Origin of the sequence: Vibrio makurazakiensis (genome assembly GCF_050337375.1) — a bacterium.
Taxonomy (GTDB): domain Bacteria; phylum Pseudomonadota; class Gammaproteobacteria; order Enterobacterales; family Vibrionaceae; genus Vibrio; species Vibrio makurazakiensis.
The window spans coordinates 1-43,475 of record NZ_JAKJSW010000026.1; the positions used below are offsets into that span (position 1 = coordinate 1).

The following is a 43,475-nucleotide window of genomic DNA, read 5'->3' on the forward strand; positions in this document are numbered from 1 at the left end:
CTATAATTAACGTGATTCACCGGAGAACCTCATGTCCGATAACAAACGCAGTACGATAGGTAAATTTGCCTTACTGTCTATGACCTTCGCGGCGGTATATAGCTTCAATAACATCATTAATAACAACATCGAAATTGGCCTTTCTTCAGCCCCGATGTTTTTCCTTGCGACCATTTTTTATTTTGTGCCATTTTGCTTAATCGTTGCTGAGTTCGTATCACTCAACAAAAATTCCGAAGCCGGAGTGTACGCTTGGGTGAAAAGCTCTTTAGGAGGCCGCTGGGCTTTCATCTCAGCTTATACCTACTGGTTTGTTAACCTGTTCTTCTTTACTTCTTTGCTTCCTCGGATCATCGCTTACGCGTCTTATGCGTTCTTAGGTTTTGAGTACATATTTACGCCAATGACGACCGCGATATTAAGTACGCTGTTATTTGCCGTTGCTACTTATGTCTCTAACAATGGCGCGAAGTTACTGGGCCCAATAACCTCTATTACATCGTCTTTAATGCTACTGCTGACTATGTCGTACATTCTGCTTTCAGGTGGCGCACTTATCGGTGGTATTGAACCCGCAGACCCAATCACAATTGAAGCAATGACACCAAGCTTTAACTGGGCATTCTTAGGTGTGATCACCTGGATCTTTATGGCTGCAGGCGGCGCAGAGTCAGTCGCGGTATACGTAAACGACATCAAAGGTGGTCACAAGTCTTTCGTTAAAGTTATCATCATCGCGGGTATCTTTATTGGTGCGCTTTACTCAGTTGGTTCAATCCTAGCGAACGTATTTGTTACTCGCGAAGAATTGAAATTTWCTGGTGGTTCAGTACAAGTATTTGAAGGGCTAGCGAGACACTTTGGTCTTTCAGAGATCCTAATGAATCGCTTTGTGGGCGTGGTTTCATTCACTGCAATGCTAGGTTCACTACTGATGTGGACGGCAACACCGGTTAAGATTTTCTTCTCTGAGATCCCAAAAGGTATTTTCGGAGAGAAAACGGTGGCACTCAATAAGCAAGGTGTACCAGAACGTGCAGCATGGATTCAGTTCTTAATTGTGATTCCACTAATGTTCATCCCAACACTAGCGTCCGATACTGTTCAAGACCTCATGAGTACTATTATCAACATGACGGCTGCGGCATCTATGCTGCCACCATTGTTCATCATGATTGCGTACCTTAATTTACGCTTGAAGCTTGATCACTTACCTCGTGATTTCAGAATGGGTTCACGCATGACTGGCATTACCGTGGTATCGATTCTTATCGGTATCTTCACTGTTGGTTTCTTTGCATCAACGTTCCCTACCGGTGCTGACATCATGACCATCATCTTCTACAACGTGGGTGGCATTGTGATTTTCCTTGGCTACGCATGGTGGAAATACAGCAAATATGAAAAAGGCTTATCAGTAGAAGAGCGAGCTGAAGAAGCGAAGACCGCAAACGCGTAACGTTCGCTACACCGCTTGATGAGTATTAGCTTTACCGCTGAGAAAATGAGTTGATATCAGGCACTGGCTTCGGCAAGTGCCTTTTTATTGGACTACAGATTTCCAAATTCTTTCGATGAGTTATCCGTTTACCTTACCCAATAAACCACCTAAATCAGCAAACACTCTCCCTTTTAAATACCAATAAATAGCTTTAGTTTCTGATGAATAATTCATCAATGATATACCTAATATCACATTCAGTTAACGCTGTATTCAACCCCACATAACAAGGTAAAGTTTTACTAAAAGCAGATCACACTTTCATTTTAATTTTATTTAATCTTTATGGGTTTTCCTTATTATCAAGCTGTACTCGTGAGTAACCCGACCAATACGCCTATAGAGCACCCCCATATTAGAAGTCAGGAATACTTGCGTATATTCATTTGTTATCCATATTGAAGAGAATAAAATGAAACGTAGTTTTACTAAAACCACTCTTATCGCTAGCTGCATTCTTACCGCTCTTTCTGTTAATGCTACAGAAACTGAAGCAAACCACAGCGACACGCAGATCCCTGAATCTCAATCAGACACCTTATTCAACTTTTACGGTGAGATGGGGATTGGTGGTCACACTGCTTTAGAAGGTGATGATAAAGGCCGCTACAGCGACGGTACTTACATTGAAGCCGGTTTAGCCATTGAACATGGTAATTGGTTTGGCCTTGCTTACATGGAAGGTTGGACAGTTCCTGTGAACAAAAACACTGGTGAAGCATGGGTACATGGTCACGGTGTTCGAGGTTTTGAAGGTGGCTTTAACCGCCTCTACGGCGGCTACCGCACCGACAACAACACCGAATTCATGATGGGTCGTATGGACTCTTCACTGGATGACGTTCAATGGTGGGGCGATGCAACGGTTGAGTATGGCTACGCAATTTCAAATACTCGCGACGTCAACTTTGGCGTGAAGATACAGAATTTAGAAGGCAAGTTGCGCTACAGCATTTCAGCAGCACCTGAGTCTGACTTCTCTGAAAGTGATGCACTTATCCACTTCGGAAAATACGATAATTTTGCTGACCAATGGCAAGACAAAAACGCCATGGTCAACGGCTACGTTCAATACGATGTTACGGATGGTTTCACCTTAATGGGTGGTGGTGAAGTTCGTAACAACGATGGTGGTGAGCTAGCTCTAATAGGCGCGCAATATAAAAACATTGGTGCTCGTGTTTGGCACGACACTAACAAAGGAAACCAAAACGACGAACAAGCTGGTGGAAAGAACGGTACTGAAACCGGTCTTCAAACCAGTGCTGTATACGAAGCTGCAAAAGGTGTTTACCTATCGACAGCATATAACTATGCGAACAACGAGATTGACGGTGAAGAAGATAAAGTCACCTCTTACATTAACGCGGGCGTTTGGTATGAATATGGCGGTGGCACCTATGCGACGGCTTTCGACAGTAAATTCGGTGTAGGTGACGATACTGAAACTGGCGATGCTCAACTCTTCGTAATGCAATACTTCTACTGGTAATAATAGGAATCAACACAATGAAAATGACTAAAACTTTCGCAGCCATCGCCGTTGGTGCAGCCCTACTTGTTACTGGTTGTGCTTCAAATTCAGGCTCAAGTTCTGACGCGGAACAACTGCAAGCAAGCGAATTYAAAAATGTTATCGACCGTACTGGCTCACCGGAATATATGCGTGACTACGACTTCGATGACCACCAGCGTTTTAACCCTTTCTTCGACCTGGGTGCATGGCACGGTCACCTGCTACCAGATACAGCTGAAGGTATGGGCGGATTCCCAGGTACAGCACTGCTTACCGAAGAATACATCAACTTCATGGCTGATAACTTTGACCGCCTAAGCGTGTTCAAAGATGGCAAAAAAGTCGCGTTCACCATGGAAGCTTACAGCCTACCGGGTGCATTAGTTCAGACGCTGAAATCTGACGATGTAACAGTAGAGATGACAATGCGTTTTGCCTCTAACCGCACTTCTCTTCTAGAAACAAAAATCACCACTGACTCACCTGTTGAACTAGTTTGGGATGGTGAGTTATTAGAAAAGACTCACGCGAAAGAAGGCGAACCGCAAACTGATAAAACTATTGCGGAAACCTACCCTGAGTACAACCGTCAGATCGTTGCAACCGACGATGGCTTAAAGGTAACTTTCGGTAAGGTACGTTCAACGTGGGATCTATTAACCTCTGGCGAATCTGAATACCAAGTTCATAAGTCGATACCAACGAAAACGACGGTTGACGGTCTAGCGTTTACTTCAACGGCAAACATTGAAGAATCGACCACTATTTACACAACTTACTCGCATGTTCTTACTGCTGAAGAAGCACAAGCAGAGCAGCCTGAGATCAAAAAGATCATGGCAAACCCTACCGACTTTTTAGCTACGTCTGCAGAACGTTGGGAAGGCTACCTAGAGATGGGCTTAACCAACCCGAACGCAACGCCTGAACAAGAGCGTGTTGCAGTTAAAGCAATGGAAACCCTAAACGGTAACTGGCGTGGTGCTGCAGGTGCAATGGAGTTTGACTCAGTTACACCATCAGTAACAGCCCGTTGGTTCTCGGGCAACCAAACTTGGCCGTGGGACACGTGGAAGCAAGCTTACGCAATGGCTCACTTCAACCCTGATGTAGCGAAAGACAACATCCGCGCGATGTTCGCTTACCAGATTCAGGCTGACGATGCAGTTCGCCCATGGGATGAAGGCTACGTGCCAGACCTTTTGGCTTACAACCTAAGCCCAGAACGTGGCGGCGACGGTGGTAACTGGAACGAACGCAATACCAAACCAAGCTTAGCGGCATGGGCGGTAATGGAAGTCTACAAGACCACCAGCGACGAAGCTTGGCTTGAAGAGATGTATCCAAAGCTAGTGGCATACCATGATTGGTGGCTGCGCAACCGTGATAACAACGGCAATGGTGTTCCAGAATATGGCGCAGCGCGCGACAAAGCACACAACACACCTGAAGGCGAAATGTACTTCACCGTGGTTCGTGGCGACAAACACGACACCGTTGTCGGTCAGAAAGCACTAGATGAAGTCATGGCAAAAGGCGATTACGATTACATCGAAAGCCCAGCTCAAACGGCAGCGTCTTGGGAATCAGGTCGTGACGATGCAGCCGCTTTTGGTTTCATCGATAAAGATCAGCTAGACGCATACGTCGCGAACGGCGGCAAGCGCAGTGATTGGGATGTTGAGTTCGCTCAAAACCGCGCTGAAGACGGCACGCTACTAGGCTACTCACTGCTGCAAGAGTCTGTTGACCAAGCAAGCTACATGTACAGCGATAACAAGTACCTAGCGGAAATGGCGGACATTCTAGGCAAAGATGCTGAAGCGAAAGAGTTCCGTGAAAAAGCCGAGCACCTATCGAACTACATCAACACCTGTATGTTCGATGAGAGCACTAACTTCTTCTACGACATTCGCATTGAAGACAAACCACTAGCAAATGGCTGTGCGGGTAAACCGATTGTAGAGCGAGGTAAAGGCCCTGAAGGTTGGTCACCACTGTTCAACGGTGCAGCAACGCAAGCACACGCTGATGCGGTTGTTTCTGTGATGAAAGATACGTCTGAGTTCAACACCTACGTTCCACTGGGTACTGCTGCACTATCTAGCCCAGCATTTGGCCCAGATATTTACTGGCGTGGACGAGTATGGGTAGACCAATTCTACTTCGGCCTAAAAGGCATGGATAGCTACGGCTACCGTGACGATGCTATCGAGATGGCAGGCGCATTCTTTGACCATGCAGATGGCTTAGTTCAAGACGGACCAATTCGTGAGAACTACAACCCATTAAATGGAGAACAACAAGGTGCACCAAACTTCTCTTGGAGTGCGGCTCACCTATACATGCTTTACAACGATTTCTTTACTGACGCCGAGTAAAGCTAAGTAGAGATTTCTACTTAACTATTGAACTTAGAGATCTGATTCATTGGCTAATGGATTATATTGAGTAATTAGATGCATTAATTACTAGCTCTGAGTTTGATTTCAGGTTTGGGCATTCAGCATCGTGCTGAGTGCCCTTTTTATATTGGTACCAATAGTATTTGGCCTATGATGATCCTTTTACTCTGCAGGCTGTACTTTATAAGCTCTTGCTAACTTTCTACGCAAAAAAACAACTCCAACCTTACCATTTTAAAAGCATAAATTTTCCTGCAGGCACCCGCTATTTAGACACCTCAACAACCGATAAAAACTAGATAAGTCAGCAATGTATACCATAATGAGAAAGGGAATATGAACTAAGGAGCAATGATGCCTAAATGGGATTGGGGGGATATATGGCAAAACATTACTAAGGAAATTAAACACGATAAGATCATTTATTATTTCATCATCAGTTCTAGCCTGATTTTTTTCGTCGCTTCTCACTTTCTCACGACACAACAAAACAGCAGTTACAGCTTTTTCCTCTACTTGAGTGTTCTTGCTGAGACCTGCTACTTTACGTTTATCATGTGGTGTATTTATTACTACTTTTACCTACTGTTTAATCGTATGCCCCACCCGACTAAAATGTTCTTAGCTAAGCTCAAATCGTTCTTCAATCCGCCTTACCGCCTTATCGGATTCATACTCTTACTCTTTGCTTTAAGCCTAACCTTTTCTTGCTATACCTATTTAAAATCGATAATCCCCAATATTCATTACTTTTCTTGGGATCTCACGTTTTATCAACTCGACAAAATACTTCACTTTGGCGTCTCACCTTGGGAAATAACGCACGCCATTTTTTCATCCGCCTGGAGTACATTCGTCATAAACTTCATTTACCATTTATGGTTCTTTTTCATGTGGGCGACAGTGTTGTTCTTTATTGTAAAGAAAGAAGACGCCCAGCTACGCACTCAATTCCTTCTAAGCTTTTTATCTTGTTGGTTGATCGTTGGCGGCTTAATCGCCGTGATCTTGTCATCGGCAGGTCCTTGCTATGCTCACCTTTTAAATGAAAGCTTCGATTTTTACCTGCCTCTCCTTGAACGTTTGAACCAGCAAAGTCATCAACTTGTCGAAAGTGGGTTTTATCCTGTATGGGTATTAGACGTGCAAAACATGTTGTGGCAAGGCCACATCGATAGTGAAAGCGGAGCTGGTGCAGGAATTTCAGCGATGCCGAGTATGCATGTTTCAATTTCAGTGCTTATGGCGCTTAGCCTATCGAGAGTCAATCGCTACCTAGGTTACGGCATGTGGGTATTTGCCTTAGTGATACAAATAGGCTCTGTGCACTTGGCTTGGCATTATGCCGTTGACGGATATGTTAGCTTTATATTAACCAATGTCGTTTGGGTGATATGTGGAAAAGTAGCCCAATGGCAAAAACCAATTACTCAGTAATTCAGGCCAAACTTGCACCGTGATAAAGCTGTACTAGCAACGGCAAACTGAAACTAATGATATTTCTTCTGCTCAATGAATTGATTTGAAATGGTTGTTTTCACCAACTCTCTCAACCAGCTGTTTTTTTCATATGACGCAAAGTCTTTCTTATAGAACAGAGAAATATCAAAGTCTGCAATTGGAAGCGGCGGTTCGATCGTCGATAAGCTTTTATTCCCAAACTCTATCTTCGCCATCAATTCAGGAACAATACACAGTAGCTTCCGACTTGAGATCAAATTACGAACGGTCAAAAAGTTACGCGAAGCCACGGAAACTCTGCGCGACATTCCTAGCTCACCTATCATTTGATCTACTTGCGTTTGCAACTTGCCATCAGGGCTCACCAACGCGTGAGGATATTGAATAAATTGCTCTACCGAAAATGGTTTATGCAAAGTGATTTTCTGCGCGTCATACATGCATACATGCTTCTCTGTGTAAATTTTTTCAGAAACAACGTTACTATCAGATAGCGAGAAGCTACCAATGATCACGTCAACCTTGTCATCATTAATCAGTTGTTGGTAATTTTCTCGATTAGCATGAATGAAACTCACTTTAGCTTTTGACGCTGAATCAACAATGGCATCGTAAATAGCCGGAGCAAAAATAAGCTCAGCATAATCAGTTAGTCCAATCTTACAAACACCTTGATACTTATCAGGACAGAACTCTTCCGACGTAAATACTTCAAACTGCAACTGATTCAACACTTGCTGAACGATAGGTGCCACTTGCTCAGCTCGCTCTGTAGGCTGCATTTTATGCCCTTTACGCTCGAACAAGTTATCTTGCATAAGTTCACGAAGCTTAGCCAAGCTATGGCTCATCGCCGACTGGCTGACAAATACACGTTCAGCTGCTGCGGTGACACTGCCCGATTCATACATCGCCATAAAAGCCACGAGCAGATTCAAATCAACGCCTTTCCAATTAAATTCACTCATAATTAATCTCATTCATAGTTGCAATTAAAACTATCGATTTGAATCATTATAATGCATTTCATATTCTAGCGCTGTTCTGATAACCCATGAGTAAACTGAAATGTTTTCCTTATTTAAAACTTTTTTTCTATTAGGTTGGATTAGCTTTGGTGGCCCAGCTGCCCATATCGGGTATTTTCGCAATGCGTTCGTAGAAAAACGTAAGTGGTTAAGTGACGATGAATATGCGCAAATTGTTGCTCTCAGCCAATTTCTTCCTGGGCCAGGGTCAAGCCAAGTAGGCTTTGCAGTTGGTTACAAAAGAGGTGGCTTAATTGGTGGCGTTCTTGCATTCATTGGCTTTACGTTACCTTCTGTTCTTTTGATGTTGGCACTAGCAGTACTCAGTAGCCAATTTACAGAGTCGACATTATTTCAAAATATCATTCACGGACTGAAGCTATTAGCAGTTGTGGTTGTCGCTGATGCGGCATGGGGAATGTATAAAAACTTCTGTAAAGACAAGCTAACGGTAAGCCTTTGTGTGATCACTGCTGTGGCTTTGTTGGTTGTGCCAAGTATTTTAACGCAAATAGGTGTGCTAGTTCTGGCGGCATTAATCGGCAGCCAATACTTAGCGAAAGAAGGGAGATCAACATTTAAAGTGTCTGAGCTTTCTTACGCACCGCTTGTTATTTTCTTAGCACTACTGATTGGTTTACCTTTGATGGCATCCATGAGCCAGTCGATCCAACTGTTCTCTGATTTCTATCAAGCAGGCAGCCTTGTATTTGGTGGAGGCCACGTTGTACTTCCACTTCTACAAAATATCGTTGGTGACCAACTCACTCAAGATGCTTTCTTAACGGGTTACGCAGCCGCACAAGCTGTCCCTGGGCCAATGTTTACCTTCGCGACTTATATCGGTTACGAGCTATTGCCTCAGCTTCCAATTATTGGCGCGTTACTGGCTACACTGGCCGTATTTCTTCCAGGCTTCCTGCTTCTACTAGGGGTGTTGAAAAACTGGCAGGCTCTTGCAAGTATCCCTAAGGTTAATGGAGCTTTATGTGGCGTAAATGCCGCTGTTGTCGGGCTACTACTGGCTGCATTATATAATCCGGTATTCAACAGTGCCGTATACTCTGTGCTAGACATGGCTCTCGTCATCATAGGTTTCTACCTATTGAAACAACTCAAGTTACCTATTGTTTACCTTGTTAGTTTCTTTACTATTGCAGGCGCATCTTTAAGCCTTATATAGCCTTATATAGCCTTTTATGCTTGTCCTGATATCTATTTAAAATCACCATCGCTTAATACCAAAGAGCCAGCTATATGCTGGCTCTTTCTTTATGATTAAATCAATATCAGTGGCGTGGTATTTCTACTGAACCGCTTCGCTTTCTTGTTGTTTTTTCGTCCGAACCTCAGCTAGAGCTCGCTCTAGGTTTTCATTCGCCACTTTGTAGTACGATGGGTTTTTATCAATAGCCTGTTGCAGGTAAGGAATAGCTTTATCGGGCTTTCCTTGTAGCATTAAGAAATAACCAACATTATTAAGAGCTTCAGGCGCTGTCATGTGACGCATAAACACATTTATCGCTCGTTTGATTTCGTCTTTTCCCAGATAGATTAAAGCGAGATTGTTTTGCGCTTTTGCATTAGAAGGATCTTTTTCTAATGCCGCTAACGTATAGCGTTGAGCATCAGGATACTCACCACTCATATAGTACGAGTAACCAAGGTTGACCAAGGTTTTGACTGAGCTCGTTTTTATTTTCAGCGCCTTATGTAATAAAGCTTTGGCTACATCATGCTTCGCTTCCACATCGTACAGAACCCCTAACCCCATATACGCTAAAGCAGGTGATTCACTATCGACTTGCAGAGCTTTTATCGTAGCAACCGTTATCACATCACCATCGAGCACTTTGGTATTTTTTAGTCGAACCTGATCAGCATTCAGAGCTCTAAAGAAGTAACTTTTCCCCTGCTCAACTTCGCCTTGTTTACTGTACATTGCACCTAAATGTTCTAGCACTTTGATATTATTAGGATTGTAATTTAACGCCAGTAAGTAAGCTTTTTCAGCTAATGCTAAATTGCCGCGAGAGTAATGAATGCGACCAATCGTATAAAGTGATTTATCTTGATACTTGGCATCTGGAAATTCGACTGCACGAATATATTCATACAACGCCAAGTCGGTGTTCCTATTCGACAAAGCAAGATCACCGCGAGTAATCGCCTCTTGCTCAGTCAGTGGTGCAAGATCTGAAGTCAGCGTATCCACAGGGCGACCATCATATAAARCACTATTGAAAATTTCGGGTTCAGGCTCACTGGCACAGCCAGATATTGCCAACGAACATAATATTACCGTTAAAAACCTATCCATGTGATCACCTAGAATGAATTTGTGAGTGCCAAAAGTGCGGGCCCAACAGCGACGATAAAGAAACAAGGCCAAATAAATAACAGCAGAGGAAAAATCATTTTAGTCGGTATTTTAGCTGCTACTTCCTCTACTTCTTGATTTCGCTTATCTCGAAAGTCTTCCGTATAGTCCCTTAACGTTTGAGATAAGCTTCCCCCAACTCTGGATGCATGAGACAGCATGTTCACCAAGCCCGTAATTTCAGTGACACCTGTTCTTTCAATCAAATCTTCAAAGGCATCAGACATTTCAACGCCGGCCTTTATTTTTCCACAAACAGTATCCAACTCATCCGCAAAATCGGGGTGAGAGATCATTAACTCATCAGAAACTCGGCGCAACGCAGCGTTAAACCCCAGACCAGATTCAGTACAAACCACCAGCAAATCTAGAGCGTCTGGCACGCCTCCTCGTACTTTGCTTTGACGTTTCTTTGTTAAGTTATCAAGTACGATATTAGGTAAGAAAAAACCTGCGGCTAAACTGAAAATAATCGCTAAATTAAGATAAGACATTTCCGGAAATTTAAAGTAGAGCAACGCAGCTACGCCTGTACCAATCACAATACAAAAAACTTTAGCCGCATAGAAAATAGTTAGTGCGTTACTGTCATGGAATCCCGCATGCATAAGTTTGTGCCGAATACTTTCTTTTTCTCGCGTATCACCTGAAGTAATAATCGGCGCTAGAGATTCTAGCGTTGAGTCGAGTCGATTCGATTTTTTAAGCTTAGAGTGCGAATTGTCGTGCTGAAGATCTTCGAGCTTCCTTTTAAGTGGATTTTTAGCACCCACAAAGATAAGCACCACACTTACGACTAAAAGAGATGTTGCCACCAAAATCATCACTAACAGAAAATTTCGTTCGCTAAATGCAACATTATTAATGTAGTTCATTATTTCGGTCATTTTACACCTCGAAAGTAATGATGTGCCGTATCCATATTGAGCCGAAAAATAGGCTGATAATACCGACACTAACAATCGTTAAACCACGAGGGTCTTCATATAAAGGCGCAACGTAATCAGGGTTTATAAACAATAGACCAACAAAGAGGGCAAAGGGCGACAGCACAAGAATCCATGCAGACATGCGACTCTCTGCAGAAATCGTTTTAATTTTTCTGGTGAGTTTAAAGCGAGCTCTGAGCACCTTTGATACCTTATCTAGGTTCTCTGACAGGTTTCCCCCCGTTTCTTTTTGCAATAGTACTGCACTCGAAAACGCGAGCATTGATACCGTTGGGGTTCGCTCTGCCATCTGCATGATCGCAAGCCTCATGTCATAGCCGTAGTTTAAAAGGTTGAACGTATTCTTAAATTCAATACCGATAGGAGGTGGCATTTCATTACCGACTTCATTAAAGGCTTGAGTAACAGGTTGACCTGCTTGAAGCATACGTTTGATGATATCGAGGGCATCTGGAAGTTGTTCTTCAAACTTACCCAGCCGATTTGATATTTTCTTTTGTAACGTAAAGTGCAGTAAGAACCAAATACCAATAGCGGCGGCCAATGCGACATACCAGAACTGATTGAAGAGCAGTAGCAATAGCGCGGTACAAATACTGGTTAGAGCCGTTACAGCAAGAGTTTGCCCTAATGACCAATCGTACCCAGATAGCTCTATCGACTTTTTCAAAGACGACAAAAACTCAATTTGCACAAGCTTTCTATCTATTGGGCTTAACCCTCGTAAGTAGTGCTCCTGCAAGAGAGAGCGACTTTCTTCATCAAGGCTAGATTGGCTTTCTTTTAATCGAGCGGCTAACTCTTTGTGCTTTGCTTTGCTACCCGCAGCAGGCAGGATCAGCGCTTGTGAAATAAACACAACCGCAAAGAAAAGTAGGATGAGAAAGTAAGTAATATCATTTCCCATAATTTCCTCCTATTAGTTTGACTCGTTAAAGAGTTCAAACGGAAGATCTAGGCCACGTTTAGACAGTTGGTCATGGCATCCGGGAACCACACCCGTTGCCGTGTAATACCCAATGATGTTTCCATCTTCATCTAACCCTTGGCGTTGAAACTTAAATATTTCAGACATGGTGATGATCTCACCTTCCATGCCGTTAATTTCCTGAATGCTCACCATACGACGCTTACCATCTTCCTGACGTTCCATTTGAACAACCAGATGAATAGCCGAAGCAATTTGTGAACGTAAATTCTTCGCAGAGATATTCCACCCAGCCATAGAAAACATATTTTCAACACGGCTCAAGGCATCTCGCGGGGTATTGGCGTGGATCGTAGCTAATGAGCCATCATGACCTGTATTCATGGCAGCCAACATATCAACAGCTTCACTACCACGCACCTCTCCTAACACCACCCTATCAGGGCGCATACGCAAAGAGTTTTTAACCAGCTCTCGTTGGGTTATCTCCCCTTTTCCTTCCAGGTTGGCAGGGCGAGTTTCAAGCCTAACGACATGAGGTTGCTGCAACTGAAGTTCGGCTGAATCTTCAATTGTGATGATTCGGTCATCACTAGGAATAAAGCCTGAAAAGATATTAAGCGTGGTTGTTTTTCCGGAACCGGTACCGCCGGAAATTAAAATATTAAGCTCACCTTGTACGGCTGCCTCTACAAACTTAGCCATTTGAGGAGACAAAGAATTGAAGCCTAAAAGGTTTTCCATATTCAATTTATCGACAGCAAAACGACGAATTGAAACGGTAGGGCCATCGAGCGCTAAAGGGGGAATAATGGCATTCACACGAGAACCATCTAACAAACGAGCATCAACCATAGGTGAAGCTTCATCAATCCGACGTCCAACTTGAGATACTATTCGGTCTAATATGTTACGTAGGTGTCTATCATCTAAAAACGTATAAGGTGTTTTTTCTAATTTACCTCTACGTTCTACAAATACATTCTTTGGTCCATTGACCAAAATATCAGAGACGGTTTTATCGTTTAGTAATGGCTCTAAAGGCCCAAGGCCAAATACTTCATCTTCTATCTGTTGAACAACTCGCTTTCGGCCTTCGGCACTCATTGGACGAGACTGGTCATCCGCCATAATTTGTATGATAGCTTCGTGTAAATCTTGCTTAGCTCTGTCCTGCTCCAAGCTCGATAACAAACCTAAATCTAATGTTTCTAACAATCTCTGATGGTAATAGTGTTTGATTTCTAGCTCTTGCTCTAACTGTTTGCGAGACTCTTCAACTTCCCTATCTCGTTCTTCTACAGCCTTTATCTTTCGCTCCAAAGGCGTACTTGCTGTTTCCCCCTCAGAAGAGCGACTGCTCTCTATTGAAGATACGCTTTCTTGCTGCTCTGCAAGTTGAGCTTTATCTTGAAATTCAGGGTTCACATTTTTTCGTTTAAAGAACATAAATATTCCTTTTTATTTTCTTTTTCTCTGTACTACCTAAGAAAACATACGTTTAAGCCAACTTTTCTTTTCATCTTCGATATGTGAAATCGTATGAGAAAACTCAATCACAGACTTTGAAATTGAACTGGATCGCCTTGACTCAATGAACGGTTTACCTAGGTTGGCACTTTCTATTGCCACCTTGAAGTCATTAGGAATAACGTGAATGGTTACTCCTCCTAAAGTCTGCTCTATATCTTTAATTTTTATTGACTGACGTTTTTCGTATCGGTTAATAATCAACTCGATATGTTCTTTCGGTAAGCCATATTCAAATGACAACACCTTGGCGATTCTGGTGGAGTTCTTAATGGCAACCAAATTCTGTTGCGTGATGAGGAACACTTTCGTAGCAGGCGCTAGTACAGATGAGAACGTATTATCAATACCTCTAGATAAATCGATAATGACATAAGGATAAAACTCTCGAAGAGTAGGCAGTAATTTCCCTAAATTCTGCGCCTGTTCATAATCTTCACTGTTATTTTCGTGACGGAAGCTCAACATGTGTAAGCCTGAACTGTGTTTAGTCACCATTCCATGTAGCGATATTTCATCAAGGTCTGCCACGCTCTCTATAGCATCAGACATGCCATAAGTGGGGTTCACATTTAGGTAATCGGCTATCACTCCAAACTGTAGGTCTAAGTCGAGCAATAACACTTCTTCTTTATGTTCATGAGCTATTTGCAAAGCAGTATTCAAAGCGAGTGTTGAAGCGCCACAGCCACCTTTACTATTAAGGAAAACATAGAGCTCTCCCATACTACGATTGGCAATTTTTTCTTCCGCGACATTTTTTAGAAGTGGCATCAACTCAGTGATGGTGGCTTTTTCAGAGACGAAATCGCCAGCTCCAATGCGTAACGCGATTTTAAGAGCGCCGTTATCTGATTCATTACCGAAAACAATAAGTGAAGCTTCGAAGTCTTCTGAAGGCGCTTCATATTCTTGCAAGGACATAACTTTTTGGGCCCAGTTAGGACCCGTTTCCACAAAAATAAGATCAGGGGGCATATGACTTGATAGCTGTTCAACATTAAGACCAGCCAGAGCGATGGTATCGAAAGATACATTGCGACATTTGGCTAACTCATTTGTCATATGTAATTGAAAGCGGTCACTAGAGTATAATATCCAAATATGGATATTTGTTTTTAGCCTTATCGATGCATCATTATTAGTCGTAAGCTGCACAGCTTCTCCCATAGCTAAATCCCTCTGTACCTAGTGGTGTTACCATTAGTATTATTTTTATTGGGCCTTATAATCTTTAGGCTCTCCGCTAATAAATCATTTTCAAGTCAAGCTCTACTACCAACCACTGTCACCGATAAAACACAAAAACGGTCAAATTAAACCCTGTAGTGTGTAGCCCTTGAATAACACATCAACTGAAGATGAATACCGGCCTTCTCAATCCTTTGCCAAGCCCGATGCTCACTCCATTACTGTATGTCCTGAAACTAATTAAATCCGTTAATCACTTGGCTCTCACTAGCCCCAGCCAATGAGTCCACTTCTTTACCTGTGTACACTTGATAAGCTCCTTCCATTCGCTCCCCACTACCGCTTGGAATAATAGAAAGGTTCTCTTGCGAAGCATTAGGATTATAAGTTTGCTGCTGCGATAACTTCGCAACATGAGAACCTAATGGAGCATCATTTGCACACCCTGTAAGTATGGCTGATATTGAAAAAATCACCGTAAATATATGAAGTTTCATCATGTATCCCTCTTATAAACTGTGTCCAAATGAACCTTCGGAACCACCTTGAGCATTGTCCAAGAATTGAGGATCTTTCTGCTTTTGAGCGGGTTTCGTTGTGACTGAAGAGTCAATATAGGCTCCCTGACCTAACAGGTAATATTTTAGGTCTGTAGGCTCAACAAAAGCGTCGGTAGGTAGGGTGATTTTGTTTCTGTCGACCGGTTGAGCTAACCTTGGTGTCACTAAGATCACTAACTCAGTTTCACCCGATATATATTCCTGACTATTAAATAATTGCCCTAGAACGGGAATATCTCCAAAGCCCGGCATTTTACTGACGGTGTCTCTCACATTTTCACTAATTAAGCCTGCAATACCGATGGTTTGACCATCAGCTAGCTCTAATGTAGAAGAAGCGCTGCGGCGAGTGATTGGAGGAATAATGTACGTACCATTCGTTCCACCAGGAGAGAGTGTTAAGCTAGAAGTAGCCGCAATTTCACTGACATCTATAGCTAGATTCAAGTTAATTTTCTTATCACTTAGTACTGTCGGTATGAACTTTAAACCCACCCCATATTCTTTGTATTCAATGGTTATTCCATCTTCATCTGGAACTGGAATAGGGAATTCGCCCCCCGCTAGAAATTCAGCTTTAGCACCACTTAATGCCGTAAGATTCGGTTCAGCTAACACTTTAGCGACACCATTAGTTTTTGCTATATCCAGAGCGAAGGTAAACAAGGTGTCACTATCGATGAATGTACTCAGTAGCCCTGTGGTGTCTATGGATGGCGCATTAAAAATTGGCCCAATGCCACCTGCGACGTCATCAATTATTCCGCCTGCCGATGTCGCCCCCCAAGAAAAACTACCGTTATTTTCAAAGAAGTGAAAGTTAGCATCAAATTTTCTAACCAAACTTCTTTGTACTTCGGCAATCGTCACCTCAAGCATGACTTGTTGAGCCCCACCGATTGACATTAAGTTTATCACCCCTGTTTTTTCTGTTTGTTCACTGAGTGATTCTTCTGATTTATCCACCTCTTCACCTGCCGAATAAGTTTCAGCGACGCGAAGTGCAACATTCATTTTCTCTTGCGAACTAATTTGCCCACTTAAGATCAACCTGTTTTGTGCGCTATGCACTTCAATCGTTTCATCCGGTAAGAACTCATAAAGCTTCGCCTTTAAGCTATTGAGATCGTGAGTCACCTCAATGTTGATTGATTCAATCAACTGCCCTCGACTATCCCAAGCCATCAAGTTAGTTGACCCTAACTTTTTGCCTATCAAAAAGAGTTCATCTGATTTTAACATCACGATATCCAGCACTWCAGGATCGCCTAACGATACTCTTTTTGCTTTAGCCGATAAGGCAACATGCGTAGATTTGTGGTGAGGAACCTTAACGACTTTGCCTGTTTGCGTCGATGCGACAACAGAGAAGCTACACACTACCCAAGTCAATATTATTGAATTTATTATTCTCATGATTCACCTCAATCCCTAACTCGCACATTCGATGCTTCCGTGCCTTTGATTATCGTTACCTGAGGAGCAACATATCTTCGAACGACTTTTTCTTCAGGTTCATGAGGGTTCCGCAGTGTTAATTGAATTTCCCCTCTGCTCTTCGCTGATAAGAGTTTTTCTGCTTCTTTAGGTGATACTTCCAATGTCACCGCTCGTACGATAATTGGCTTGTTTTCTTGTGTTTTTGCCGTCTGATCCACCGCGAGAACTTTGATGTCTTTCAAAACAGTTTTGGTTGTCGCCGACCCTTTCCCGTAGGAAATCGTATTAAGTATATCGACCTTGTTTCCGGGTAATAAGAAGCCCGCCACACCAATAACATCATTAACACGAATCGTAACTGCGCGTTTATTTTCAGGAATGAGAGCAGCTAAAGTTGAACCTTCACCTGGTATTGTTAGCCTGAGTCGACTTACAATTTCACCCTGATAAATTGATGTCGCAACCACTTGCCCAACAAGCTCTTCAGCTAAAGAGAATTGGTCTTCACTACGCCAATCTTTCTCTAGTAATTTAGTCGTAAGGTGCTGCTCTTCAATAACGCTACCAGCAATAATTTCCTGCGCGGCAACCACAACAGGCTCTCTTTCCACAACTTCAACATCCACCTGAGGTTGCAACTGACTATCCATCCATTGCTTCGCAAAAAATACCGCAGCTAACCCAAATACGATTGAAAGCAAAAATAGTAATATGATTTGATTTCTACTCATCGCGCCCCTCCTCCTTTGCCATCGGCAGTAAAGTAGACTTCCCAGGCTCTTTCCAATACAGCGGCGGAAATGATCGGCTCAACCTCTTCGAACGCAATAATATCTCGGCTAATACCTACAATATCCTTCGGTAAACATGGGTAGTAGCCAACGCTATGCTGGCTATGTAAATTTAATAAACTATCAAATAGATTCACGTCCAAAGACAATGACTTATTAGACGCCATGATTTCCCATAAATTTTTATACTCGTCTTCCCTTAACGGTTGAAATTGTATTTTGTAACCCAAACGACGCAGGAACGCAGGGTCTGCGATAGTCTCAGGGCTTAAGTTGGTAGAAAAAGCTAACGTTAATATGAAGGGGACAGAAATTTGCTGACCGTTAGGTAATGATAAGTAGTCATAGAAATACTCCATTGGCACAATCCAACGGTTTAATAAGGTGTCAACAGGCATGGGTTGGCGACCTAAATCATCAATAATAAAGATCCCATTGTTTGCCATCATCTGTAATGGCGCCATCCACACTCGGTTGTGTTCTGTATGGTTTACTTCGAGCATATCCATCGTTAGCTCCCCACCAACTTGGATACTTGGTCGCTCACATAAAGCCCAGCGTCGATCGTATTGCTCTTTAAATAGCAGCGTTCTCTCGCTGTCAGCTTTTTCGACTTTTTTATGATGCTGCCCAGTGAAGACTTTAATAATGTTACCCGCGGTAAAAACAGCATAAGGGATATAAACAGAAGTATTCAGTGAGTTGAGCAAGCGCGTAGCAACATAGGTTTTACCCGTACCAGCGTCTCCATAAAGTAATAATGCACGACCGGAGTTAATGGCTGGGCCAAGAACAGAGACCATTCTGTCAGCACCAAGTACATCTGAAAGTGCGTAAGAAACATCTTGTCGATTAACTAACTGAGCTCGAACATCTTGCGCTTCCACCATGACCTTGTAATCAGCTAAAGACACTGGGCAAGGCCCTAAATAGGCATCTTTAGAAAACGCAATATCGGCTTCAGCCATCCCGCCTTCAGATAGAGCGTAACGAACATGACCCGTAGATCCTGAGTTAAAGTTTGATGTGCTTGCTTGAAAAACTTCGACTAAAGATTTCCCTCGTAGCGAGGCAATCAAATCTTCAATAATATGACTATTAATCCCCAACAAACGTGTGAGTTCTAATATGTCGGACTTGGGAAACGCAGCGAGTTGTTTTAGAAGTAGGTTTTCTACAACTGCGGCTGGAACTTTGAGAGATTCAAGAGACGTGGGGACTATTGGTGCATCCGCTTGTGGCGTGAGAATATCTCTATGTTTTGCATCCTTGACCATTTCCATAGAGGCCTCTTTATAAAGAGTAATTATCTAAAAGTAACTAAAAAGTGCCAAGCCTATAACCACTGCTGGCGCAAATGGCATTCTCAATTTATTCGAATTATTCAATCGATTTGCTTTTACTTGATTGTGACCATAAAGAAAAGATTGAGAGTACTCATTAATTACTAGCTTGGATTCGTCAGGTTTGGTAGCTAAAAACAATAATAAATAAAAAGAAGCAACGATTCCGGCCCCGACAGTAATCCAATATGCACTCGCTAATAAATTCCCCCAACCACAAAAAACGCCAACGGCCCCGAGTAATTTAACATCACCCGGAGCCATTGCTTTTAGGAAATACAACAAAAGCCCTAGACCGAAGAATATAACCCCGGAGCCTAGAGCTGATAATGAAGCGGTTAACCCATTCATTTGAAAGTGATAAGCAGCAGAAAGTATAATTAGTGGCAGTAGCCATATATTTGGAATTCTATTATCTCTGGAATCATAAACTGCAATAACCAGTAATATGCTCCAAATTAATATTTCCATTTTATACACTCCCGAGCGTACTATTAAATGAATTAATTAACGTATCGTCGTATGTTAGAAAAATGGCAGTGAGTGCGACAACTAGAAATGCAGCGCCAACTACATACTCAACAACACTCAAGCCTTCTTCTCTTTTAAAAAACTCCAAGATATCAGAATAACGCATTGTCTATTCCTCTTGAGATACCTTTTTGTAAGTACCTGCGGTGAGTTAGCTAACGGCGCCGCTTAGTTTAGTAGAAAGTGAACTACCTAGACTTGAGAATACCGAACCAAGAGCAACAACAAGTAAAGCTGCACCTACAACGTATTCGACTACCGATAGTCCTTCTTCATCATTCATGAACGCTTTAGCATTATTAATAAATTTATTCATAATTTGGTCTCCTTCCAAATGCAGCACTAGTTGAGTGCCCTTTAAATGTAGAGAGTTCTATCAATAACTGTTAGGACTTTCTTGCTATCATCTTGCACTTTCTTGCTACCCTCCTAAACTAGATAAATAAAAGTAAATAATCTTTTCGTATTAATTTTTGAGTATGCATATGGATATCCCGCATATTGGTCACTGGCTAGGATTGCCAATTAATGACCTAACCCCAGAAACCTCTGACATGTTAAAGTTGGAATTTCATATTGTTGAACATGGTAACGATGTTTCAATATTGAGCGACTTTGATATACATTATTGTTTTTTTTATCTAAACCCAGAGACTAACCTTCCTCTATTAAATTCCGCGTTAAACATCTGCAACAATTTAGGTAAGCACCTGATTTTAATATATGAAGGTCGTCTAGAACGTTCTATTTCTCTTAACCACGCTATTTATGAAAGAAAGAATATTGATCAGGAAGACTTTGAATCCTGGGTAAAAAATATCTCTTCCAAAATACGCTTGAGCTTTTCAACTAATAATGAATATTTAGAGAAAAAATCATCGGAACCTTTGATAGTAAAGTCCACGATTAGTCAGGATTTTATTGAAACCCTCCGCTACATTGAAAACAATTTATCAGAAGTGATCCGTGAGGATGATATAGCTGAAAGATGCCATTATTCGGTCACCTATTTTTCAAAAGTTTTTCATCGCGTTATAGGCATCAGCTTTCGAGACTATATATGCAACAAAAGGATAAATTTAGCAAAAAAAATCCTCTTGCGAGATCGCAGCACTAAAGTCTCTTCGGTGGCTTATCAGTGCGGTTATCAAGATGTCTCTTATTTCTCCAGAATCTTCAAAAAGAAAACTGGCATGACCCCCGGTATGTTCCGGCAAATTCACTAAATCGGCGAAATATTCTCTTAAAAATTGAGAACTTCGCGTTTTATGTCTTCATCAAGCCATGCTAGAGTTAACAAGAAATTAACATAAAAACAATAAACTATAATTGCCACTAAACGGAGTTAGAGAATGATTCAACCTAACGAGTTAAGCAAACCAACATGCGCTCTCCCGCCACCGAATGAAATGATCTTAAAATGGGCAGAGGAACGCCCTAATGAGATTTACCTTAAGCAAATCATCAACCGAGAATTCGTTGAGTTTACTTATCAAGAAGTCGCTGACAAAGCCCTAAGGCTAGCAAGCGCCCTAAAAGACTTAGGTGCACAGCCCGGCGACAGAATTGCTTTAATTTCTAAGAACTGTGCCGAATGGTTCATTTGCGACCTGGCAATTATGCTTGGAGATTTTGTAAGTGTACCTATTTTCCCAACAGCCGGTGCCGACACTATCGAATACTGTCTCACTCACAGTGAAAGTAAAATCATCATCTCCGGTAAACTTGATGATGCCAAAGCTACCCAGTCTGTGATTGATTCATTGCCAGAAGTCATCAGTATTGCGTTGCCTTACGAGACTTCAGCCAAATGTAAGCTGCTATTCACCGACCTCATTGAACAACATGAGCCGAGTACATTAAGACCAGCCCACCATGATGAAAAACTGATGTCCTTGGTATATACATCCGGAACTTCAGGTCTACCAAAGGGAGCGATGCTCACTTACGGCGCATTTAACTGGTCAGTACAACGTTTGATCGATCATATTGGCATTCAAAAAAATGATCGCTTGTTCTCGTACTTGCCATTAGCACACATCACAGAGCGCGTTTATATTTTTGGTTCATCAATTATGGGGGGCGTTCCTACCGCTTTCCCAGAATCGCTAGATACGTTTATTGATGACGTAAAAATGCAAAGACCGACCCTATTTATTTCAGTACCAAGGCTCTGGACACTTTTCCAACAGCGTATTCAAGACAAGCTACCTCAGAAAAAACTCAATATTTTACTAAAAATCCCATTTATCAACTCCATCATCAAAAAGAAACTCGCGGATGGTTTGGGTTTAGATCAAGCTCGAGTTCTTGGCTGTGGTTCTGCTGCTGTGCCTCCAGCTCTATTAAAATGGTATGAAAGTGTTGGGCTAAACATTACTGAGGCGTGGGGATGACTGAGTCATTCGCATATAGCACTCTGAATTATCCATTCCGCGCAGACAAAATTGGTTCTGTTGGTAATGCAGGCCCAGGGATTGAGCTTAAGATAGCTGAAGATGAAGAGATACTCGTTCGAGGTGAGGGCTTGTTCTCTGGCTACTATAAGAATGATATTGCGACTCAAGAAGCTTTCAACTCTGAAGGTTGGTTACACACTGGTGATATCGGCGATATTGACAGCGATGGTTACTTAACTATTCGTGGCCGTAAAAAAGATACTTTTAAAACAGCTAAAGGGAAATTCGTAGCTCCTGTTCCTATCGAAAATAAGCTGTTCGAATATAGCCGTGTTGAAATGATGTGTCTTATTGGTCTAGGGCTACCAGGACCGATCCTATTAGTCGTTCCACACGATTTCCCTAACTTTGATCGCGAACGATATGAGCGAACCACAAAACGCGTGATTGAAAAGATGAACACCAAGCTTGCTTCGCATGAAAAAATCAAAGGTGTGTTAATGATTAAAGAACCTTGGAGTATAGACAATGGCGTCTTAACACCAACTTTGAAAATTAAACGACACGTCTTAGAACAAAAGTATCATGAGGTTGGTCATAACTGGCCGAAAGACAAACTAGTCGTCTGGGAAGAGTAACCACTATCGATAAAGGGAGCTTTTAAAGCTCCCTTTATTATTTTGTACATTTGATCTGTAGATCGTTCTAAACATCTAATTACCACGCTTCAATTACCGAATTAGCTCCCATAATTCTTTTACTTCCAGAATGGTTTTGAAGATTCCTTATCCGCTTCGTAACGACTCACACCAATGTCTGACAAAAGGTGGTCAGGAAGCTCTGATAACTGCTTTCTTGTTTTCGCCTTACTCATACTAGCCTTTACATAAGCAAAGATTTTCTTAAGTGGGTGGGTATTCAGTTCTACTGAAAAATCAGAATAATGATTAGATTGCGCATTCATATATAAGCTCCTATTGATTTATTCGCTTTACATGACTAATAATTGAGCAAATCTATTTTTCTGACAAACGATAGATACTGGCAATGAGTTAAGGAAAACTAATGTGAACGAAAGAATACCGCCACTACAAGGGTTGTTTTATTTTTACAAGGCTGCAGAACTTGGCAGTTTTAAGGCAGCTGCTGAACACTTATTTGTTACAGCTGCCGCCATTAGCCAACAAATTCGATTGCTCGAAGACTGGCTTGGTACTCCACTTTTTGTACGTCAACACAGAAAGGTCACTCTAACCCCTGAAGGGCATATTCTATTTTCTCAAACTCAAAAGGGATTTGCTCATATACAGGATGGAGTGAGACAGATAAACCAAGACCCTGAGCCTAATAGGCTATCTATCTCTACCCTTCCCTCTTTTGCCCAACACTGGCTTGTCCCAAGAATTGGAGACTTTAGAGAGCACCACCCTGACATATCAATGCTGATCGAGCCTACCAATAAGCTCATTACTTTTCAGGACTCGAATGTCGATATATGCATCCGCTATGGTCTTGGGGATTATCCGAACATTGAATCCCGACAGATTATGGATGAAGTGATTTATCCTGTATGCCACCCTATTTATCAAGAAAAGCACGGTATCTACAGCGTTGAAGACCTACACAAAGCAGAGCTTATAGAAGATAGCTGGCCTGATATGGATTGGAATTTATGGCTAGAGCGCTCAGGAGTTAAGGGGGGAGTTTCAACACTAAAATTCGATGGTTCACACTTTGTGTTAGAAGGGGCGCTATCGGTTCAAGGGGTTGCGCTAGTCAAGCATAGCCTAGTATATCGATACCTTCAGGAGGGGAAGCTAGTTAGGATTGGAAATATGGCTTTACGACCGAGGTTCAATTACTTCTTATGTGCACCTGCAGGTTACTTTAAGCGAAAAAAGATAAAACAGTTCTCTAGTTGGATAAAGAGCCAAGCAGAACAGTTTGGAGATCAAGGGCGTGAAGACCTAACTATTCTAGAGAGCAATTATTCCCTGAAATGGTCTGATAGTTCTAAGTAAGTAACTGCTATACTGCGTTGAAATATATATTGCGAAAGGCACATGATGACTCAAGAAAATAACCCACTGCACGGTATTACTCTTCAGAAGCTATTAACGGAGCTTGTAGACCACTACGGTTGGGAAGAATTAAGCCATATGGTTAATATCAACTGCTTTAAAAAAGATCCTAGTATCAAATCTAGCCTAAAGTTTTTACGCAAAACAGACTGGGCTCGAACTAAAGTAGAACAGCTTTATATCGACTTAAAACGCTAGCATCTAGCATCTAGCATCTAGCATCTAGCATCTAGCATCTAGCATCTAGCATCTAGCATCACTAAGATGCCTACATACAAAAGCCCCGCAAGCTTTCACTTGCGGGGCTTTTTTAGTTATAGAGAAAAGAACTAATTACTTAGCGTCTTTTTCTGCTTTAACTTTAGCGATTACTTCTTCTGCCACGTTCATTGGACATGGAGAGTACTGTAGGAATTCCATAGAGAATTGACCACGGCCTGAAGTAATTGTACGTAGGTGACCGATGTAACCAAACATTTCTGAAAGTGGTACGTCAGCTTTAATACGAACACCAGTTACACCAGCTTGTTGATCTTTGATCATGCCACGACGACGGTTAAGGTCACCGATAACATCACCAACGTGATCTTCTGGAGTAAACACGTCAACGTTCATGATTGGCTCAAGAAGTTGTGCGCCAGCTTTAGGCATTGATTGACGGAATGCGCCTTTCGCTGCGATTTCAAATGCGATTGCAGATGAATCGACTGCGTGGAAACCACCATCGTAAAGTTCAACTTCAACGTCTAGCGTAGGGAAGCCAGCTAGTACGCCGTTTTCCATCATGCCAGCAAAACCTTTCTCAACTGCAGGCCAGAATTCTTTAGGAACGTTACCGCCCACAACAGAAGACTTGAATGAGAAACCAGAACCAGCTTCGCCAGGTTTGATACGGTAATCGATCTTACCGAATTGACCAGAACCACCAGATTGCTTCTTGTGCGTGTAGCTATCTTCAATTGCTTGAGTGATAGTTTCACGGTAAGCAACTTGAGGAGCACCAACTGTTAGGTCAACGCCGTAAGTACGCTTAAGGATATCTACCTTGATGTCTAGGTGAAGCTCACCCATACCTTTCAGGATAGTTTCGCCAGTCTCTTCGTCAGTCTCAACTTGGAAAGATGGATCTTCTGCTACCATTTTACCGATAGCGATACCCATTTTCTCAGAACCGCCTTTATCTTTTGGAGATACAGCGATAGAGATTACTGGAGTTGGGAATACCATTGGCTCAAGAGTTACTTGGTCCTTTGGATCACATAGAGTGTGACCAGTTTGCACGTTCTTCATACCAACGATCGCAATGATGTCACCAGCTTGTGCGCTAGTTAGTTCGTTACGGTCATCAGCTTGCATCTCAACCATACGGCCAACACGCTCAGTTTTACCTGTGAAAGAGTTAAGAATCGTGTCGCCTTTGTTCAATTTACCAGAGTAAATACGAACGAAAGTTAGAGCACCAAAGCGGTCATCCATGATTTTGAATGCTAGAGCTTTGAAAGTTTCTTCTGTAGAAACGATAGCGTGTTCGCCAGTTTCTTCACCAGCTTCATCCATTAGAGGTTGAGGATCAACTTCAGTTGGAGAAGGTAGGTAATCAACTACAGCGTCAAGAACGATTTGAACACCCTTGTTCTTAAATGCAGAACCACAGAATGTTGGGAAGAAAGATAGGTTACGAGTACCTGTACGGATACAACGCTTGATATCTTCGATAGAAGGCTCTTCACCTTCCATGTACGCTTCCATTAGGTCATCGTCTTGCTCTACAGCAGTTTCGATTAGCTCTTCACGGTATTGCTCAACGTCATCAACCATGTCCGCAGGAACATCTTTGATTTCGTAGTTTTCAGGAAGACCAGTGTCATCCCAAACGTATGCTTTACGGCTTAGAAGGTCTACAACACCAACGAATTCATCTTCGCGGCCGATTGGTAGAACCATAACTAGTGGGTTTGCACCTAGAACGTTTTTAACTTGGTCAACAACGTTGTAGAAATCTGCACCCATACGGTCTAGTTTGTTAACGAAGATCAGACGAGATACTTCTGATTCGTTAGCGTAACGCCAGTTAGTTTCTGACTGAGGCTCAACGCCGCCAGAACCACAGAATACACCGATACCGCCATCAAGTACTTTAAGAGAACGGTATACTTCAACTGTGAAGTCAACGTGTCCAGGAGTATCGATAACGTTTAGACGGTGACCATTCCAGAAACAGCTTACAGCTGCTGACTGGATAGTAATTCCGCGCTCAGCTTCCTGTTCCATGAAGTCAGTAGTTGATTCGCCATCATGTACTTCACCAGTCTTGTGGATTTGACCAGTTAGCTTAAGGATACGCTCAGTGGTAGTAGTTTTACCCGCATCAACGTGCGCGAAAATACCAATGTTTCTGTATTTCGATAAATCTGCCATTGTCTTACTCTGTTAATAGGATATAAAATGCGCGCAGAGTATATCACAATCTGTGAAGACTGATAGCTTTGCATGCATTTGAGATTAAAAAACTTTGCCTTCTCGCAATGRAATAGAGAAGGCATACTAGATAAACAATTTAACTTATTGTTTATTAAATAATTAAGGCCGCAATTTATGAACTGCCGCCTTAATAGGATTACTGAGATATAGAGTAGCTGAAGTAAATACGATTACAACTCATCAAACGCATTAATCGCTTCAGATAGCTTCTTAACCCCATGAATTTGCATTCCTGGGATACCACCTTTTGGCATATTAGCAGCTGGGACTATCGCTCTAGTGAAGCCATGTTTAAACGCCTCATTCAAGCGCTCTTGACCGCTCGGTACTGGCCTAATTTCGCCAGCAAGACCAACCTCACCAAATACAACTACATCTTTAGGTAGTGCTCTATCTCTAAAACTCGATAATAGTGCCATGACTAATGCTAAGTCTGCACTAGTTTCGGTTACTTTAACACCACCTACCACATTCACAAACACATCTTGGTCTGCCATTTGTAAGCCGCCGTGTTTATGCAGCACAGCTAGTAATAAGGAAAGACGGTTTTGTTCAAGACCAACAGCCACTCGACGTGGGTTTGCGAGCTGGGAATAATCAACCAAAGCTTGGATCTCGACTAATAGAGGACGAGTGCCCTCCCAGACCACCATCACCGAACTGCCTGAGGTTTCTTCTTCTCCACGAGATAAGAAAATAGCCGATGGATTACTAACCTCTTTAAGCCCCTGCTCAGTCATAGCAAAGACCCCTAGTTCATTCACAGCGCCAAAACGGTTTTTATGGCTACGCAACGTTCTGAAACGGCTGTCCGTTCCTCCATCTAATAGCACAGAACAGTCAATGATATGTTCTAGTACTTTAGGTCCCGCGAGCGTGCCGTCTTTAGTTACGTGTCCAACTAGAAAGACCGCCACATTATTTTGTTTAGCATAACGTGTTAGTGCCGTCGCTGATTCACGTACTTGAGCCACACTACCAGGAGATGATTGAACATCTGCAACATGCATAACTTGAATGGAATCGATAACCATGATCTTAGGCTGTTCTTTTTCAGCGACCTGACAGATCTTATCAACGTTGGTTTCAGAGAGCATTTTTAAGTGCTCTTTTGGTAGCCCTAAACGAGATGCTCGCATAGCTACCTGTTRCAATGACTCTTCCCCGGTAACATATAAGGTAGGTAGTTGTGACGACAACAAACACATGGTCTGCAGCAATAAAGTCGATTTACCCGCACCAGGGTTACCACCAATAAGAATCGCAGCCCCCGGAACCACCCCGCCGCCTAATACTCGATCTAGCTCTTTAAAGCCGCTACTAAATCGCGGAACCTCTTGTAAGTCGATTTCCGACAATGTTTGAACTGCAGATTCCGTCGCCGCTCCTGCATAACCAGATAGTCGTTCATTGCGAGCGACTTGTGGAGACGCGGCTAAGCGAACTTCGGTGATCGTATTCCATGCTCCACAGGCATTACACTGCCCTTGCCAACGTGGAAAATCTGCTCCGCAATCATTACAAACATATGCGCGTTTCGCCTTAGCCATATAACCTCAAACTATATACTGTGCGTGTTCATTGACACGTTAGATATTAAAAAATGGTAACTCTGTGACTCAGTTGACCGTATGCATGAAAATAAAAGTTGAACAAAAGTCACTTATACTTAAAGATCAAACACAACCTGTCGATAACATTGATACTTCTACTTTAACAAAAAATGTATGCAGCAATCTGAAATTCTATCTTTAGCAGAGAGATTAATCCCTGCTTACCATGCCGATGACTTTGACTTCCTTCTTTCTCAATTGACAGAAGGGGAATCCCCGTCACTCAAATTACTGGTAAAGATGGAACTCAATCGCATCATGGCACCCTGCACTAAGAGTGTCGACCTTAGAGGAAGAGTAAACGGTGAATGCAGAGCCTATGTTCTCGATGGCCGTAAGCACTGGTTAGACGATGTTGCATTCAATGCCTATCACAAAGGTACAAAAAAATTCCATGGCTATACCGAAGGAGTTTGGGAGTCGTTAGCCAATACTAAAAACAACTTCCGCGTTATTAGCCAACGTAGCCAAGGTCATGTAGCTAAAGAGCTAACTAGCGCTGATAGTGTTTATGAAGCGGAACCAATTAACCTTGGTTACGATCTCAAACGCCAAGAGAATCGCTTAAGGATTTCGACTCAGATAGAAATCGAAATGCCGAATAAGCAAATCGTTCATGGCTTAACTATCGACTTGTCAAACTCTGGTGCTAAATTCAAAGTGCCTAGTGCTTTTGAGTATAACCTTGGCGAAGTAATTACCGTTAACTTTACTGAGCTAGCTCAAACCTCAGAGATTATTGGCGCCGATCAAAAGATTGAATTTAGAGTATTAGCCGTTGACGAGTCATACGAGAACGACGCTATTAAATATTTGCGAACTCTAAAGCTCACAGATACTGAACTCATCAACCAACTAATCGATGAAAGCGTTAACAACTCTAGCAACAAAACCAAACACGACAACCAAGACAAAATCATCAGAGCGAGAACACGTGCATTTGAGCATACCTTCCTCAAACACACCTGTAATCTCCCCCTATTCTTTAGTGGGAAAGAGTTAAAACTTGCTTTGTTAACCGATAATAACCGTCCATTGTGGCAATATTGGCACGATGAGCGTAACCAGCAAGCGTTGGGAACTTTGTTTCATGATCAGCGTATGGAGCTTCTTACTAAGCCCGGTGTGAAAGGAACCAGTAATGTTATTTATTCGTTTACTCACACTCACCAAGACAAAACACTTTATTACTCGATGATGCTACCTGAAGCATCACGAGAGCAACGACAACTGTTTTGGCATATCGGCGCGAAAAGAAAAAGCTGGAAAGTGTTTAAACTTTCAGTATTTGAGCTGTCTCAAGATGAAAGAAAAGCGTTGGCTGAACACAATTCTGACCTAGCTGATAGCGCAGAAGCCCTGACCCACTGCGGCATCTTGCAAGAAATCGGCGACCATAATACGGCAAGTGATTATTTACTTACCGAGAAGCCTAGAATTGCGAGTAGCGAGCTAAATCAATTCCGTCATTCCAGAAAAGTGCTTGGTCGACCACAGAACGTTTATTTTGACGTTCAATCACGACGTAAAGAGCCTCGCTATCAATTTAAATCTCCACTAGAAGTAATCAGCGCGAGTGGTGAGAAAGCCTCAGGTTTTACCGTTGATTTATCAAAACGTGGCTTAAGCCTCACCCTGCAGCAACCACTAGTACTAAAAAGTAATGACCCGATTACTGTCAACTTTAATGAGCTGCAGTTGTACGACAAGAAGCTTCCGCTAAGTGCAGTTCCTTACCAAATAGTTCGAGTGAGTCCAAACGGCAAACAAGTCCAACTCGTTATAACTGAAACAAGCAAAACGATTCGTACCATTGCATTTCTTAACGGGTTAATTGACAGCAACCAAGATAAGCTCAGAAAAAAAGAAGAGGCAATTCCAAATAGACCTCTACTTGAAGCTCTGCACAATATTTTATTAAGTAAGATAGTAAGCAGCCCAATATTTATTGATAAGCCAGGCGCTTCATTAAGAACAAAAGTTGTCGGTGTGAACTTCCCACTACCAAACCATTTGATGCTACTAGCTAAACTCGGCCATGAACAAAATATTTCTTTAGAACCCGTATTTAAAGGCCGTTCAAACACGCTACTTGCCAGCCCATTAAGACGTATTGACGGAGCTGAACCTCAACATCATGATATATATGTTGCTGCCATTAAGTTCGGTAATAAGGTTCAATCGCTTCATACCAAGATGGCGCATGATTTTGCTTCAATCAAAGAACGGATCATGTTTGTAAAGAAGGCAAAACAAATGGGAGAGTTTTACGTGTTACGAGTATCAACAGCACCTATCTTTGACCCAATGACCACTTTGCTGCAATACGACCTTGAAGAACTCACACTTCTTAGCATGCACCAAGCTAGAAAATTAGAGAAAGAGATATCATCTTTCATAGGCTACGGTGAAATAGGTAATATCACAGACGAAGTTTTGGTGCGCTTAGAGCTCACCTAACAGCCCCACAGTCACTATTTGTAAAATAGGTTAAGAATGGCCTATTTTGAATACTTAAAAGCCTCTCATACTCTGAGAGGCTTTTTATTTATCTATCTACTGAATGGAATTGAAACTTCACTCTTGATTTAGACTTCAGTTCATTACAGTCACTATTACAGAAGTAGTTTGCCGCCCCACAAGCTTGTAGCTTTTCTAACTCACTATCACAGTCAGGGCATAACCCCACTTTCGTATAATGACACTGACAAGCCTCACACAGATAACCCCCGTCCCAGATCAATTCTGCCTTGCACTCAGGACATGTATTTTCAGACATACTTCACCTTTTTATTCATCGGATAGGCCATTCTAGTTGCTCGGCTTAGCTATACTTTGATMTCAATAAGTTAATTTCGTTTCAGCACTTTTAAACCCTAACACCCCAAAAGATCATAACTTGATCTTTTGCTTTATCTAGCTTGATCAGCGATCTACCCCTAATAGAATATTTACATCACCACACCCCGAAAGCATAAGTTACATATCCTGCATTTGGATTTGACACAGATTAATAAACTAATAATCGTTAAGTTAAAACCAACAAACAGAATCTTATAATAACAATGGTTTAATGATGAATTTCATTTACATAGGTCTGCATTTGAATATTTTGCGTATCAATCATATTCAGTGAAACCCTTATTCTACTTAGGTCTGCGCTACTTTTAATATGAGAACCACCGCAAGGAATCGATACGGATCCTACCCCTTTGATCAAGCATTCCCAGTAACGAGAATCAGTCAGGTAAAGTCCTTCTAAACGCATTTTTACGTCGATTATATCGTTGAACCACGTCTTTATTAGATCATTCACTTGTTCTTCAATGATAGGGAGATCTGTAATCATATCTACAACATTAAGACCGCGCTTTTTCAACGTTTTACCCAAGCGGTAAGTGTCCGTGCACAAATCAGGTGTTACGAAGCTGGTTTCCTGAGCGTAACTATTGAAATCATAGCTGCCTAGTGAGTCTTTACGATCTGCGTCTTTACGCCAGTACTTTTCAGATAGCACTTTGTTTAAAGCAAGAAACGCAAAATGACCGGCGCTATGACCTCGACTTAAACTATCCTGGTATTCTTTATCCACTTCCCACTGAATCTGGCTGCCTACTTCAATTTTTGTATTTGCAGATAAACAATGCACAACCACAAAAACCCAACCTTCCGTATCTCGTTTTACGGGTATATCTTTTCCAACATATAGAATGCTAGTTTGCTCTTCAACGGCTCCTACCTGGCAATCAATAACCGAGTGTTCTTGTCCATTGAATTGAGCAACTCCTTTATCTGCTGGATGATCAGGCCAAATATGACTTACAGGATGAAAAGGGGTTTCTTTAGTAACAACGTAGATAACATCGTTTCCTGGCACGACCATCTGTACGATTGATTCAAGGCTCCAAATGCCATGACAAAATTGAGTTTGAGTTGCTGTGATATTCATAACGCCCCGAAATATTAATTATTTATTCTAATTCGACAAATTTTACTTAAAAAAATACCCAAGTCTAAGCTTGGGTATTTTTAATGATTTACGGTTACTTACGACCTTTCATCATCGTCATCATGCGTTTACGCTTACGCTCTTGTGAGATAGTCAGTTTGTTTGTTTTCGCTTCAAACGGGTTCTCACTGTTTTGGAATTGAATACGAATTGGCGTACCCATAATTTCCAAAGAACGACGGTAGTAATTCATCAAGAAACGCTTATATGAATCCGGCAAGTTACGAACTTGGTTACCGTGAATAACGATAATTGGCGGGTTATAACCACCAGCGTGCGCATATTTAAGCTTAACACGACGGCCACGAACCATTGGTGGTTGGTGATCATCTGTAGCCATCTTCATGATACGAGTAAGTACTGAAGTACCAACACGAGTTGTTGCTGACTTATAAGCTTCTTCTACAGACTCGAATAAGTGACCAACACCTGTACCGTGCAGTGCAGAGATAAAGTGAATACGTGCAAAATCTACGAAACCTAAGCGACGGTCTAGTTCTTTCTTCACGCGATCTTTAACATCGCTATCCAGACCATCCCACTTGTTTACCGCGATAACGATAGAACGACCAGCATTCAATGCAAAGCCCAACAAGCTTAAGTCTTGATCTGAAATATTTTCACGAGCATCAATAAGAAGTAATACAACGTTAGCATCTTCAATTGCTTTCAGCGTTTTAACAACCGAGAACTTTTCTACCGTTTCGTTGATATTTTTACGACGACGAACACCAGCAGTATCAATCAGAACGTATTCACGCTCATCACGCTGCATTGGAATGTAGATAGAATCTCGAGTTGTACCCGGCATATCGTAAACAACAACACGTTCTTCACCTAGAATACGGTTAGTTAGCGTTGATTTACCTACGTTAGGACGACCAATGATCGCTAGCTTGATTGGTTGATCTTGAAGACGCTTGAATTCTTCTTCAGCTTCTTCTTCAGTGAAATCAACTTGCTCTTCTTCTTCGTCTTCAAACTCAGTTAAATCGCTTACTTCACCATTATCAGCTTTTAACGCTTCTGCAAATGGGTTAAGTGCAAGATCAATTAGTGCTGTTACACCACGACCGTGCGCAGCAGCGATCTGGTACATATCTTCAACACCCAATTGCCAGAAGTCAGCACTTGCTGCGTCAGGGTCAATACCATCGACTTTGTTTACTACAAGCATTGATGGTTTTTCTAGTTGACGAAGGTGCTTAGCGATTGCCACATCTGACGGAGTCAAACCAGCACGGCCATCAACCATAAATAGAACAACATCAGCTTCATCAATCGCCGCTAGCGACTGCTCAGCCATTTTTGTTTCAACACCTTCTTCAGTACCGTCGATACCACCAGTGTCGATAACRATAAAGTCGTGCTCGCTAAAATGAGCATGACCATATTTACGGTCACGCGTTAAGCCTGGGAAATCCGCAACCAATGCATCACGAGTTCGAGTCAATCGGTTAAATAACGTAGATTTACCTACGTTTGGACGCCCTACTAGAGCAACAACAGGTACCATAACAACCTCTACAAATTCTTATCTTAATGTAGTTATAGGTAAACACTTGCCAGCAAGCTTAAATTTTTACCTATAACCACATGGTTTATTTCATTTATCTCAATAAAACGGCTCCTGGCTGTTACCAACCAGGAGCCGATTGTGAATTATATCACGCTTTATTGGCTAATCGTCAGTTTCTTTACATCGCCATTACGTGTAACGACCAAATAACCATCTGGCAACGCCACAGGTCCAACAGAGAAACCGCTATCGTTAACCAGTTGTTGAGCCACAAACTCACCAGTAGAACGATCTAACCAATGTAGGTAACCTTCTGTGTCACCAACAACTAAGTAGCCATCAATAACTTTAGGTGCTGTCAGTAAACGGTGTTCAAGCTTTTCAGTGCTCCAAAGCTCAGTTCCGCTTCGTGCATCAACTGCCACTAAATGGTCTGTATCGGTCACAACAAATAAACGACTACCATCAGTTTCAATATCAATAGCTGAAGAGTAATTACGTTTCCATGTTGGCTTACCTGAACGTAAGTCAATACCAATTAACTGGCCATTGATACCAATAGTATAGAGGGTACCGCCTAAAATAACGGGCGTAGCATCAACATCAACTAAGCGGTCAATTTCAGTTGCACCTTTTGGTGTACCGACTGGCTGTTGCCAAATTAACTGGCCACGTTCAACAATCGCCGCCGCTAAACGACCATTTGCTGTACCCCAAAATACACCGCCAGAAACGGTCACAGGAGCGCTATCACCACGTAAGGTCAAGCTTGGGACTTCGGTGCTGATTGTCCATTTTTGCTCGCCAGTCAACTGGTCAAGAGCAATCAACATGCCACGACTGGTATTAACGATCACAAGGTTATTGTCTGTCGCTGGAGAAGCTAAGACCTCACCGTTAACGACGACACGCCAAAGCTCTTCACCTGTGGATTCATCAACCGCAATTACTTCACCATTTTCGTTACCCACGAAAATCTTTCCATAAGCAGCGGTTAAACCACCAGACAAACGAGCATAAACTTCACGTTCAAGATCGTTGCTCCAAAGCTCTTTCCCTGTATCTGGGTCTAGGGCTTTGATTAGGCCATCACGGCTAGCAATGAATATTTTATCGTAAGCATACTCAGGTGTGAGCTTCGAAAAATAATGACCAACSCCATTACCAATAGAAGTTGACCATTCTGACTGAGGAGTAAACTCACTAGATACTGTTGGAACTGGTGCCATAATGATGGTGTCTTCTTCACTAGCACAGCCAGCTAATACACCAATTGCAGCAGCGCAAACAGCAGCTTTACGGATAACACCTTTAGAAAATAAGCCTTGAGAAAGGCTTATTTTTTTTAACGTTCTCTTCATTTAGAGTCAGCCTTTACTTAGCTAGATCGTCTAGCTTGATCTGTAGAGCTTGGCTAGCGTCATTCGCTTGCTGCGCTTCAGTGTAAGCACTGTACGCTGCATCCGTATTACCTTGACGCAGAGAAATGTCACCACGTAGTTCAGCGCTACGACCTTTCCAAGATTCATCAGTAATCGTTGCTAATTCCGCTAATGCCGCATCAAACTCGCCTTGCTCAGCTTGAATACGTGCTACTCGGTAAGAAATTAAAGGCGTTAAAGCTGCGTCTTTTGTATTAGTTTTAGCCCATTGAAGCTGTGTTAAAGCCGCGCTTAAGTCGCCAGCTTCAATTTGAACTTTCGCTAGCTGCATTGCTGCTAAGACTGAGTATTCTGCTTTGCTGTTATTATCAATAAAGCTTTGAACATCAGCTGAGGCATCAACACCTTGCGCTGTTAAGTTCGAAATAACAGCAGTGTAGTTATCAGATGCAGCTTCACGCGCTTGAATTGCAGAGTCTTGGTAGTAACGCCAACCAAATAGTCCACCTAAACCGATTACAGCGCCAAAGATTACGGCCTTGCCATTCTCTTTCCACCAATCCTTAATCGCTTCAACTTGTTGTTCTTCAGTATCGTAAAGTTCCACTTCCTGTCCTCTTTRATCTTTAAAACGCCAGCACTCGCTGACGTTTGTATTCATTGTGAGCTGATGCTCTTTTGAAAATGCAATTGGCTAATTTAGATTAGCGCGGCAACTTTCTCTGCAACTTCCGCTTGAGACACGGTTTCTTGCACGCCGCCAACCAAATCTTTTAGCACTACGGTATTGTCAGCAACTTCGTTCTCACCAAGCACTAGTGCTACAACAGCACCTACTTTGTCAGCACGTTTGAATTGTTTCTTGAAGTTACCACCACCGAAGTGGTTCATCACACGTACGCCCTTAACGGTGTCGCGTAATTGATTCGCTAACTGCATGGCCGCGATCATCGTACCTTCGCCAGCAGCAACCATGTATACGTCAACGCTACGACGAACTTCTGTAAGCTCTAGCGTTTCCATCATAAGAACCAGGCGCTCTAGACCCATTGCAAAACCAACAGCATTTGTTGGTTTGCCACCGAGTTGCTCAACAAGACCATCGTAACGGCCACCGCCACATACAGTACCTTGAGCACCTAAGCTGTCAGTGATCCACTCAAATACTGTACGGTTGTAGTAATCTAGGCCACGAACTAGACGCTCATTAACTTGGTATTCGATACCAACCGCGTCAAGAAGTTCACATAAACCTGCAAAATGTTGTTTTGATTCTTCACCTAGGTACTCAGACAAACGAGGCGCATCACCAAGGATAGCTTGCACATCTGGGTTCTTAGTATCTAAAACACGTAGAGGGTTAGTGTGCATGCGACGTTTGCAATCTTCATCCAGCACATCAATGTGTTGCTCAAGGAAAGCCACTAACGCTGTGCGGTAGCTTACGCGATCTTCCTGAGAACCAATTGAGTTCAACTCCAGGCGAACGTGCTTATCGATACCTAGCTCACGCCATAGGCGCGCAGTCATCATAATAAGCTCTGCGTCTACGTCAGGACCATCTAGGCCAAATACCTCAACACCACATTGGTGGAATTGACGGTAACGACCTTTTTGAGGACGCTCGTGACGGAACATAGGACCCATGTACCATAGGCGCTGTTCGTCACGGTTGATAAGGCTGTTTTGAATACATGAACGAACACAACCTGCTGTACCTTCTGGGCGTAGCGTTAGGCTGTCGCCATTACGGTCATCAAAGGTATACATTTCCTTTGAAACAACATCAGTTTCTTCACCAACTGCACGGCTAAATAGGTTTGTTTCTTCAACGATAGGCATACGCACTTCGTTATAGCCATAAGCACTAACTACACTTTTTACAGCGCCTTCCACTTTTTGCCACAGTGGAGATTGAGTTGGTAGGCAGTCGTTCATGCCTCGAATTGCTTGGATATTTTTTGCCACAATATTTATTCCGTCATGCTCAACGACTGCTACTCATAAAGCGCACTCATTGAGACTAAATTAATCTTCTAAACTTTTTACATCAATGTGATTAGCTTTATCAAGCACTGACGCTTTTGCACGAATCTTCGCTTCCAACTGATTAACTAGGTCATCGTTGTCAAAGCGTTCTTTCTGGCGTTTGCCATCTTCGTAGAATGCACTTTTTCGGTTACTACCCGCGAGACCTAAATGCGAAACCTCAGCTTCACCTGGACCATTAACGACACAACCGATAATAGACACGTCCATTGGCGTAACAATGTCTTCTAAACGCTCTTCTAAGGCGTTTACTGTGTTAATCACATCAAACTCTTGACGAGAACAACTTGGGCAAGCAATAAAGTTAATGCCGCGAGAGCGAATACGCAGTGACTTCAAAATATCAAAGCCTACTTTAATCTCTTCAACTGGGTCAGCAGCTAACGAGATACGTAATGTGTCACCGATACCTTCAGACAATAACATGCCCAAACCTACAGCTGACTTCACAGACCCCGCACGTGCACCACCAGCTTCGGTAATACCTAAATGCAAAGGTTGATCGATTTCTTTTGCTAACAATCGGTATGAACCAACAGCAAGGAAAACATCCGACGCTTTCACGCTAACTTTAAACTGATCAAAGTTCAAACGGTCTAGGATATCCACATGACGCATTGCCGACTCAACCAAAGCTTCTGCCGTTGGTTCGGTATATTTCATTTGGATTTCTTTTTCCAAAGAACCGCCGTTTACGCCAATGCGAATTGGAATATTCATATCCTTCGCGCAATCAACAACAGAGCGAATACGGCTTTCGTTGCCGATATTGCCTGGGTTGATTCTCAAACAGTCAACACCGTACTCCGCCACTTTCAAGGCAATACGGTAATCAAAATGAATGTCGGCAACCAGAGGAATTGAAACCTGTTGTTTGATTTGTTTAAACGCTTCTGCCGCATCCATAGTAGGAACGGAAACACGTACAATATCAGCACCAACATTTTCAAGTGCTTTGATTTGAGCAACAGTCGCTGCAACGTCTGTTGTTCTTGTGTTTGTCATGGACTGCACTGCGATTGGTGCGCCATCACCGATCGGCACATCGCCCACATAAATGCGGGTCGATTTGCGACGAATAATTGGAGATTCGTGTTGCATATTAGCTCTAAGGTAAGGTGATTCGTGCTACTTTGCCTGAAGTATACCCAGAAAGGTCGACAGGTTCACTTGCAAATGTCATTGATACGCCTTCTGGCGCGCCCAACACTACTTTATACGGTGCTGTTCCTGATAACTTCAAACTTTGACCCGCTTTCTTAATGCCCGTAGATAATGTTTTACCATCAGCATCTTTCACTTGAATCCAGCAATCAGACGAAAAACTCAATGCAAGTTCATTATTGATAGTTGGTGTTTCAGTTTTAGCAGGTACAGTAATTTCTTTTTGTGAAGTGAGCTCTTGAGTAGGCTCAACTTTTGCAACTTCAATAACAGGCTCGGTGATTTCAACAACGTCATCAGTAAGTTGTAACTCTTGCACTTCGTCTGCTACTTCAGCTTGCTGTTCTTGCCTTTCAGGAGAAGACGCTACTGGAGACAGTGGCTCAAGTTCTTCCGTTAATGCTACATCACTCGCTTCGATACCACTGACGACTTGCTCAGTGTTTACGTTCGACTCAGCCAACGACTGAGACAAAGTATCTTGCTGTTGGTTTTGCCACCACCAAACTGATGAAATACCGACAAGAATGGCAAAGATACCCCAAGTGAGGCTCATTATACGGCTGTTATGCTTTTCTGTTTTCGCTTTGCCAGAGAAGCTTTGCATCTCATGTTCTTCATGCTGAGCGTCACCAGCGTGATCCAATGCATCAAGAACGATCTTTTCATCCAAGCTCACTGCTTTTGCGTAAGATCGTAAGTAACCACGAGTGAATGTCGCTACTTGGACGGATTCGAATTTATTTTCTTCAATTTGCTCTATAACGGTTAAACGCAGTTTTAAACGATCGGCTATCTGTTTTTGCGTCAGTCCTAAAGACTCACGTTTTTGCTTTAACAGCGTACCTGCTTCTACTTGCGCTGTAACTGATGATTCTGTTGTGTTTTCTTCGGTGTTCATATCTACGAACTTCTTAATTTAGTCACGCTATATTGATGAATATTTTTTGATTTTTTTTATAGCTCAATCAATAAAACGATTATGTATGTGGGATGTATCATTGCTTGCGCACTTAGCATTTTCTGAAGTAAAAAGCCGGAGCTTTTATTCAGCTGGTAGCCAACCTAATAGACATTACGACAACAATGAACTCTCGCTCAACAATAAGTAGAGCTAACCTCATCATAAGCTAACCAACAGACAAGGCAAAAAGACTTTCCACAAAATTTACAGTTAGCTCAAGCTTTTGTCCAAAAATTGACGAAATAAGCCCGAATTACCCTAAAAAGAAATGAAAGCCAAAAACAAACAAGCCAGAAGTTAGGCTTCTGGCTTGTTTCTATTTAGCAGATGTTTTATACCGCTTTAACTGCGATGACATCGCCAGCTGCGAGGTTTTCATCGCGCGCTGCTTTTAATTTCGTGCGCTTAGTTCTATCGATAACATCACCGACTAACTGACCACAAGCGGCATCAATATCATCACCACGAGTTTTACGTACTGTCACTGTATAGTTGTATTCCATCAATGTTTTCTGGAAGCGATCAATACGAGAGTTACTTGGCTTCTTGTAAGGCGACCCTGGGTAAGGGTTAAATGGAATCAAGTTTATCTTACATGGTGTGCTTTTCATCAGCTCAGCAAGTTCGCGAGCGTGGTCCATGTCATCATTCACATGATCTAATAGTACGTACTCAACCGTTACTTTACCGCGGTTAGCGTTTGAAGAAGCTATGTAACGACGAACTGATGCTAGGAAGTCTTCAATATCCCAACGATCATTAATTGGCATGATTTCACTACGCAGCTTGTCATTTGGCGCGTGTAGTGAGATAGCTAAAGCAACATCGATATTATCTGTCATTTGATCAAGACCAGAAACAACGCCAGACGTTGAAACCGTTACACGACGTTTAGAAAGCGCAAAACCTAAATCATCTAGCATAATTTCTAGTGACGGGATTAGGTTTTTCATATTCAGTAGTGGTTCGCCCATTCCCATCATTACTACGTTAGTAATAGGGCGACGACCTGTTTCTTTCTCCAGGCCAATTTCACGAGCTGCGCGCCAAATTTGGCCCACAATTTCAGAAACTTTTAAATTACGGTTGAAGCCTTGTTGCGCTGTTGAGCAGAACTTACATTCTAATGCACAGCCGACTTGCGAAGATACACACAATGTCGCTCGATCACCGTCTGGGATATATACCGTTTCAACGTCTTGATCGCCAACGCGCATTGCCCACTTAATTGTACCGTCTGAAGAGTGTTGTGCTTCAGAAACAATTGGAGCAACAATTTCACAGCGGCGTTGTAATTTTTCACGCAGCTTTTTATTAATGTTGTTCATGTTTYCGAAGTCATCGACACCGAAATGGTACATCCACTTCATAATTTGATCTGCTCGAAAAGCTTTCTCATTCAGTTCTTCTGTGAAAAATTTACGAAGACCTTTACGATCAAAATCGAGTAGATTGACTTTAGCTGTGGTCATGATGCCTCTCAATGACGGAACAATAATTAAGGGCGCGAATTGTACAGCCTTTACGCAGACTCAACAAGAGCTGTAAAGCCCTGTGTTTACTAAGGCATTCAAAGTTAAGCGCTTAAAGTTTGAACAAATTTAAGTATAGTACCGTTAGACATGAAAAAGGCCTCACCGAAGTGAAGCCTTTAATAACTTAAATACTTTGCTCTCACTGCTTATTCAGCAGGACGTGGGCAAATTTCAGACTCAGGGAAGAAGAATTCAATTTCACGAGCCGCTGACTCTGGGCTGTCACTGCCGTGTACAGAGTTGTAACGCATGCTGATCGCGTAATCTGCACGGATAGTGCCGCATGCCGCTTGTTCTGGGTTAGTTTTACCCATCAATTCACGGTAACGAGCAATTGCATTTTCACCTTCAAGAACCTGAACCATGATAGGRCCAGAAGTCATAAACTCTTTTAGAGGACCGAAGAATTCTTTACCTTCGTGTTCAGCGTAAAAGCCACTTGCTTGTTCTTCAGTTAATTGCACCATTTTAGCTGCAATAATTTGTAGGCCTGCTYTTTCAATACGGTGGTAAATTTCACCTACTAGATTACGTTTTACAGCATCCGGTTTAACAATTGAAAATGTTCTTTCTAGAGCCATAATGTTTCCTTTTACTTCATTATTGTCGTTATTGACGCCAGCCTTAAAGACTGGCTCATTATTATTTTGCTTGTTCTGTTAATACGCGGGCAAGAGTTCTGATCCCCATACCTGTCGCACCAGCTGACCATTTGTCACTTGCTGATTTACGGTAAGTGCCAGCACAGTCGAAGTGCAGCCAGCCTTTCTTATAATCATCAACAAAGTAAGACAAAAACGCAGCAGCTGTACTTGCACCTGGTGTGTAATCACCAGTGCTAATATTGGAAAGATCAGCAAAGTTAGATGGCAGCATACCACGGTGGAAATCAGCTAATGGTAGAGGCCATAGACCTTCTTTCTCTTGATTAGCCGCTGTCAGAGCTTTGTGTGACAGCTCATCATCAAAACTTAGCAATGCATGGTAATCGTTACCCAGTGCGTTCTTTGCAGCGCCAGTAAGCGTAGCACAATCAATGATCAGTTCAGGGTTATGCTCACATGCGTACATTAGGCCATCAGCAAGAACCAAACGACCTTCTGCATCGGTATTCATGATTTCAACAGTCTTACCATTTTTGTAAGTAATAATATCGCCCAGCTTCAGTGCGCGACCAGAAATCATATTCTCTGCACAACAAAGGATAAGCTTAACGCGTTTATTCAAACCACGTTCAATTGCTAAACCAAGACCACCAGTAATTGTCGCTGCACCGCCCATATCTGCTTTCATTGCAGTCATGAATTGACCTGGCTTAATGCTGTAACCACCAGAGTCAAAGGTAATACCTTTACCCACAAGACACGCGTATACCGGTGCGTTTTCATCACCCGTAGGGTTAAAATCAAGTTGTAACATCGCTGAAGTACGCTCAGAACCACGACCTACCGCGTAGATACCTTCCCAACCTTCTGTTAGAAGATCTTTATCTTTAACTACTTTAGCTTTAACAGTGCCCGCAGGCGCTACTGATTTGATGTATTCAGCTGCCATTGTTGCTAACTGGCGCGGTGCAACTTCTTCAGCAGTTTTGTTAATGATATCGCGAGTCCAATCTGATGATTTAATGCGAGCTGTCAGCTCTTTTTGCGCATCATCAGCTAACGGAGTCCAATCCATTACGTTCTTTTTCTTAGGACTACGGTAACCTTGGTAAAAAGCCCAAATGCTTTCTAGATCCCAGTTGTCACCTTCAAGTAATACAGAAGCAATGCCTTGTCCATCAAGCTTACGTGCCGCTCTTTGAACCGCGCCAAGATCGTGACCTTCACCTAAGTGAATAGTCGTACCATTTTCTGAAAATGATAAAATTGCTTTATCTCCCCACTGAGGCTGGGCAGGATCTTGACTTAAAAATACAGACATCTGTGTAGACATGATTTCTCCTTGTCTTGGAACTACAACGTTCAAAAAGTTAATACGACGTTGTTTAGATTATTTGTTATTTGCGGGATGATGTTAGCATTATGTAGAGATGAAATGTTGCTTAGATAAAAAAACGGACCAAATGGTCCGCTTTTTTTAGTAAGAATTGTTAACTTGGCTAGGTTTTAGAACTAGCTCATTTAAAACAGACTTAGTCCATTTCATCCATCCAACACAAGATCACAGCTTCTAAGATCTTTTCGTTCGAATGATTAGGTTCATCATCGAAATCTTCAAGATCAAGAATCCACTGGTGTAGGTCGGTAAAACGTACCGTTTTTGGATCCGTATCAGGGTACAAATCACAAAGTTCAATCGCGATATCGCGTGAGTCAATCCATTTCAAGCTCATAATTCTTCCTTACAATCACAAAGTGATTAGTGCTCTTCTGACGCTAAGTTTAGTGTGTACTTTGGAATTTCTACCACTAAATCTTCATCTGCTACTTTCGCTTGGCAGCCTAAACGAGATTCCATCTCTAAGCCCCATGCTTTATCTAGCATATCATCTTCAAGGTCATCACTTTCTTCAAGTGAATCAAAGCCTTCACGGATAACGATGTGGCACGTTGTACATGCACATGATTTCTCACACGCATGCTCAATACCAATACCGGCTTTCAAGGCAACATCAAGAACCGTCTCACCAGTTTTTGCTTCTAAAACTGCGCCTTCAGGGCAAAGGTCTTCATGAGGTAAAACAATAATCTTAGGCATGTTTTCTATTCTCTAACTATT

At 42.3% G+C, this 43,475-nt stretch carries 38 protein-coding genes and 1 pseudogene; 10 read left to right on the forward strand and 29 right to left on the reverse strand.

Going from position 1 to position 43,475, the window contains the following annotated elements; genetic code table 11:
* Positions 1 to 31 precede the first annotated feature (31 nt).
* From L4C33_RS04255 to L4C33_RS04270, 4 genes are all read left to right on the forward strand, one after another.
* A complete protein-coding gene (locus tag L4C33_RS04255; protein WP_428811210.1) occupies positions 32 to 1,459 on the forward strand; it encodes an amino acid permease in 1,428 nt (475 codons plus the stop codon).
* Between the two features lie 454 nt (positions 1,460 to 1,913).
* Positions 1,914 to 2,993 carry a protein YgjJ gene (gene ygjJ, locus L4C33_RS04260; RefSeq protein WP_428811211.1) on the forward strand — a complete coding sequence of 360 codons (1,080 nt, stop codon included), beginning with the start codon at positions 1,914 to 1,916 and terminating at the stop codon, positions 2,991 to 2,993.
* Positions 2,994 to 3,010: 17 nt separating this feature from the next.
* The gene (gene ygjK, locus L4C33_RS04265; protein WP_428811212.1) at positions 3,011 to 5,398 is read left to right on the forward strand and encodes an alpha-glucosidase; all 2,388 of its coding nucleotides are present in this window, start codon (positions 3,011 to 3,013) and stop codon (positions 5,396 to 5,398) included.
* Between the two features lie 639 nt (positions 5,399 to 6,037).
* Entirely contained in the window at positions 6,038 to 6,859 is an 822-nt protein-coding gene (locus L4C33_RS04270; RefSeq protein ID WP_428811243.1) for a phosphatase PAP2 family protein, read from the forward strand.
* Positions 6,860 to 6,912: 53 nt separating this feature from the next.
* Here L4C33_RS04270 and L4C33_RS04275 read toward each other — a convergent pair whose 3' ends face one another.
* Complete coding sequence (locus tag L4C33_RS04275; protein ID WP_428811213.1) at positions 6,913 to 7,851, reverse strand: LysR family transcriptional regulator; 939 nt, start codon at positions 7,849 to 7,851, stop codon at positions 6,913 to 6,915.
* Positions 7,852 to 7,951: 100 nt separating this feature from the next.
* Between L4C33_RS04275 and chrA the strand changes: the two genes are divergently transcribed.
* Positions 7,952 to 9,094, forward strand: coding sequence for a chromate efflux transporter (chrA, locus tag L4C33_RS04280; protein WP_428811214.1), 1,143 nt, complete (start codon positions 7,952 to 7,954; stop codon positions 9,092 to 9,094).
* A gap of 123 nt (positions 9,095 to 9,217) precedes the next feature.
* Here chrA and L4C33_RS04285 read toward each other — a convergent pair whose 3' ends face one another.
* From L4C33_RS04285 to L4C33_RS04340, 12 genes are all read right to left on the reverse strand, one after another.
* Positions 9,218 to 10,231 carry a tetratricopeptide repeat protein gene (locus tag L4C33_RS04285; protein WP_428811215.1) on the reverse strand — a complete coding sequence of 338 codons (1,014 nt, stop codon included), beginning with the start codon at positions 10,229 to 10,231 and terminating at the stop codon, positions 9,218 to 9,220.
* Between the two features lie 8 nt (positions 10,232 to 10,239).
* Positions 10,240 to 11,178, reverse strand: a complete 939-nt coding sequence (locus L4C33_RS04290; protein ID WP_428811216.1) for a type II secretion system F family protein — start codon at positions 11,176 to 11,178, stop codon at positions 10,240 to 10,242.
* Position 11,179: 1 nt separating this feature from the next.
* On the reverse strand, positions 11,180 to 12,148 hold the full coding sequence (locus L4C33_RS04295; RefSeq protein WP_428811217.1) for a type II secretion system F family protein: 969 nt from the start codon (positions 12,146 to 12,148) through the stop codon (positions 11,180 to 11,182).
* Positions 12,149 to 12,160: 12 nt separating this feature from the next.
* The gene (locus L4C33_RS04300; RefSeq protein WP_428811218.1) at positions 12,161 to 13,618 is read right to left on the reverse strand and encodes a TadA family conjugal transfer-associated ATPase; all 1,458 of its coding nucleotides are present in this window, start codon (positions 13,616 to 13,618) and stop codon (positions 12,161 to 12,163) included.
* 36 nt (positions 13,619 to 13,654) lie between these two features.
* Complete coding sequence (locus L4C33_RS04305) at positions 13,655 to 14,869, reverse strand: CpaE/TadZ family protein (RefSeq protein ID WP_428811219.1); 1,215 nt, start codon at positions 14,867 to 14,869, stop codon at positions 13,655 to 13,657.
* A gap of 257 nt (positions 14,870 to 15,126) precedes the next feature.
* Positions 15,127 to 15,387: a hypothetical protein gene (locus tag L4C33_RS04310; RefSeq protein ID WP_428811244.1), complete on the reverse strand. Its 261-nt coding sequence runs from the start codon at positions 15,385 to 15,387 to the stop codon at positions 15,127 to 15,129.
* Positions 15,388 to 15,399: 12 nt separating this feature from the next.
* A complete protein-coding gene (locus L4C33_RS04315) occupies positions 15,400 to 16,866 on the reverse strand; it encodes a type II and III secretion system protein family protein (RefSeq protein WP_428811220.1) in 1,467 nt (488 codons plus the stop codon).
* 8 nt (positions 16,867 to 16,874) lie between these two features.
* Positions 16,875 to 17,621 (reverse strand): Flp pilus assembly protein CpaB, encoded by a 747-nt coding sequence (gene cpaB / locus L4C33_RS04320; protein WP_428811221.1) that lies wholly within the window; start codon positions 17,619 to 17,621, stop codon positions 16,875 to 16,877.
* Positions 17,618 to 18,958 carry a DUF8689 domain-containing protein gene (locus tag L4C33_RS04325; protein WP_428811245.1) on the reverse strand — a complete coding sequence of 447 codons (1,341 nt, stop codon included), beginning with the start codon at positions 18,956 to 18,958 and terminating at the stop codon, positions 17,618 to 17,620. The genes cpaB and L4C33_RS04325 overlap by 4 nt, the downstream gene beginning before the upstream one ends.
* Before the next feature lie 33 nt (positions 18,959 to 18,991).
* Positions 18,992 to 19,495 carry a prepilin peptidase gene (locus L4C33_RS04330; RefSeq protein WP_428811222.1) on the reverse strand — a complete coding sequence of 168 codons (504 nt, stop codon included), beginning with the start codon at positions 19,493 to 19,495 and terminating at the stop codon, positions 18,992 to 18,994.
* A 1-nt stretch (position 19,496) separates the two neighbouring features.
* Positions 19,497 to 19,661, reverse strand: a complete 165-nt coding sequence (locus L4C33_RS04335; protein WP_428811223.1) for a Flp family type IVb pilin — start codon at positions 19,659 to 19,661, stop codon at positions 19,497 to 19,499.
* A gap of 45 nt (positions 19,662 to 19,706) precedes the next feature.
* The gene (locus L4C33_RS04340; protein WP_428811224.1) at positions 19,707 to 19,871 is read right to left on the reverse strand and encodes a Flp family type IVb pilin; all 165 of its coding nucleotides are present in this window, start codon (positions 19,869 to 19,871) and stop codon (positions 19,707 to 19,709) included.
* Between the two features lie 169 nt (positions 19,872 to 20,040).
* Here L4C33_RS04340 and L4C33_RS04345 point away from each other — a divergent pair, with 169 nt between their 5' ends.
* Positions 20,041 to 20,781, forward strand: a complete 741-nt coding sequence (locus L4C33_RS04345) for a helix-turn-helix transcriptional regulator (protein WP_428811225.1) — start codon at positions 20,041 to 20,043, stop codon at positions 20,779 to 20,781.
* Between the two features lie 126 nt (positions 20,782 to 20,907).
* Positions 20,908 to 22,592, forward strand: a pseudogene (locus tag L4C33_RS04350) (AMP-binding protein).
* Between the two features lie 119 nt (positions 22,593 to 22,711).
* On the opposite strand, the gene L4C33_RS04355 reads toward L4C33_RS04350, so the two are convergent.
* Positions 22,712 to 22,918 carry a DUF1127 domain-containing protein gene (locus L4C33_RS04355; protein WP_428811226.1) on the reverse strand — a complete coding sequence of 69 codons (207 nt, stop codon included), beginning with the start codon at positions 22,916 to 22,918 and terminating at the stop codon, positions 22,712 to 22,714.
* A 103-nt stretch (positions 22,919 to 23,021) separates the two neighbouring features.
* On the opposite strand from L4C33_RS04355, the gene L4C33_RS04360 reads away from it, so the two are divergent.
* Both L4C33_RS04360 and L4C33_RS04365 read left to right on the forward strand, forming a co-directional pair.
* Positions 23,022 to 23,975 (forward strand): LysR substrate-binding domain-containing protein, encoded by a 954-nt coding sequence (locus L4C33_RS04360; protein ID WP_428811227.1) that lies wholly within the window; start codon positions 23,022 to 23,024, stop codon positions 23,973 to 23,975.
* A gap of 45 nt (positions 23,976 to 24,020) precedes the next feature.
* Positions 24,021 to 24,233, forward strand: coding sequence for a VF530 family protein (locus tag L4C33_RS04365; RefSeq protein WP_428811246.1), 213 nt, complete (start codon positions 24,021 to 24,023; stop codon positions 24,231 to 24,233).
* Between the two features lie 135 nt (positions 24,234 to 24,368).
* Here L4C33_RS04365 and fusA read toward each other — a convergent pair whose 3' ends face one another.
* Both fusA and radA read right to left on the reverse strand, forming a co-directional pair.
* Positions 24,369 to 26,453 (reverse strand): elongation factor G, encoded by a 2,085-nt coding sequence (fusA, locus tag L4C33_RS04370; protein WP_428811228.1) that lies wholly within the window; start codon positions 26,451 to 26,453, stop codon positions 24,369 to 24,371.
* A gap of 233 nt (positions 26,454 to 26,686) precedes the next feature.
* Positions 26,687 to 28,066: a DNA repair protein RadA gene (radA, locus tag L4C33_RS04375; protein ID WP_428811229.1), complete on the reverse strand. Its 1,380-nt coding sequence runs from the start codon at positions 28,064 to 28,066 to the stop codon at positions 26,687 to 26,689.
* Between the two features lie 177 nt (positions 28,067 to 28,243).
* Here radA and L4C33_RS04380 point away from each other — a divergent pair, with 177 nt between their 5' ends.
* A complete protein-coding gene (locus L4C33_RS04380; RefSeq protein WP_428811230.1) occupies positions 28,244 to 30,589 on the forward strand; it encodes a PilZ domain-containing protein in 2,346 nt (781 codons plus the stop codon).
* 88 nt (positions 30,590 to 30,677) lie between these two features.
* Here L4C33_RS04380 and L4C33_RS04385 read toward each other — a convergent pair whose 3' ends face one another.
* The 13 genes from L4C33_RS04385 to fdx form a co-directional block, all read right to left on the reverse strand.
* Complete coding sequence (locus L4C33_RS04385; RefSeq protein WP_428811231.1) at positions 30,678 to 30,908, reverse strand: zinc ribbon domain-containing protein; 231 nt, start codon at positions 30,906 to 30,908, stop codon at positions 30,678 to 30,680.
* Positions 30,909 to 31,199: 291 nt separating this feature from the next.
* Positions 31,200 to 32,078 carry an alanyl-tRNA editing protein gene (locus L4C33_RS04390; protein WP_428811232.1) on the reverse strand — a complete coding sequence of 293 codons (879 nt, stop codon included), beginning with the start codon at positions 32,076 to 32,078 and terminating at the stop codon, positions 31,200 to 31,202.
* Between the two features lie 94 nt (positions 32,079 to 32,172).
* A complete protein-coding gene (gene der / locus L4C33_RS04395; protein ID WP_428811233.1) occupies positions 32,173 to 33,654 on the reverse strand; it encodes a ribosome biogenesis GTPase Der in 1,482 nt (493 codons plus the stop codon).
* A 158-nt stretch (positions 33,655 to 33,812) separates the two neighbouring features.
* The gene (gene bamB / locus L4C33_RS04400; RefSeq protein WP_428811234.1) at positions 33,813 to 35,018 is read right to left on the reverse strand and encodes an outer membrane protein assembly factor BamB; all 1,206 of its coding nucleotides are present in this window, start codon (positions 35,016 to 35,018) and stop codon (positions 33,813 to 33,815) included.
* 13 nt (positions 35,019 to 35,031) lie between these two features.
* Entirely contained in the window at positions 35,032 to 35,646 is a 615-nt protein-coding gene (locus tag L4C33_RS04405) for a YfgM family protein (RefSeq protein WP_428811247.1), read from the reverse strand.
* A 92-nt stretch (positions 35,647 to 35,738) separates the two neighbouring features.
* Positions 35,739 to 37,007: a histidine--tRNA ligase gene (gene hisS, locus L4C33_RS04410; RefSeq protein WP_428811235.1), complete on the reverse strand. Its 1,269-nt coding sequence runs from the start codon at positions 37,005 to 37,007 to the stop codon at positions 35,739 to 35,741.
* Positions 37,008 to 37,067: 60 nt separating this feature from the next.
* Positions 37,068 to 38,189, reverse strand: a complete 1,122-nt coding sequence (gene ispG, locus L4C33_RS04415) for a flavodoxin-dependent (E)-4-hydroxy-3-methylbut-2-enyl-diphosphate synthase (RefSeq protein WP_428811236.1) — start codon at positions 38,187 to 38,189, stop codon at positions 37,068 to 37,070.
* A 7-nt stretch (positions 38,190 to 38,196) separates the two neighbouring features.
* A complete protein-coding gene (rodZ, locus tag L4C33_RS04420) occupies positions 38,197 to 39,153 on the reverse strand; it encodes a cytoskeleton protein RodZ (protein ID WP_428811237.1) in 957 nt (318 codons plus the stop codon).
* Positions 39,154 to 39,548: 395 nt separating this feature from the next.
* On the reverse strand, positions 39,549 to 40,688 hold the full coding sequence (gene rlmN, locus L4C33_RS04425; protein WP_428811238.1) for a dual-specificity RNA methyltransferase RlmN: 1,140 nt from the start codon (positions 40,686 to 40,688) through the stop codon (positions 39,549 to 39,551).
* Positions 40,689 to 40,897: 209 nt separating this feature from the next.
* On the reverse strand, positions 40,898 to 41,332 hold the full coding sequence (gene ndk, locus L4C33_RS04430) for a nucleoside-diphosphate kinase (protein WP_428811239.1): 435 nt from the start codon (positions 41,330 to 41,332) through the stop codon (positions 40,898 to 40,900).
* A gap of 61 nt (positions 41,333 to 41,393) precedes the next feature.
* Complete coding sequence (pepB, locus tag L4C33_RS04435) at positions 41,394 to 42,689, reverse strand: aminopeptidase PepB (RefSeq protein ID WP_428811240.1); 1,296 nt, start codon at positions 42,687 to 42,689, stop codon at positions 41,394 to 41,396.
* A gap of 199 nt (positions 42,690 to 42,888) precedes the next feature.
* Positions 42,889 to 43,089 (reverse strand): Fe-S cluster assembly protein IscX, encoded by a 201-nt coding sequence (iscX, locus tag L4C33_RS04440; RefSeq protein ID WP_428811241.1) that lies wholly within the window; start codon positions 43,087 to 43,089, stop codon positions 42,889 to 42,891.
* A gap of 26 nt (positions 43,090 to 43,115) precedes the next feature.
* Positions 43,116 to 43,454 (reverse strand): ISC system 2Fe-2S type ferredoxin, encoded by a 339-nt coding sequence (gene fdx / locus L4C33_RS04445; RefSeq protein ID WP_428811242.1) that lies wholly within the window; start codon positions 43,452 to 43,454, stop codon positions 43,116 to 43,118.
* Positions 43,455 to 43,475 lie beyond the last annotated feature (21 nt).

Bases quoted from the DNA above. Each gene is read 5' to 3' on its own strand.
- L4C33_RS04340 (WP_428811224.1), bottom strand. From the start codon at position 19,871: ATGAATAAATTTATTAATAATGCTAAAGCGTTCATGAATGATGAAGAA.
- pepB (WP_428811240.1), bottom strand. From the start codon at position 42,689: ATGTCTACACAGATGTCTGTATTTTTAAGTCAAGATCCTGCCCAGCCT.
- L4C33_RS04345 (WP_428811225.1), top strand. From the start codon at position 20,041: ATGGATATCCCGCATATTGGTCACTGGCTAGGATTGCCAATTAATGAC.
- L4C33_RS04330 (WP_428811222.1), bottom strand. From the start codon at position 19,495: ATGGAAATATTAATTTGGAGCATATTACTGGTTATTGCAGTTTATGAT.
- L4C33_RS04385 (WP_428811231.1), bottom strand. From the start codon at position 30,908: ATGTCTGAAAATACATGTCCTGAGTGCAAGGCAGAATTGATCTGGGAC.
- L4C33_RS04305 (WP_428811219.1), bottom strand. From the start codon at position 14,869: ATGGGAGAAGCTGTGCAGCTTACGACTAATAATGATGCATCGATAAGG.
- L4C33_RS04325 (WP_428811245.1), bottom strand. From the start codon at position 18,958: ATGGTCAAGGATGCAAAACATAGAGATATTCTCACGCCACAAGCGGAT.
- L4C33_RS04355 (WP_428811226.1), bottom strand. From the start codon at position 22,918: ATGAATGCGCAATCTAATCATTATTCTGATTTTTCAGTAGAACTGAAT.
- cpaB (WP_428811221.1), bottom strand. From the start codon at position 17,621: ATGAGTAGAAATCAAATCATATTACTATTTTTGCTTTCAATCGTATTT.
- L4C33_RS04275 (WP_428811213.1), bottom strand. From the start codon at position 7,851: ATGAGTGAATTTAATTGGAAAGGCGTTGATTTGAATCTGCTCGTGGCT.
- ygjJ (WP_428811211.1), top strand. From the start codon at position 1,914: ATGAAACGTAGTTTTACTAAAACCACTCTTATCGCTAGCTGCATTCTT.
- L4C33_RS04310 (WP_428811244.1), bottom strand. From the start codon at position 15,387: ATGAAACTTCATATATTTACGGTGATTTTTTCAATATCAGCCATACTT.
- fusA (WP_428811228.1), bottom strand. From the start codon at position 26,453: ATGGCAGATTTATCGAAATACAGAAACATTGGTATTTTCGCGCACGTT.
- ispG (WP_428811236.1), bottom strand. From the start codon at position 38,189: ATGCAACACGAATCTCCAATTATTCGTCGCAAATCGACCCGCATTTAT.
- chrA (WP_428811214.1), top strand. From the start codon at position 7,952: ATGTTTTCCTTATTTAAAACTTTTTTTCTATTAGGTTGGATTAGCTTT.
- rodZ (WP_428811237.1), bottom strand. From the start codon at position 39,153: ATGAACACCGAAGAAAACACAACAGAATCATCAGTTACAGCGCAAGTA.
- L4C33_RS04390 (WP_428811232.1), bottom strand. From the start codon at position 32,078: ATGAATATCACAGCAACTCAAACTCAATTTTGTCATGGCATTTGGAGC.
- L4C33_RS04290 (WP_428811216.1), bottom strand. From the start codon at position 11,178: ATGACCGAAATAATGAACTACATTAATAATGTTGCATTTAGCGAACGA.
- L4C33_RS04270 (WP_428811243.1), top strand. From the start codon at position 6,038: ATGTTCTTAGCTAAGCTCAAATCGTTCTTCAATCCGCCTTACCGCCTT.
- L4C33_RS04295 (WP_428811217.1), bottom strand. From the start codon at position 12,148: ATGGGAAATGATATTACTTACTTTCTCATCCTACTTTTCTTTGCGGTT.
- L4C33_RS04300 (WP_428811218.1), bottom strand. From the start codon at position 13,618: ATGTTCTTTAAACGAAAAAATGTGAACCCTGAATTTCAAGATAAAGCT.
- fdx (WP_428811242.1), bottom strand. From the start codon at position 43,454: ATGCCTAAGATTATTGTTTTACCTCATGAAGACCTTTGCCCTGAAGGC.
- L4C33_RS04335 (WP_428811223.1), bottom strand. From the start codon at position 19,661: ATGCGTTATTCTGATATCTTGGAGTTTTTTAAAAGAGAAGAAGGCTTG.
- L4C33_RS04380 (WP_428811230.1), top strand. From the start codon at position 28,244: ATGCAGCAATCTGAAATTCTATCTTTAGCAGAGAGATTAATCCCTGCT.
- iscX (WP_428811241.1), bottom strand. From the start codon at position 43,089: ATGAGCTTGAAATGGATTGACTCACGCGATATCGCGATTGAACTTTGT.
- L4C33_RS04365 (WP_428811246.1), top strand. From the start codon at position 24,021: ATGACTCAAGAAAATAACCCACTGCACGGTATTACTCTTCAGAAGCTA.